We start from the raw sequence: 57,342 nt of genomic DNA, 5'->3' as shown, positions 1-57,342 counted from the left end.
CTCCTTGCCTGATGAAAAATATTCAAGGCAACCTTGGACCTGTTATTTATTTTCAGGTGCCTTAAATTGCAGCTTTATATTTATTATATCATTAATTTTTACAATTCACTTATTTTATAAGTAATGGTATTATTTACTTATAGTATATAATAGATGTTTTGGTATGAATTTTATTTAAGGCATGGAGGAAAAAGATGAGTAGTATAAATAATGGAAGAATCATATTATATTTGATGAGACATGGACAAACTATTTTAAATAAAGCCGGAAGAACTCAGGGCTGGTGTGATGGAGTTTTAACTAAGGAAGGTGTTAATGTAGCTGTAAATGCTGGTCTTGGGCTTAGCGATGTTAAGTTTAAGTCCGTTTATAGCAGTGATTTAGGAAGAGCTGTAAAAACAGCCAGAATTGTTATAAAGGAAAATAAAGCAAGCAGAAATTTACAACTAAAGGAACTTGAAGGGCTAAGAGAAGTATGCTTTGGTAAATATGAAGGAGAACGAGAAGAGGTAATGCGTAATGATATATTAAATTATCTTAATGTAACGTCCTTTAAGGAGGCGGAGGAAAAATATCATTTCCAAAAGGAATACTGTAATTCTTGTGCTACCCTAGATGACACAAAAGTAGCGGAAAGTTATGATGTGGCAATAAGCAGAGTGATGAAAACTTTAGAGCGAATATGCATAGAGAATTCAAATGACGGCGGAGGAAATGTCCTTATAGTAGCACATGGAGGAATTATCAGATTAATTATTGACTATTTGGACAAGAGCTTTGATATACGAAATATGGATAATTCAAGTGTATCTAAAGTCATATATGAAAATGGAAGTTTTAATGTTGAATCTGTAAATGATAATAGTTATAGCGAACGAGGTAAGTTAATTAAAAGTTTAGGAGGAGAGAAGAGTGAAAATTATCGCAAAAAGTCCCTATGATCCTGAGGCAGTAAATTTATTAGAGGAATTATCTAAAAGTTTAGAAGACATAACAGGTAGTACTGGGAAGCAATCTTTTGATTTTAGTGATGTTTGTGTTCCGCGTTCTGTATTTGTAGTAGCATATGATGATGGTGGAGAAGCTATAGGCTGCGGTGGTATACGTCCAATTAATGAGAGTACTGCTGAAGTAAAACGGATGTTTGCTAAAGTAAAAACAAAGGGGGTTGGGAGTGAAATATTATTCCATTTAGAGAATGAGGCTATAAGATTTGGATATTCTGTTTTATGGGTTGAAACTCGAATAATAAATAAAGCCGGAGTATCATTTTATAGGAAAAATGGATATGTTCAAATCAATAATTACGGTAAATATGCTAATGATTTAAGGGCAATTTGTTTTGAAAAGAAGATAGGTGTATAAATATATTTTTAAGCGATGAAGTAATTATATGGTCTATGGTAGAATAAAATTTTATTAGATATAAATTTGTTTAAGAAGGGACTTTTAGTGGATTCTAATATTATATTATTAGTAATACTTGCAGCATCAATACTTGGAAAAGCTAATTCAGTAGCTATTGCAACATCTATATTATTGATTATTAAACTTGTAAATCTAGATAAATATATATTCCATGTTATAGAAGACAGTGGAATGACACTAGGGTTAATATTACTTATTGCTGCTATTTTAATTCCAATTGCAGATGGAAAGTATACAGCTATAAATATTAAAAATGTTCTTGCGTCATGGATTGGTATAGCGGCATTGATAATTTCTCTTTTTACTACTTACTTAAGTGGCCTAGGCCTTCAATATCTTACAGTTCAAGGTCATGGTGATGTAATGCCAGCCTTAATATTAGGAGCAGTAATTGCTTCTGCATTTTTAGGTGGAGTTCCAGTTGGTCCTTTAATTACTTCAGGAATGCTCGCTTTAGGTGTTAAATTGTTACATAGGTGATAAAAGAGGTTAAAAAACACATGAAGAGAACTCAAGGAATAGATAAAAAGCCAGGTGTTATTTTAAACTAATTAGAGAAAAGAAGAGATAATTAACGCTAGTAAAAATGATGGCTAAGAGCTCTAAACTTGATTATTGCAGCATTATATAATATAATCAAATTAGATAATAAATGAATATAATTAGATTCGGTTGGGCAAATTCTACGATTTGCTTTCAAGCAATTTAGTTTCTGGGGTGGGAAACTCTTTTTGAGTATTCCCACCTTTTTTGTGTTTTAATTTTTTGGTGTTATTTGAAAAACTATTTTTGGGGGAAAATATTTATGTAGAGAGAAGGAGATAATATATGAAAGATAAAATTAAAAATAAAGTTATTAGTCCATTTCTAAAGTTTTTTAAAAGTGAATCATCTAGTGGATTGATACTTTTAGCATGTGCTATAATTGCGATTATTATTGCAAATTCAAGCTTAGCTGAAAGTTACGAAAATATACTTCATTCATATATAACAATTGGTTACAAGGAAGTTTCAATATCCATGTCAGTTCTCCATTGGATTAATGATGGATTCATGGCTATATTTTTCTTGGTAGTTGGAATGGAAATAAAGAGAGAGGTAGTGTACGGAGAGCTCAAGTCATTTAAGAAGACAATACTTCCAATATCAGCAGCCATAGGAGGAATGATTGTACCAGCAATTATTTATGCATTATTTAATTATAATAGAGCAACCATTTCTGGATGGGGAATTCCTATGGCAACAGATATTGCATTTGCTTTAGGAGTACTTTCATTAGTAGGAAAAAAAGCACCTAAGGGAATAATAGTATTCCTTACGGCGTTAGCTATAGTTGACGATCTAGGAGCTATTATAGTAATTGCAGTATTTTATACCAGCCAAATTTCCTGGAGTGCATTAATTATGGCTATGGCTATCTTAATTGCTCTTATATTAGCTAATAAATCTAATGTTAAATTTCCAGCAGTGTATATTATTTTAGGTATATTATTATGGATATGTGTTTTAAAATCAGGAATACATTCAACAATAGCTGGTGTATTACTTGGAATGACTTTGCCCATAGGAGAAAATATTCATAAGTTTAAAGATTCTATATTGCATAAATTTGAAGAAACATTAACCCCTTGGTCTAGTTATTTGATAATGCCAGTATTTGCTCTAGCTAATTCTGGAATAACTATCGATATAAAAAGTTTTTCAGTGGCTATAGTGGAGCATGTTAGTTTGGGAATAATATTTGGTTTATTTTTTGGTAAGCAGATAGGTATATTTGTGACATCATATATTTTAGTTAAATTAAAGATAGCTAAACTTCCAGCTAATGTAACTAAGAGGCATTTATATGGCGCAAGTGTTCTTGGAGGAATTGGATTTACTATGTCTATCTTTGTTGCATCATTATCATTTACAGATGAAGCTATATTATCTATGGCGAAAATAAGTATAATAATTGCTTCTATTTTAGCAGCAGCATTCGGAGCAGTAATTTTCAAGTTTATAGAAATAAAAGGAAAGCAATAGAATTATTTAGAAAAATAGTGTATAATCAAAGAAACGTTTACAACTTAAAATGGCATGTTTATCTATAAAAATTGGAGGAAAACAATATGGTTTTAGACATAGTTAAAACTGATAGTAAAAATGTTGATTTTATTAAACTTATAAAATTATTAGATGAAGACCTTAATGAAAGATATGGAGAATTGCAAAAACAATACGACAAGCATAATGAACTAGATTTTATTAAAGATGTTATAATAATTTATAAAGATGATATACCTGCTGCGTGTGGAGCTTTTAAGGAATATGATGCTGATACTATAGAGTTAAAGCGGATATTTGTAACAAAGGATAATAGAAGACAGGGATTATCTAAATTGATAGTTAGAAAACTTGAGGAGCTTGGAAACAGCAGTGGCTATAAATATGCAGTATTGGAAACCGGAATAAAGCAAATTGAAGCAATTAATTTATATAAAAACACTGGATATACCATCATAGAAAATTATGGATCATATGCAGGAAATTCTAATAGTTTATGCATGAAGAAGAGCTTATAATGAGGAATTAGTATATAAGATTTAAAAGTATATGATAAATAAGAATAATGCACGAATAGGATTTTATTTATAATAAAACACAAAAAATGGAATTATAGATTTTTGAGGGAGAAGAAAATGAATTTAATTAGAGATTACAGAAGTGATGCAGCAACTTTGGCTACATTGCATATGAGGCAGGCTATGGCCGATGCAGAAGTAGGAGATGATTTTAATGGGGAAGATCCAACAGTGAATCGCTTAGAAAAAAGAAGTGCTGAACTGTTTGGAAAAGAGGCTGCATTATTTGTTATTTCTTGTACTATGGCTAATCAGATTGCAATTATGGCCTCGACGAATCATGGGGATGAGGTGTTAGTTGGTGAAGAATCACATATCTATAATATGGAAACAGGGGGACTATCTGCACTTGCAGGAGTGCAGACTAGAGTTCTTAGAAGTTTAGATGGAAGGTTTGATTTTCAAGATGTTCAAAAGTCAATTAGAAAACATGGACTGCAAGCACCTATAACAAAAGTATTGTGCTTAGAAAATACATATGATTTAAATAAAGGTATTCCTTTATCTAAAGAATATATTTCAGAAATGTGTGAGTTAGCACATAAAAATGACTTACAGGTTTTTTTAGATGGAGCTAGAATATTCAATGCAGCAGCGGCTCTAAAAGTCGAGCCTAAGATATTATGTGAAGATATAGACATGATGCAGTTTTCTCTCTGCAAGGGCTTAAGTGCGCCAGTAGGAGCAGTCCTTCTTGGAACAAAGGAATTTATTGAGAGAGCACGGAGAATGAGACAGAGAATGGGCGGCGGATTAGCGCAGGCAGGACATATGGCAGCAGCTGGCGTGGTTGCACTTGAAACAATGATTGATAGAATAGAAAATGATAATATAAATGCTAAGAAATTAGCAATGGGGCTTGCTAGCATAAATGATAAGATGGTTGATGTTGAAAAAACTCTAACTAACATTGTTAAAATGGATCTTAAAACTGCTGGAAAGGATGCATATTATATTAGCAGTGTTTTAGAAGAACATGGAATAAAAATAAAAATAATAGATTCAACAACCTGCAGGTTTGTAACTCACAGAGGAATTACAGCAGAAGATATTGATGAAACTATTGAAATAATAAAAAGTACACTTATATAATAAATTAATGATGAAAGGTATTATAGGTATTAATTATACTTTATATTAAATTGAAAGGATGCATATGGACATTATTATTGAGTTAGGAAGTGTAAATGATATTGATGAATTGGAACAGCTTTATGATGATTTAAATGATTATTTGGCAGGAGGAATAAATTATCCGGGATGGAGAAAAGGGATGTATCCTGTTAGGCAAAATGCTATTGATGGAGTTAATAATAAAAATCTATATGTAGCAAGGTATAATGGGAAAATTGTAGGCTCGCTTATCTTAAGCAATAAACCAGAAACAGCATATTATAAAGTAAAGTGGGCTTTTGAGTCTGATTATTCTGATGTTCTTGTAGTATACACATTTGCAGTACATCCGGATTTCTTAAAATCTGGTATAGGTAGGACATTAATAAATTTTTCTATTGAACATGGAAATATGTTACATACTAAAGCAATTCGTTTAGATGTTTATGAAAAGAATATGCCTGCACTAAGGCTGTATGAAAAATGTGGATTTAAGTATGTGGACACAGTTGATTTAGGACTTGGAGATTATGGTTTAGATTGGTTCAAGCTTTATGAAAGAATACTGTGATATAAAGTATAAAAAAGAATCATGTCTAGTATCTAAGGCATGGTTCTTTTCTATATTTAAGAGGAGTATGTATTATGTGAGAAGAACACGTTTTATTAGAACAGAAATATAAAGGCAATGGTTTAAAGATGAATTTAATGAAGAGAACAATAAGGTATCACATTTAGCGTTGTTTCTACATGAAAAAGTAGCTGGAACAGGAAGATTATTGCCCGGGAAAAGTAACTCTAATTATATGATTCCAATCAAAGATCATATAATTAGAGCTGCCAGTTAGAGAAGTATTTCTAATTTCATAATAAGAACCAATTAATAAACCTACATTTCGACTGAGTGTTGTAAAGCCGAAGAAAATTTAATTTGTGATATAATTATGCCTCCAATAATAAGAAGACAACCTAAATAGCCCCTTATGCTCATAGTTTCTCCAAGCATAAGTGCACCACCTATAGCACCAAATACTGATTCCATACTCATGATAATACCTGCATGAGCTGGATTGGCATTTTTTTGAGCCACAACCTGTAAAGTATATGCAACCCCAACAGATAACAGACCACCATAAAGTATTGGAATTAAAGCTTCTCTTATCCCATTAATTGCAATTGGTTCAAAAATAACTGCAGATACAAGACTTAAAATCGAACATGTTGCAAATTGAATACATGACAGTTTTAGACAATCCACTTTCTTTGAAAAATGATCTATAGTTAATATGTGGACAGCCCAAAATATTGATCCTATTATTTCAAGTAAATCTCCATAATTTACACTAAAATTTTCATTTACACTTAAGAAGTATAAACCAATAACAGCTAGTCCTATTCCAAACCAAGAATTTTTCGTAATTTTAACTCCTAAAAATATTCCTATTATAGGCACAATAATCATATAGAATCCAGTAATAAAGCCTGCTTTTCCAGCAGTTGTATAAATAAGTCCTATTTGCTGAAGAGTTGAACCTGCATAGGCAACCGTACCAACTAAAATTCCTGGAATAAGTATATTTTTTGTCCTTACCTCAATGTCATCGTTAGCAGCTTCAGTATTTTTTCTTCTTTTATCTAAGTAAAAAATTAAAGGTACAAGAGAAATACTTCCGAGGGCAAATCTAATTCCGTTGAAAGTAAAAGCTCCTACATATTGAGATCCTACTCTTTGAGCTACAAATGCAAATCCCCATATAGCAGCAGTTAGCAATAACAATAGATTAGAAATCATTCCTTTATTATTAATTTGAATCAGCTCCTTAAAATATAAAGTCTACTTCTATATTCTCATAACTTTAAGCATAATACAAGATATGAAAATATTGTTTAACTATATTATATTTATGCAAAAATAGAGATAGCATTAAATGTAAGTAGTAAAAGGCTATCTCTATTTTGAGTTAAGTTGTTTCCGTTGATAGTATTCACAAAAAATGAAATTATATACAGCCATTTTATAAATTATAATGTTGCATGTATTTTGTATAGAGAGAAATTTAACTTCTTACTTATGTAATTCATAATATAATTAAGATTATTCATGATTTAATACGAATAACATTAAAAAATATCTCAATAATGTCTATATTAAAATTGATTAATGGTGAAAAAGCATGTTATAATTGGATATATTAAAGAGACGTAGGAAAATAATAAAAGAAAAGGGAGAAGTAAAAATGAAAAAGCTAAAATTAACAAAGGTAATGGGGAGCGCGTTAGTAATAGCTTCAATTTTTGCGTTAAATCCAATGGGTGTAAGTGCAAGTTGGAAACAAGATTCTAATGGCTGGTGGTGGAATACTGGAAATAATTCATATGTTGTAGGCTGGAGAAACATTGATGGCAAGTGGTATTACTTTAGTTCTGATGGATACATGGTGCATGATACAACTGTAGATGGATATCAAATTGGTTCTAACGGTGCGTGGATTCAAGAATCAGAAGATGCTTCATCAAATTTAAAACAAAAAATTAGAGAAACCGTATTCAATGAGCTGACTTCAGGGGAACGACAGAGTGTATCAGGATCATGGCAGGATAGTGAAATTTCTAAAATAACTTTAGAGGATGGTATGGGAACAATAAATGACAAATCTTATATAGGGAAACAAGTATATTTAATTGACTTCCCAACTAAGAATGAAATAGAACCTAATATTATAACTGTATTTGTAGATATGAATAATTATAAAATAATAGGATATGGTTTTGTAGATTAAACAAATTTTTGGTAAGTTAATATTAAGAAGTTATTTTATTCTACTATATAAAGTTTAAGAAAAAACAAATAATATCTAAAAGAAGTCTGTACTTATAATGGTATGGGCTTTTTTTTTATAAAGACTAGATAGAAGCATGATTAGTAAAAGAATTAAGTGATATTTATTTAAATATTATAATAAGGATTTCTTCATAAGTTCTACATATGTTCTTGGTATAATTTTTAATTAAATAAGGCACATGAAAATAGACTTATTATTTATTTGATTGTGCCTAAAGTAAAGAAAAATATTTGATAATAAGTATTAATAAAGTATTTGGAGGTGTTAAATATGGTTGCTGAAGTGGTAATAACAGGGATAATAATATTAGCAGTTGCACATATTCTTTATCATAGATCTAAAAAAAACATGTCAGGAGGATGTTGTTGCGGTAAAGGAAGTAAGAATAAGAAAAAATTCAGTGAAATAGGTAAAGAAAAATAATTTAGAATAAATCTAAAGAGCCTTGACAAAAAAACTTGTCAAGGCTCTTATTAAATTTCTATTAAATAAATCTATTAGGTTAAATATAATTTAAAGTTTGAAAATGCTAAAAACATCTTCATAATATCTACACAAATTCTGGATATACTTTATCAAGGCTGGCATCAATTTATATAAAGTACTGAAATAAAATAACTTTACTAGAAGATTTAAATTAATGAGAGAGGTGGTGAAGTCATGCTAAGTTTTATAGAAACAAAAAATTCAGTAGATAAAGAACTCTATGAAGTTGAGATGATTTTAAAGAATATGGGAAAGGATTTTAATTCAGGTCTAACAAAAGATATATTCGATTATTTCTTTAAGGTTCCTGGAAAATATCTTCGTCCATTGCTAATTATACTTTCAGCAAAAACTATAAAACCCAATATGACTATGGAGCAAAGGAAAAAGTTAATTGAATTAAGTGTAGCTATTGAACTTATTCATAGTGCCAGCTTAGTACACGATGACATAATTGATAATGATTTAATTCGTCGTGGACAAAAGACATTAAATAATGTACATGGAAGAAAGATAGCAGTTTTATCAGGAGACATTTTTTATGCTAAAGCATTTTCTATATTATTAAAGCTTCCAACAATGGAGGAAAAGCGGATAATTACGCAGGTTATTGAGGAAATGTGTATAGCAGAAATTGAGCAGGCTAGAAATAAAGAAATTTCAAGAGAGGATTATCTGAACATAATAAAAGGAAAGACTGCAGTTTTTATGAGTGCTTGCTGCAAGCTTGGAGCAAAAGCAGCTGAAGCTAACGAAGATGAAATTATAAAATTAGAGGAATTTGGGTTGAATTTTGGTATGGTATATCAAATAGTAGATGATTGCATGGATGGCGATTGCAATGCCATTAGAAATAATATAACAATTGAGAATGCTAAAGAGTTTGCTATAAAAGCAGACGAGGCAATTGAAAATTTGGAAACATCAATATATAAACAGGGACTTATAAGTCTTTTGAATTATGTGATTGATTTGTCTAATAGAAAAATAAAAAAAGCTTAATATACATTAAAAATAATTATAGAGAGTGGAGGAAAATAGATGAAGCCTTTTAATAATAAGTACTTGATTCCTGTATGGACAATTCTTCGTATATGGCTGGGATTCCAATGGTTAATTCCAGCAATGGAAAAACTTCAAGATCCGAAATGGGTAGGTAATGAAGCGGGGACGGCAATAACAGGCTTTCTAAAAGGTGGGTTAGCACAGGCAAGTGGAGATCATCCATCAGTACAATGGTGGTATGCAAAATTTATAGAAAATGTTGCACTACCGAATGCAGGAGTTTTTACTTACGTAGTACCAGTTGGTGAATTTCTTGTTGGTATTAGTTTAATACTTGGAGCTTTTACTATTGCAGGGTTAATTGGTGGTGCTCTTATGAATCTAAATTATATGTTAGCAGGAACAACAAGTACTAATCCAATTTTATATACTGCAGCCATAATCTTAATGGCAGCTGGAGCTAATGCATATACAATCGGAATTGATAAATTATTAATATCTTTTTGGAAGAAGAAGTTTAGCAAAAGAACAAGCATGGCATAAGAAATTTAGTTTGATAAATACAAATTTTAAATAAATGTTACAGATGAAGGGAGTTTATAGACAATGAAAAAGAAAACAATTAGAGGTGCACTATTAAGTTTAATTCTTACGTTAGGTCTTTCAACAGCAGCTTTTGCTGATGGTATGAGTAACATGGAAATGGGAAAAGGAACAGAAAAAAGTGCAAGTGGCATAAATGCTGAGCTAACTTTTAATAAAGATAATAAAGCTAAAACTGGTAAGAATGATGTGATGGTAACATTACATGATGATAATAATAAAGAAATTGATAATGCTGATGTTAAGATAAGTGCAGAAATGGACAAGGACTCTGACATGGGCAGCATGGATATGGATAAGTCAAAGCCTATTGAAGCAACATTGGAAAGTAGTGGACAAGGTCAATACATGGGAAATATAGATTTTTCGGATAAAGGAAAATGGGTTATTACAGCTAATGCTACAGTAAATGGAGAAAAGAAAGATATAAAATTTGATGTTGATGTAGTAAGTGCAGGTCCAAATTGGATTGTTATAGGTGGATTTGTTGGAATAGTAGCAGTAATAATTGTGGTAGCTGCAATAAAGAAAAAAAGCAGTAAATAATGCAGAAGAATAGAGGTGACAGTTTAATGCCAAAGTCGGACAAGAAATCAAGTGATGAAGTAAAGTCATCACAAGAGCAAAGAGAAAATAATTTATTAGATAATAAATTGCTTAAGAGCTTTATAAAAAGTAAATGGTATCCAGGAATATTTCAATTAATTGTAGGATTAGTATTTGCGTTTATTGTATTTGAACTATTAACTGGGCCTACTGATGCTGGTGATAATTTTGGTACAGCAGGAACATGGGTATTATGGTGGCCTATTCTTCCTATTCTGCTATTCATAACAGGCAGGTTCTGGTGTACAATATGTCCATTTGGTGCATTAAGTGATTTAGTCCAAAAATTTGTTGGAAGTAAAAAGCCAGTACCTAAGTTTTTAAGAAAATATGGAGTATGGTGTATAGATGCAATGTTCTTAGCTATTACTTGGAGTGATCATGTATTTGGCGTTGTTGAATCACCTAGAGGTTCTGGAACATTACTTTTACTTATAACAATTGGAGTAATATTCTCAGGTGCATTTTGGGAGCGTAGAACTTGGTGTAGATATCTATGCTTCTTAGGAGGGTTATCAGGAAATTATTCCAGAGCAGGAATGTTGCAATTACGTGGAACAAAAGAAGTATGTGCTAAGTGTACAGCTGCTCATTGTTACAAAGGAAGTGAAAGGGCAAATGGATGTCCGATGTTTGAATTTCCGAAAACAATGGAAGATAATTCAGAGTGTAATTTCTGTGGTAACTGTGTAAAGAATTGTCCTAACAATTCAATCAAAATATCATGGCGTGTACCAACTAAAGAGTTATGGTTTATAAGAAAACCAAGATTTGATGCAGCATTTTTAGCAGTTGTTATCATGGGTATAGTATTTGTTCAAAATATTACAATGCTAAACATATGGGATGGAATACTAGCAGGGCTTGAAAATACTGTTGGAACAGATAATTATGCAATAACTTTTACTATAACATTTATTATAGCTATGGCTATACCAGTAATATTATTATCTGTAACAGGATTAGTTGCGAAAATATTTAATAAAGCTTCATTAAAGGAAAACTTCACAAGGTATGGATATGCCATTATACCATTAGATATGGCTGCTCATATAGCTCATAATTTATTCCATTTATTAGCGGAAGGAAAATCTGTATTTTATACATTTATAGAGTTATTTGGAGTTCAAGTTCAAAATAATTCTACAGCTATTTTAGATGACCCAACAATTCAAGCGCTCCAATTTTTATTAATAGGAATTGGTACTCTTGGATCAATATATACTGTTTATAGAATTTCTAAGAACAACTATGAAAGTAAAAAAATAAGTGTAACAATTGTATATACCGTCTTATTAATATTGCTTGCAGTAGTTAATATAATGTTATTTTCATTACCTATGGCTATGCGTATGTAATTAGGCTAAGCAGTTATAGCTTATCTAAAGTAATTTTAGATAAGCTATAATAATAATTTTCGATTAAAAAATGCAATATAGAAGAAACATACTAGCTAATTTTTGTAGGTGTAAGATAAAAGGAATACGAGGTGATTTAATATGGCAGAAACAAATATAACAGATGTGGAGAGGATTTTCTCAGCAATTGCAAAGAGATATGATATGTTAAATTCTATTTTAACTTTAAATATTGATAGGTTGTGGAGAAGAAAGGCAATAAAAATATGTAATATTAAAGAAGATCAAAAGGTATTAGATTTGTGCTGTGGGACAGGACAAATGATAAATTATGAATGTAAAGCAGTAGGAAAAAATGCTACAGTTATTGGGATGGATTTTAGTCAGGAAATGCTTAATGTATGTAACAGAAGACTTAGACAATCATTAGAAAATTATAGATTTAAACTAATTAAAGGTAGTATCTTAGAATTGCCTTTTAAAGAAAATACATTTGATTGCATTACAATTGCCTTTGGTTTAAGAAATATTCAAGATAAAAGTAAAGCATTATCGGAAATGTATAGGGTTTTAAAACCAGGTGGAAAAGTGGTATGTTTGGAATTATCAAAACCTAACATACCTATTTTAAAAAATATATATGATTTATATTTCAATCGTATATTGCCAGTAGTTGGATCAATAGGTACAGGTGACAGGGAGGCATATTATTATCTTAGAGATTCTGTAAATAACTTCATGAATAAAAAGCAGCTTAAAGAGGAGCTTGAACGAATAGGGTTTAAGAATTCAGAATATAAATCTTTGACTTTTGGAGTTGCATCTATACATTATGGAACAAAAAGATAAAATATATATGTTGTTATAAAAAAGCTTTGAGATATTAATTTATTATCAAAGCTTTTTTATAATAATCATGCTTGTGCATGTACTTGTATAAACCTTCTTAGAAATTGTTTGAGGGAGTTTAAAATTAATATGTCTCTTCAGGGATTGATAATGAAATAGTATAGGTAATTACTATTCCAAGCACAATATCTGAAAAAAAGTTTACTAAGCCTGTGCTTAATCCCATTGACCAGGTTGGATCAACTTTTCCTAGTAATGCAAAAATGCCACTAGTTAATGCCCATATAGTTATACCTGCAATTGTCCCCCAGTAAAGAAAATTAACTAATATCTTAGTTATTATTTTTGATATGATAAAACCCATTAAGCCGCTAAATAAAATATATATGATCCAGCTAATGAAAAAATATATTCCACCTTGGATAAATAATATTTGTGAAATAACATCTGTGACACTAGAGTAAGATAAATTAATAGCAATTGCTAATTGATCAATTAGCAATTTTATAAAGCCTGCTATGACGCCGCCTAAAAAACCAGCTGTACTCCTATGCATTAAAAATCCTCCTTATTTTTGAAAAAATTAAAGCTTAGTAGTATTTTGCTTAATTTATTGCTGATTATACTAAGATCACATAGTACTATATAAGTTTAATTATGTGTATCAATCTTCTTTAATGAACACATAATTAATAAGAAAGATACTATAATAAAAAGCAAGATGTGATTGTCTAATCTCAAGCAAGGAGGAAAATCAAATGAATGAAAATCAAATGAATCGAATGCATACAGGTAAAGGATTTATTGCTGCATTGGACCAAAGTGGCGGGAGCACTCCAAAAGCACTACTTCAATATGGTATTCAAGAAAATAGTTATTCTAATGATGAGAAGATGTTTGATTTGGTACATGAAATGAGAAAACGCATCATAAAGAGTCCTGCGTTTACTTCAGAATACATTTTGGGTGCTATATTATTTGAAGATACAATGTATCGGACTATTGATGATCAATATACAGCTGATTACCTTTGGAAACAAAAAAATATTGTACCCTTTTTAAAGGTTGATAAAGGACTACTGGAAATTGAAAATGGTGTTCAGCTCATGAAACCAATAACTAATTTGGATGAGCTTTTAAAGAAGGCTATAGAAAAGAATATTTTTGGAACAAAAATGCGTTCAGTTATTAAAGAAGCCAATTCTCATGGGATTAAAATATTAATTGATCAGCAATTTGAAATTGGTAAACAAATCGCTGAATCGGGTCTAATTCCAATCATTGAGCCAGAGGTTGATATCCACAGCCTTGATAAGGAAGAATCAGAAAAGCATTTAAAGTTTGAAATTTCAAAACAATTATCAAAGCTTGACCCAAAAATAAAAATTATGCTTAAACTCTCCATACCTACGAAGGATAATTTTTATAGTGATTTGATGGATGATCCACATGTTGTTAGGATTGTGGCTTTATCTGGGGGATATAGTCAAGCTGAAGCAAATAAAAAGCTAGCATGTAATCATGGATTAATCGCTAGTTTCTCAAGAGCTTTATCACAAGGATTAACTGCCCAGCAAACAGAGGAAGAATTTAATGCAATGCTATTAAATTCAATTAAGGAAATCTATGAAGCATCAATCAAATAATTTAGTGATGTATCTTATTATGGTAATTTGATGAAATGCAAAAGGTTTAAGTGCTATAAAGATATAGTGCTTAAACCTTTTATTAAATTTAAACCATAAAATTTTTTATAAATATATTATCTTCATAATTGCTCCATATTTGAACAGTAAAATAAAAATATAAAGTTAAGATAAATAAGGAGTGATATACAATGAAAAAGAAAATTATGATTTTAGTATTAACAGCAATATTAACTGTAGGAGGTGCATCATTTGCATATGCTGCAAGTAACAATGGTGCAGTTTCTAATAGTTTTAATAGACCAATGATGAGTGCCCAAAATGATAATCTTGAGTCATCAGCTGACTATAGAGGAACAATGATGGAAAGGACAGGCTCTGAAGAACAGTCAAATGATAGTTATAATAAAATGATAGAAATAATGAAAAATAATGGATTGACTGATGAAGCAGCAGCTATGGAAAATGGAGACTTTAATACTATGCAGAATTTAATGTCTAATATGAGTACTGAAGATTACAAAAAAATGATAGATGTTATGCGAAATAATGGATATGATTCTATGGCTAATAAGATGGAATCTGTAGGTAAAGATAATATGGTAAAAATTCATCAAAATATGATGGGAAGATAAGAAAAATATATTATAAAATTATAAGAAATTAATATAATGACACAAAAATGTGAGATATAATTTATATATTACAATTGGAGGTGACTTGAAATGATGATTATACCTATAATTTTAATTACAAGTGTTATATTTTTTATGTACAATTATCAAGAAAGTAATGAAATTAAGGTTTGCAGAGTTAGAGATAATTCTTTAAATATACTAAATGAAAGATTTTCCCGTGGAGAAATAAGTGAAGAGGAGTATTATAGTATAAAAAATGCATTAAATAAGTAGTAAAATGTTGCCATGTGAGAGAGGAGTAAGCCCTTTTTTACATGGCTTTTTTATTGAATTAAAGAGACCAATATAGAGATGTATTTATCAATATTCTAATTGTTAAATTTAATTGAGCAGGTAAGTTATATTTTTTTGATACTTTTCTACATAAAATCTTTATAAATATTTTGTATTATGAATTATAGAGCATGGAAACTTAAATATACAATGTCTTTTAGGAATTGAAAGCATTTAATATAGTAAGAATATTAAAAAAAGCAATATATTTAAAGCTTATAGCATGAGCATAAATTCTCGGTTAGAAATATGGAGGTACATAATTTGAAATATTATGAAAAGCAAATTTCATTAAATAATCCACTTTCATTTTTGAAGCATTTTAAGAATGAAGAAAAGTTTTTATTTTATAATCCAATAAAACAAGAATTCATTTTTGGAGCTAAGCGTTTAAAAACTTTTTCAGCAAATGAAAATTTTAAGGATTATTTATATATTTTTTCATCAATGACTTTCTTTGATTCCATTAAAGATACTAAGTGGGACAATTTTGGCAACGAAAATATTGCATTTGAATATTATCTTGTTGAAAAAGAAGGAAAGCAAACTCTTTATTGCTTTAAGGATTTTGTTGAAATTGAAAATAGAGAGATAGAAGTTTGTGACCATTCTTATAAATATGAAATAGATGATTATAAAACTTGGGAAGAAATGTTTTCAGTAGTAAAAAATAAGATATTAATGAAAGAAGTAAATAAAGTAGTTATTTCAAGAGAAATTAAAATTCAATGTGATACGTCAATAAATGCAGAAAGTGTATTACAGAAACTTTTGAAGCAGAACAAAAATAGTTTTGTATTTAGTTATTCAAAAGAAGAAAAAGTATTTTTAGGTGCGACACCAGAAATTTTAGTTCAAAAAGAAGGTGAAAAAGTATTAAGCTATGCACTAGCTGGCACTATCTTGAGAAGTGATGAAAATGATGAATTGCAAAAGGAGACGCTACTAAAGGATAATAAAAACCGTTATGAACATCAAATTGTTATTGATTCAATAGCGGATACAATGAAGAAATTTACAGATGAATTAACAGTAGATGAAACTAAAATTTTAACACTTAAAAATTTACATCATCTTCAAACAAGGATTCTTGGTAAGAGCAAAGATACAACTTTACTTAAGTGGGTGAAGTTACTTCACCCTACACCTGCGTTAGGTGGAAATCCAGTTGATAAAGCTACAGATTTAATTAGAAGGTATGAAAAGCATGAAAGAGGTTTATATGCGGCACCAATTGGGGTTGTGGATGGAAGTGGGAATGGTATATTCATAGCAGGAATACGATCAGTTTTAATTGAAAAAAATATGGCATATGCATACACAGGCTGCGGCATAGTGGATAAATCAGATTGCAAAGATGAATATATTGAAACAAATAATAAATTAAAAACCATAATTGAAAGTTTATAATGAGGAGGCAAAATTAATGACAAATTATATTGCGGCATTAGTTGACGAATTGCATGAATTAGGTGTGCGTGAAGTTGTGATTAGTCCAGGCTCAAGATCTACTCCTTTAGCTATATTGTTCTGTGAACATGATTTTAGAATATTTGTTAATGTTGATGAGCGCTCTGCAGGATTTTTTGCACTTGGCATAGCTAAAGAGCAGGAAAGACCAGTTGTATTAGTTTGTACTTCTGGTTCTGCTACTGCAAATTATCTGCCAGCAATTGTGGAGGCAAAATATTCAGGAATACCATTAATTGTATTGACGGCAGATAGACCCCATGAGTTGCGTAAGGTTGGTGCACCACAAGCAATAGATCAAAATAAAATATTTGATAATTTCATCAAATATTATGAAGAATTAGCTCTGCCTGAGGAAACTGATAGTATGTATAGGTATGTTCGTATAGTAATGCAAAAAGCATATACAAATGCTATGTCAAAGGAATATGGTGTGGTGCACATCAATATACCAGTTAGAGATCCTTTAATTCCGGATATAGGTAAATTAGATTTTACTGCAGGTCGTGAAAAAAATAAATTTGAGTACATTGAAGGAGAAAATAGTGTTTCTTTGGACAAATCAATTTTTAAAGATAAAAGTGGAATCATAATTTGTGGCGGAGATGCTTATTCAAACTATCATAAAGAAGTATTAGCTTTAGGAGAGAGGCTAAAAGTACCAATACTTGCTGATCCGATTTCAAACATGCGAAATTTTTCAAGTGATATTGTTATTGATAGTTATGATGCTTTTTTAAAAGATGATTATGTTAAAAATGAACTTAAGCCAGAGTTTATAATTCACTTTGGACAGGTACCTGTTTCAAAAAGACTGCAACAGTTTTTAACCTTACACAAAGAGTGCTTATATATACAGGTTGGAGAGAGTTTTAATTATCGCAATCCATCGTTATCAACTAAAAAGTACATTAATTCGTCACCTAGAGTATTTGCAGAAGCTATTTATATAGAAAATGGCAATAGAGAGTATTTGGATAAGTGGCTAGGGCATCAGAAAAAAATGCGTGAACAAATTAAAGCAGCAATAAACGAAGAAGCTTTTTTTGAAGGGAAAATGATTCAAAAGTTACAAAAAATGCTGCCAGAAGAAAGCAGATTAGTTGCAGCAAATAGCATGGCAATTCGTGATTTAGATTACTTTTTTGAAGCATGTGAGCAAAATGTAAAGGTGCTATGTAATAGAGGCGCAAATGGAATTGATGGGACTATTTCTACTGCATTAGGGGTATCGACTTCAAATAAACCAACAATTTTACTTATAGGAGATTTGGCCTTTAATCATGATTTAAATGGCTTACTGATTGGAAAAACACATAAGTTAAATTTAATTATTTTATTATTTAATAATGATGGAGGAGGAATATTTAGATATTTACCTCAAAGTGAAGAGAAACATTTTGAACATCTATTCTTAACTCCACAAGATATTAATTTTAAAGGGATAGAAACTTTGTATAATGCAACATACTATGAAGCAAAAGATTACAAGACTTTTGAAGATAAATTTAAGGAAGCCTTAACTTTAGAAGGAGTTAAGGTAATTGAAATGAAAATCGATTCAGAATTAAGCAAAATATTACATGACAAATATACAACATTATAAGGTGTGACATTATGTTTATTAAAATTGAAAACATTAAATATCATATTGAAATAAAAGGAGAAGGTAATCCAATTATTTGCTTGCATGGTTTTTCGGAGGATGTTAGTACATGGAAGTTACTTGATTTACATGGGTATAAGTTAATATTAATAGATCTCATTGGACATGGAAAAAGCGACAAGCCAAAAGAAAGTAAATATTATTCTTTGGAAGTAATGCTTAAACATTTAAATAAGCTTATATCTAAATTGAATTTGAAAAAGTATTCAATATTAGGTTATTCAATGGGAGGAAGATGTGCATTGGCTTACACTTTAACTTATCCAAATGAAATCAATAAGTTAATTTTAGAAAGTGCTTCTTACGGAGAAGAAAAAATATTAAATAGATTAAAGCGACGTAAAGAGGATTTAAATTTAGCTAAAAGTATAAGAGAAAATGGTATAGAATGGTTTAACGAATATTGGGGAAGCTTAAGCATTTTTAAATCTCAAAAAGTTTTACCTGAATCTATAATGAATGATATAAGCAGGAGGAGATTGGCTAACAGCACCTATGCACTTTCTAATACTTTAGAAAGTACTGGTCAAGGAAATTTTCCATGTCTGAAAGATGAAATAGTTAAATTATCTATGCCTATATTATATATAAGTGGAGAATATGATAAAAAGTATGAAAAAATAGGAAGAGAATTTGAAGTGTTAAATGCTAATGTAAAGCACATAATCATAAATAGATGTGGACACAATACTCACATTGAAAATATCAACGGTTTCGTGAAAGTTTTAAATGAATTTTTATAATTAATTAGATTTTTAGGTACATGAAAAACAGGCTGGCAAATTGGACTTGTTATTTATTTGATTTTGCCTTATACCTGAATGTTTTAAGAAAAGAAATAAAGTAAGATAATTAGCTAAAAGTCAGAACACAATAATATTTTATTGAGCTTTGAGCAAAATGGAAGGAATGAATGTAAATATGAAGAAATTTGATTGGAAAGAATTAAACCGTAATTATGAAGACATTAAATATGAAGTCTATGATGGAATTGCAAAGATTACAATTAATCGTCCAGAGGTACGCAATGCTTTTCGTCCTAAAACTATTATGGAGTTAATTGAAGCTTTTACAATAGCTCGTGAAGATAGCAAAATTGGCGTAATAGTTTTAACAGGGGCTAATCATGGACAGGGAGAGGCTAATGAAGCCTTTTGTTCAGGAGGAGATCAAAAAGTGCGTGGAAATGGAGGATATATAGGAGAAGACAATATACCTCGTTTAAATGTTTTAGATTTACAGCGTTTGATTAGGGTGATTCCAAAGCCAGTAATTGCAATGGTTAATGGATATGCAATTGGCGGTGGACATGTGCTGCATATTGTATGCGATTTAACAATTGCATCTGAAAATGCTAAATTTGGTCAGACTGGTCCTAAAGTAGGCTCATTTGATGGTGGATATGGAGCAGGATATTTAGCACGTATTGTTGGGCATAAAAAAGCTCGCGAGATTTGGTATTTATGTCGTCAGTATACTGCTGAGGAAGCTTTAGAAATGGGACTTATAAATACAGTGGTTCCGTTTAATGAGCTAGAACAAGAGACAGTAAAATGGGCAAAGGAAATTATGCAGCATTCGCCAACTGCACTTCGCTTTTTAAAAGCATCATTTAATGCAGATACAGATGGAGTAGCTGGATTGCAGCAATTAGCTGGAGATGCTACGCTTTTATTTTATACCACAGAGGAAGCCAAAGAAGGTAGAGATGCTTTTAAAGAAAAACGAAATCCAGACTTTGAGCAATTTCCCAAATTTCCATAGATAAAGGTGACATAAAATGAATTGGCTTAGGAAACATAATATTAAAAATCCAAATAAAAAATTTATTAATGATTTAACTTTTGGTGAAGTTTATGAACGTGTAATAGAATTAACTCAAAAGCTATCAGCCTATGTAAAAGATGAGAAAAGAGTTGCTATTTATTCAAATAACTCAGTTGATATGGCATTATTTTTTCTGGCATTTCAATTCTTAGAAAAGGAAGTTCTTATGCTAAATGTGCGCTTAACAGATGAAGAAATAAGAAATCAGTTAGACTCATTAGAGATCCGGACGGTTTTTTCTTATGATAATAAATTTATATCCTTTCATCAAGTGTATCAAAGCAAAAAAAATGAATCAGAATTGCCAGAGGATTTTGATAAGGAAAGCACTGCTGTTATCATGAATACAAGTGCTACAACAGGAAAGTTTAAATCAGTACCACTCAAATGGAAACAACTTTATAATCATGTGAAAGCATCACAAGAAGCTTTGGGAGTGACACAGGAAGATAATTGGCTTGTAATATTGCCTATGTATCATGTTAGCGGATTAACTATTTTACTGAGAAGTTTATATAATGGAACTCAACTTACCATATTGGAACAGTTTAATGAAGAACAAGTACTAAGATTAATTGAAGATGGTAATATTAATATGTTATCTATTGTGCCAACAGTGTTAAATAGAATTATAGATAAAATAAAGAAACATAAATTGCGTGTAGTTCTATTAGGTGGTGAGTTTATCCCTAAGGCTCTGGTTGAAAAAGGTATATTAAGGAGCATTCCAATATATAAGACGTATGGAATGACAGAAACAACAAGTCAATCTACAACCTTTTCTGTATTAGAGCATCCTGAAAAAATTGATTCAGTAGGTTTGCCGCTTAAAAATGTAAAAATCTTTATTAAAAACTCAGATAAAAAAGGAGTAGGTGAAGTTTATATTAAAAGCCCAATGTTAATGGATGGATATATTGGCAAAGAGGAAATTATAGGATACTTTAATACAGAAGATGTAGGTTATATGGACGATGATGGATTTCTATTTATACTTGAACGCCGTAAAAATATAATAATATCTGGTGGTGAGAATATTTACCCAAGAGAAATTGAAAATATTTTATATAATCATTCTAAAGTAAAGGAATGTGCAGTGGTTGGTAAAAAAGATGAAAAGTGGGGTCAAGTTCCAGTGCTTTATGTAGTATCCTCTTTAGGAAGAGATGAAATATTAGAGTATCTTTCGAATAAGTTAGCAAGATATAAACTACCAAAAGACATCATATACCTAAATGAGCTTCCTAAAAATGCAGTTGGTAAAATATTAAAAAAGAATCTATAAGAAGGTGCTTAACAGATGCAGGTAAAGAAAATAGAGCTTTTTCATATTAGAATGCCTTTGAACTTTAATTTTAAAACCTCACAAACGTCTATGAATTATCGAGAAACAATAATAGTTAAGGTTTATGATGAATTTAATAACAAAGGCTATGGTGAAGTAGTTTCATTTAATGATCCATTTTACACTAATGAAACATTGGCAATTTCTAAAGAGGTATTAATAAATGAATATATTCCAAAGTTAATATTTAAAGCTATAGAGCATCCTTATGATATACACAAGAATATTGACACAGAATATCCAATGGCACTTGCAGGCTTAGAGAACGCCCTTATGGATTTGTATTCTAAAAGAAATAGGAAATCAATTATGGAGCTTGCATTTAATGAAAAAACAAATGAACAGATATATGCAGGAATAGTGCTTGGAGACTCAGAAAGTTCAAAGATTATAAAGCAGATTGAAGTCTATAAGAAGGAAGGATATACTCGCTTTAAAATAAAGATAAAACCAGAAGATGGGTTTAAAAAATTAAAAGCAATTAGAGAAATATATTCTGATATAAAATTACTGGCAGATGCTAATAAAAGTTATAGCATTGAACAAATTAATGGACTAAAGAAGTTCGATGAATTAAATTTACTATGCATAGAAGAACCATTAGATTCAGAAAGTCTTTTAGATTATCAAAAACTTCAAAAAGAACTTAAGACTCCGATATGTTTAGATGAAAGTATCCAAACAGTTAAAGCTTTAAATGCTGCAATCAAGTTAAAGGCATTTAAAGCGCTTAATATAAAAATAGGGCGAGTTGGGGGCTTATATTATGCAAAGCAGATGATTGAATTATGCAGAGAAAACAATATTAAATATTGGATTGGAAGTATGGTTGAAAGTGGTATTTCTAAGGTGTTACATGTTCATTTGGCGAGTCTGCAGGATACTTATATTCCTGGAGATTTATCATCGTCAAAGCGTTATTTTCAAAGAGATGTAATAAAACCGGAAATTATAGCTGAAAATGGCATTATTAAAGTACCAAAAGGCTATGGATTAGGAGTGAAGGTTAATGAAGAGGTTTTAAAAGACCTTACAATAGATTATTTTAAAAATGGATGGTGAATATAAAATGAATTTAATAGAAGGTTTAAATATTGAATATATCCATGTATATGAAAACACACTTGAAGCAAAAATGAATTTAACTGATTTTCATGATCAAACTTTTGGATATCTACATGGAGGAGCAACAATTGCTTTTGGAGAAACAATTGCAGGTTATGCTTCAATTAGAAAGATAAATAAGGATCAAGCAGCTGTGGGGCAAAGTATAACTGCAAATCATATGAAAGCTAAAAAAATAGAAGGGTATATTATAGCAAAAGGCAGATTACTACATATGGGAAAAACATCTCATGTGTGGGATATTGAAATGTTTGATGAAAATAATATATTAATTTCATGCGTAACGGTTACAAATGCTATCATTAAGCAAAACAAAGATAATAGTTAATTCTTTGATGAGGAGAGACGAAAAAATGACTTTTAAATCAATAGTAAAACTTATGGATATAAAAACTCTTGTTGCAGGATTGATTCCTGTAACTTTAGGTTCAGTTTATTCAAAATATGCTTTTCAAAAGTTAAATATATTTTATTTTATATTATTAGTAATTGCTATGATATTAATTCAAAGTGCTACAAATATGATTAATGATTACTTTGATTTTAAACGTGGAGCAGATGATAAAAAAAGTAGTGAAGAGAAAGCCTTAGTAAGTGGAGAGATTACTCCCAAACAAGTTTTGTTTATAATATTTTCATATCAATTAATTGCTCTTATAATTGGTATTTTTATAGCTAGTCAAACAAGTTATTATATATTGCTGGTTGCAATTTTTGGTGGGCTTATTTCACTTTTCTATGCATTTGGACCTTTACCTATTTCCTATACTCCAATTGGTGAATTTGTGTCAGGAGCTACTATGGGGATAGGAATAACAAGTACAGTGATTTATATTCAATCAGGTATATTAAATTTAAGTACAGTTTTAGTTACGGTTCCAACAGCAGTATTTATTGGAACTATATTATTAACTAATAATTTAAGCGATATAGAAGAGGATAGGGAATCTGGGAGAAAAACTCTGCCTATTATTATAGGGAGAAAAAATGCTGAGCGGTTATGGATCTTTAATGTGATAATGTTAGTTATTTTAACTTTTGGATTGGTGTTATTACACATTTACCCTATTATTGCATTAGTGCCTGTTCTTTTTCTATTTCCTTATAAATCTGTTTTAAGCTTTTTATCATATAAAAAGAGTATTATAACAAAAGGAAGAAGTATGGGGCTAATAGGCAAAATTGGATTAAAGTATCACTTAGCTGTGGTTATTGGATTATTAGCGGCAAGTGCACTATAAACAGTATTAGAAATGAATAGATCACATAAAAATATATGAAACCAGAAGTTTAGATAATATAAGCTTCTGGTTTTTTTGTGGTCAAATTAAGTAGGTGAATTTTCTTATGAAGCGCTATTTTATAGTTAATAGAGTGATTAATGTAAAATTTAAAAGTTTTCTTATGGGTTTTCTACATAATAACTACATAAAAACTTGGTAATATTTGAACAAATAGAGAGCTATTAAAGGTTGCTGTTTTTAATAATAAATTTTTTGCGCATTAGTATAAATAAAAAAAATTGTTTTGAAGGGAGATAAAAATGATACAAAATTATTTGACTATTGGAATTTTTCTTGTAGCCTCATTTATTTTTGGTATGGTAGTTTTGTTAACAGCTTCTTTTGTAAGACCTAAGAAGCCCAATAAGGAAAAGTTATCAACCTATGAATGTGGTGTCGAGACTACTGGATCAACCTGGATTAGATTTAAAGTAAGTTACTTTATGTATGGACTAGTATTTCTACTGTTTGATGTTGAAACAGTTTTTTTATTGCCGTGGGCAGTAAGGTTTAAAAGTCTAGGTTTATTTGCATTATTAGAGATGTTTATCTTTATAGGTATTTTAGTTATTGGCTTATGGTATGCGTGGAAAGAGGGGGCATTAGAGTGGAAATAAATTTAAATGAAGATAAATGCATTAAGGAACAAATAGAAAAAAATATTGTATTTACCAAATTAGACAGTGCTTTAGACTTTTGTCGTGCTCATTCATTTTGGCCATTAACCTTTGGATTAGCCTGTTGTGCCATTGAAATGATGGCTGCTGGAGGTGCTCGCTATGATATTGCACGCTTTGGTTATGAAGTTTTTCGTGCTTCACCAAGGCAGGCAGATTTAATGATAGTTGCAGGAACAGTTACAGAAAAAATGGCACCTGTAGTAAGGAAATTATATGAGCAAATGCCAGAGCCTAAATGGGTAATTGCTATGGGCAGCTGTGCTACAAGTGGAGGTCCGTTTGTGGATTCATATAGTGTTGTTCCGGGTGCAGATACATTTTTACCTGTTGACGTTTATATTCCTGGCTGTCCTCCAAGGCCAGAAGCATTGATTCATGGTCTTTTAACTTTAAAAGAGAAGATAATTTGTAAAAATGAGGTGAATAAAATTGAGTAAAACTAGTGAAAATTTGATTTCAGAATTAAAAACAGAATATAAGCAAGATATTGAGGTTAAAGAAAGTACACAAATTGAAATTTATATAGATATAAATATTTTTTTAGAGGTTATAAGAAAGGTAAAAGATTATGGCTTTGATTTTTTAGTTGATTTAACGGCAGTAGAAGAAGAAGGGTTAAGTTGTGTTTATCATTTTATATCATTAGCAACTCGTGAATTAATGAGAATAAAAGTAAAACTTGATGAAAAACTTGAAATTCCTTCACTAACTAGGTATTGGCTAGCAGCCAATGTTCAGGAAAGAGAAGTATATGATTTGTTTGGAGTAAGCTTTATAGGTCATCCAGAATTAAAAAGAATATTATGCCCAGATGATTTTAAGGGGCATCCACTTAGAAAAGATTTTAAGGTTATTAGTAGAAGGGAGTAAGTTTAATGGTGAAACACAATAAGGATTTGCATACAGAAGAGATGACTTTAAATTTTGGACCTCACCATCCAAGTACCCATGGCGTTTATAGAGCAATATTTACCTTAGATGGGGAGCAGATTGTAACGGCTGAAAATGTCATTGGTTATCTCCATAGAGGGATGGAAAAATTAGCAGAATCAAGGACTTATACTCAATTTATACCTTATACTGATAGATTAGATTATTTATCTGGAATGTTAAATGAATTAGGATATGTTCAGGCGGTAGAGAAGCTTATGGACATTGAAGTACCTGAAAGAGCACAGTATCTTCGAATAATAATGGCTGAACTTCAGAGAATTGCAAGTCATCAGGTTTATTTAGGCAGTTTAGCACTTGACTTAAATGGACATACACCTTGGATGTATTTTTTTAGAGATAGAGAAAGAATACTTGATTTATTTGAGATGGTTTGCGGCTCTAGAATGACTACAAATTATATGCGCATAGGTGGAGTAAGCTATGACCTGCCTGAAGAATTTATTCCAAGCTTAAAAAGTTTTCTTGATGATATGGATAATAACTTTTTGGAATATGAGCGAATTATTACTGGCAATGAAATTTTTATAGCTAGAACAAAAAATGTTGGAATAATTCATGGGGAAAGAGCATTGTCTTATGGTTTTACAGGCCCAAACCTTAGGGCGTCAGGGATAGACTGGGATTTAAGACGTGATGCACCTTATGGAATCTATGATCGTTTTAAGTTTAAAGTAATTGTCGGGAAAAACGGGGATTGTTATGACAGATGGTTAATGCGTATTGGAGAAATGGAAGAGAGCGTAAAAATAATTAAACAGGCATTAGAACAAATTCAAGAGGGATCAGTTTTAGCTAAAATTCCAAGACTGATAAAACCTCAAAAGGGAGATATCTATCACCAAATTGAAGGTTCAAAAGGTATTCTAGGTTATTATTTGGTGAGCGATGGAGGGGATAAACCTTATAGACTACACATTCATGGGCCGTCTTTTATTAATATTGGTGCCTTCCCTGAAATGACAATAGGTGGCACAATTCAGGATGCAGTTGCGATACTAGCATCACTTGATCCTATATTAGGGGAAATTGACAGATAGTTTGGGAGGTAAAAATGGAAAATATATTTGTAAATATATCAACATGGATTAATGAATTAGTTTTATCATTAGGAATACCAAGTTTTTTGATAAATATCATTATGAGCATAATTTATTTTATTGCTATTGAGGTATTTGTATTATTAAATGCTATGTATCTGATTTATTTGGAAAGGAAATTTTGTGGCTATCTGCAGCAGCGTCTTGGACCAAATAGATTTGGACCAAGAGGGATATTTCAGAGTGTTGCAGATGTCGTTAAGCTCTTAGGTAAAGAAGATATCATCCCAGAGAAAACTGATAAATTGGTTTTTGTAATGGCATCTTTATTAGTTATGGTTCCTGCCTTATTAATTTATGCAGTTCTACCTTTTGGTAAAAATATGATTGCAGTAAATTTAAATTTGGGATTGCTTTATTTTTTAGCTATATCTGGAACTTCTTCTATACCTATTTTAATGGCAGGATGGGGATCTAATAATAAGTACTCACTTTTAGGTGGAATGAGAGTGGTTGCCCAAATGATAAGTTATGAAATTCCTATGATTTTTTCACTTCTTGGGGTAATTATGATAAGCGGTTCCTTAAACTTAACTGAAATTACCGCAGCGCAAAATAAAGTGTGGTTTATTTTTTTACAGCCTATTGCATTCATTATTTATCTTGTCGCTGCCACAGCAGAGTTAAATAGAGCACCATTTGATCTAGCAGAGGGAGAGCAGGAGATCGTAGCTGGGCCATTTACAGAATATAGCGGAATGAGATATGCACTTTTTTATCTTGCAGAATACACTAATATGTTTGCTATTTCAGCTTTTACAGTTACTTTGTTTTTAGGGGGAGCCAGCGGCCCTATATTACCTTCGTGGATTTGGTTCATTTTAAAAACTTATTTAGTAATTCTACTGCTTATGCTTGTTCGATGGACTTTTCCTAGAATTAGATTGGATCATATGATGTCTTTGAATTGGAAGTATCTTATTCCTATTTCTTTAATGAATATTTTATTTACAGGAATAGGTATTAAAATATTTCAGTTAGTTAGTTAAGAGGTGAAATTAATGTTTGGTAAAGGATTAATTAATGGTCTTAGAGTAACCCTCGGACATTTATTTGAAAAAAATATTACTCAGCAGTATCCAGAAGAACATCCAAAGTTACCACCACGTTCTCGTTGTTCTTTTAAACTGGATTCAGAAAAATGTATTTCATGCAGCATTTGTGCTTTGAGCTGCCCAAATAGAGTTATTAATGTAGAAAGTTATAAAGATGAAAATAAGAAAAAGCATTTAAGTAAATATGAGATGAAATTAGAGTATTGTCTTTTTTGTGGTCTCTGCGTTGAAAGTTGTCCAAGTAAGGCTCTGCAGGTTACATCGGATTTTGAATTAAGTGCTTATAGTAGAGCTAAAACTAAGTTAACACTTTTTAGTAATAAGGAGGATTTACTATGATTTCAGCTTACGTTTTTTGGCCAATAGCATTTTTAATTATAGCTTGTGCTATAGGCATCGTTCATTCAAAAAATATTATCCATAGTGCTTTAGCTATGATTTTAACATTTATAGGTATCGCAGTAGTTTTCATCTTACTTGAAGCTGATTTTCTAGCATTAGTACAAATTTTAGTTTATGCGGGGGCTATTTCAATCTTAATTGTATTTGCTATAATGCTTACTCGAAAAAGTGATATGAAAAACAGTAATCCCTTTAATAAATTAAGATGGACAGGTTTAGCATTTTGTTTTGGATTCTTTGGGATTATTACTCGTTTAATTTTAGTTAGTAAGTTTACTTATAAGAATTTAAATATAGAAAATACCATTAGTGCTATTGCAGATGGATTCTTTGGAAATTATATGATTCCATTTGAAGTCTCTGCATTACTTTTATTAATAGCCTTGGTAGGCGCTATTATTTTAGCAAAAGGAGTGAAAAATTAAATGGTTGGTTTAGAAGGTTATTTAATACTAGCAGCGGCTTTATTTTGTATTGGTCTTTACGGAGCTTTTGCTAAAAGAAATGTTATCAGTGTATTAATGTCAATAGAAATCATGATGAATGCAGTCAATATTAATTTAGTAGCTTTTAATAGATTTTTAGCGCCAGAAAAGGTTACAGGGCACCTTTTTGCAATATTTGTTATTGTAGTTGCAGCGGCTGAAATTGCTGTAGGCTTAGCTATTATATTAAATATTTATCGCAGTCATACTACATCTAATGTAGAAGATTTCAATATTTTAAAATGGTAGGTGTTATGATGAGATTTATAGATTTAGCGTGGATGATTCCCACATTTCCTGCAATTGCATTTATACTTATTGCTTTTATTACAAAAAAATCTAAAGGTATTAGTTCAGCAGTTGCAATAGTTGGGATGGTTCTTTCTTTTATATTTTCTTTAGGCATTATTTATGAGGTTATTGCTTCAAAAGTCAGCATTAATCAGCCTATTGAATATGCTGTTTCCTGGCTCTCGGTTCCAATTAAGATTGAAGCTGGAGTGCTAGTTGATCCACTTACAGCAATTATGCTCTTAATTGTAACTTTTATAGGTTTATTGGTTGAGATATATTCGTTAGGTTACATGAAAGGAGAGCAAGGTTTTTCTAGATTCTTTGCAAATTTATCTCTATTTAGCAGTTCAATGCTCGGGCTCGTAATTTCTAATAATTATTTTCAAATGTTCTTTTTCTGGGAATTAGTAGGATTATGCTCTTATCTTTTAATTGGTTTTTACTATGAAAGGCCTTCAGCTGTAAAAGCTAATAAGAAAGCATTTGTAGCTAACAGAGTTGGAGATTTTGGATTTTTAGTTGGAATGCTTTGCCTTTTCATGGCCTTTGGAACTTTTAATTTTAGAGAACTGGCTGCTAATATTCCATCATATAAAGATGTTGCTTATTTAATTATAATAGCATTATTGATCTTTGCAGGACCAGTAGCAAAGTCAGCTCAATTTCCACTTCATGTTTGGCTTCCAGATGCTATGGAAGGACCAACACCAGTAAGTGCTTTAATACATGCAGCGACAATGGTTGCAGCTGGTGTATATCTTTTAGCACGTGGCTATATTTTATTTTCTTCATTACAAGAAGTAAGCTTAGTAATTGCGTATACTGGAGGAATAACTGCATTTATGGCAGGAACTATTGCAATAGTTCAAAGAGATTTAAAAAGAATTTTAGCTTTTTCAACCATGAGTCAATTAGGGTATATGGTTATGGCAATGGGAGTAGGCGGTTTTACTTCTGGAATGTTTCATCTTACAAGCCACGCATTTTTCAAAGCGTTATTATTCTTAGGAGCTGGAAGTATTATTCACGCTATAGGCGTACAGGATATTTTTAAAATGGGCGGCTTAATTAAAAAGATGAAGCTTGTAAGCATAACTTTTATAATTGCTTCTCTATCATTAGCTGGAATTCCACCGTTATCAGGCTTCTTCAGTAAAGATGAGATTTTAACAGTAACTTATGAACATGGATATATATTTTTATATTATTTAGGTTTGATTACAGCATTCTTAACAGCATTTTATATGGCTCGTTTAGTTTTTGTAGTATTCTTTGGCGAGGAAAGAGAAAAACATTCTGTCCATAAAATTCCTTGGTGTATGACTATGCCATTAATTATATTATCAGTTTTTTCAGTAGCTTATGGTTTTATAAATGAAACATTTGCTTCATATATATACTTTCAAACATCTCAAATTCCTGAGGCAAATTTAATGGTTATGGGTGAATCAGTAGCAGCGGCATCTGGAGGAATACTACTCGGATGGCTTATCTATGGTAAGAAAGTAATATCAAGTGAAGTTCTAAGCACGAAGTTTAGAACTATACATCAATTTCTTTTTAATCAATATTATTTAAATGAACTTTATCACTTAGTATATGAAAAAGTAATTTTAAATATATCCCATTTATTTAATTGGTGTGATCGTAATATAGTAGATGGAATTTTTGATAATACTACTTCTTTGATAAGTAGAACGGGAGCTAAACTTAGACTTATTCATTCAGGACGGGTGCAAAACTATGCTTTGATTTTTTTCATTGCAATTGCTTTAATAATTCTTTGGCTCGCAGCACCAATTTTAGGAGGGATATAGATGGAATTTCCGATATTAACGTCAATACTATTAGCACCAATTTTGGGTATTTTTATAATACTTTTTTTCCCAGCTACTAAGGAAAAGGAAATAAAAGTTACAGCAGCAATTGTTACTTTTATTTCACTCTTGCTTTCGATTATAGCTTTTGTAACTTACAATAAGTCAATAGGAGGGCTTCAATTTCAAGAAACTTATTCTTGGATACCTGCCTTTGGAATTAATTATTCTGTAGGGGCGGATGGTTTAAGCATACCTTTAATATTGCTTACTGCTATCGTTATTTTTGCAGGTGTTTTTGCATCATGGAAAATGGAAAAAAGAATTAAGGAATTTTTCATATTCCTGCTTTTATTAGTTGCAGGTGTTTTTGGAGTATTTATTTCAAGAGATTTATTTTTCTTTTACTTATTCTTTGAAATAGCTGTTATTCCAATGTATATATTAATTGGAGTTTGGGGAAGTACAAGAAAAAATTATGCTGCAATGAAGTTAACTTTGTATTTATTAGTAGGTAGTGCATTTATCCTAATAGGAATTATTGCAACTTTTGTATATGCTAATAAATTAGGTATACGAAGTTTTGATATACAAACCCTAAGTACTATTCAATATAGTTCAAGCTTTCAAAAGTTTGCTTTTTTCTTAATGCTAATAGGCTTTGGTATATTAGTACCTATGTGGCCTTTTCATACATGGTCCCCAGATGGACATGTAGCTGCGCCAACAGCTGTAAGCATGCTTCATGCTGGAGTTTTAATGAAACTTGGTGGTTATGGAATTATCCGTGCTGGAGTATTTCTTTTCCCAGAAGGTGCAAAGTATTGGGTTCCTTTAATAGCAGTGTTATCAATAGCTAATATAGTATATGGTGCTATGGTAGCTATGGCTCAAAAGGATTTGAAATTTGTAATTGGTTATTCAAGTGTAAGTCATATGGGGTATGTGCTACTCGGAATTGCTTCATTAAACTTCGAAGGAATAGATGGAGCTGTAGCTCAGATGTTTGCTCATGGTATTATGACCGCATTATTCTTTACTTTAATAGGAAATATTTATAATCAGGCTCATACAAGAGAAATTGCTCGATTTGGCGGCTTAATACATCAAATGCCAAGGGTAGCTATTGGTTTTATAATAGCTGGTTTTGCATCATTAGGATTACCAGGATTAAATAACTTTGTTGCAGAATTTCTAATATTTTTAGGATCTCATGATGAACCAAGAAAACTTTTTTCAATAATACCCTTTAAAGCAATTTCAATACTAGCAATTCTAGGAATTGTTATTACTGCTGCCTATATATTAAAGGTAGTTCAAAGCACTTTCTTTGGTCCAAGAAAAGAAGAATGGGATCATTTAGAGGATGCAAAAGGAGTTGAAATGATACCTATAGTGATGCTTGCAGGTGTATTAATATTTTTCGGTTTATTCCCATCACCACTAATTGATCTTATTCACAGTGGAGCGATGTCACTTATGGGTAAGATATCAGACATAGGAATGATAATGGGAGGATTTTAATTATGAGTTATATAGTTGAACTTTTAACTGCAGCTTTATGTCTTGTACTTTTGGTAGTAAGTTTATCCCTATCAAAGTACAAAGAAAAGCTAAGTTTATTTACAGGAATATGCCTTTTGATGATTTTAGTGATTTCTTTCTTTAATGGAGGACATGTACAAACTTTACTTAATGGAGCTTATATTAATGATTCCTTTAGCACTTTTTTTAAACAGTTGTTTTTAATAGCTGCTATTCTAACAGTATTAATTTCTAAAGATCATTTAGTTTCTAAACAGGGTGAGTTTTACGCATTAATTGTTTCAGCACTGCTTGGAATGATGATTATGGTATCTTCTGGAGAACTCATCGCAATATATGTAGGATTAGAATTAATGACCATATCTTTTTGTGTTCTAATTGCTTATAAGGGCGATGCAAAGTCAAAGGAGGCAAGTTTAAAGTATATCATTTTAGGTGCAATGTCTTCAGCAATTTTCTTATACGGATTAAGTTTAATATATGGCATAACACAAACTACAGTTATCAAGGAAATAGCAGAAGTATTAGGAACAGGAAGCGTTTCACCATTAGAAATACTAGGTATGATATTTTTAATTGCAGGTTTTGCTTTTAAAATTGCTATTGTTCCTTTTCATATGTGGGCGCCCGATATTTATGAAGGAGCACCTACTTCAATTACAGTATTTTTAGCAGTAGCATCTAAAGTAGCAGGTCTAGCAGTTTTATTAAGGCTTTTTATGACTGGTATGTCTTCAATTTCAGATTATTGGATTGAGTTAATAGTTGTTTTATCTGTTATAACTCTAGTCCTTGGAAATTTAGTTGCTATACCGCAAACCAATATAAAAAGGCTGCTTGCTTACTCAAGCATTTCTCAAGCAGGTTATTTTTTACTTGGGATTATCTCAAACTCAAGTCTTGGGGTAGCATCAATTCTGCTTTATAGTTTGTTTTATTTGTTTGCAAACATGGGCGCCTTTGGAGTTGTAATTGCTGTATCAAAGGCAACAGGCAGCGATGAAATTAAAGATTATGCTTATTTATCAAAAAGATCACCTTTTCTTTCAGCAGTTATGCTTATTTCATTGCTATCTTTAGCAGGGATTCCACCATTAGCTGGGTTTATAGGAAAATTTTATCTTTTTCTTTCTATAATAGAAAAAGGAGAGTTATGGTTAGCATTTTTAAGTATTGGAATGAGTGTAGTATCAGTATACTATTATCTTAAAGTTGTTAAAGTAATGTACTTTGGAGAAAGTTCTGATAAACTTGAGCCTATTTCTGTTTCTATAAGTACGAAATTAGCATTAACCATATCAATGATAGCTCTTGTTATATTCGGAATTTATCCAAATCAAATGATAAACATAGTTTTATCAGTATCAAATACATTTCTATATTAACCTCAGAATAGCTAATATTAATTTTATGTTTTATGAATACACCATGCATATAAGAAATTTACATCTCAATTTATGCATGGTTTAAAGTTTTATATGATTATAACTATTTGTAAAAGGTAGTGCTATATATGAAATTCTAACTTCTACATATAAAATTCATAACTTTATGCTAAAATACTAAATATATTGATGAGAAATATTTTGTAGATAATTAATGCTATAGGCTTTATATAACTACACGATGTATAGAATTACTTAATTTGTAGTCTTTAAGACAGTATGGGGGTATGTTATGAATAATAATATTTTAATAGTAGAAGACGAAAAGGGTGTATCTGAAATTTTAAAAGCATATTTAGAAAAAGAAGGCTATGGAGTTTACTTAACTGAAAATGGTCTAGATGGAATTGAGGTTTTCAGAAAAGAAAAAATTGATCTTGTAATATTAGATTTAATGCTTCCGGACATTGAAGGAGAGGAAGTTTGCAAAATTTTAAGAAGAATATCTGATGTATATATTTTTATGCTAACTGCCAAAAGCACTTTAAGTGATAAGATAGAAGGCTTAAATATTGGAGCAGATGAGTACTTAACAAAACCATTAAGCCCAAGAGAGCTTACTGCACGGGTAAATGCTTTATTTAGAAGAGTTGGAGAGAAGCATGATAACATTCTTTCTTTTAATAACGATAAGCTAATTATTGATAATGATAAGAGATTAATTAAGGTAAATGGAGAAGAAATTAGTCTAACACCTAACGAATTTGATATATTATGTGTGTTAGCATCAAATAAAGGAAAAGTATTTTCACGGGAAGCAATAATAGAAAGGGCTTTTGGAATTGATTTTGATGGTTCAGATAGAATTATAGATGTTCATATTAAAAATTTACGTAAAAAAATTGAAGAGGATAGCAAGTCTCCGAGATACATACTTACTGTAACCAAAATCGGTTATAAGTTTGGTGATGACGTATGAAACAGAGTATTAGAAAACGTCTTAGTTTAATTATAATAGCGTGCTCTGTAGTTGCTGTAATTCTATCAGCGTTATTAGTAAATATGACGATTACTAGCACATTTAATAGTTATATGAAAAATATACAGACTCAAAGAAATACAAGATTAGTAGAGTATTTTCAACAGGTTTATAAAAGTGATGGTAAATGGACTGCAAGTTCAGGAGAAGAAATGATGCATGAAGCATATATGAGTAATTACTGCTTAACTCTTTTAGATGAAAATCAAAAAGTAGTTTGGGAAATGAATCATGAGGATATTAAATATAAAAATTATATGACCCTAAATGGTAAGGAAGAAACTGGGGTTTATAATACGAATACTTTTAATATAGACGTAGACGGAAAAACTGTAGGCTATATTATAGTAGGGCAATATTCACCTGTTTTATTTTCTCAAGAGGATATAAGCTTTAAAACACAGATTAATAAGAGCATCGTGTTTAGTGGAATATTAACTTTAGCAATTGTGGCTGTAATAAGCCTCATATTATCAAAACAATTTTCCAAACCTATCAAAGCAGTTTCAAAGACTTCTGTAAGTTTGTCGAAAGGAAATTATGATTCGAGATCAAATGTAAAAAGTGATATTGAAGAAATAAGAAATTTGACAGAGAGTATAAATTCTTTAGGAGATAAACTAAATAGTCAGGATTTGCTTAGAAAAAGGCTTATTTCAGATATATCTCATGAAATAAGAACTCCTCTTAATGTATTGCAAAATAATTTAGAAGCAATGATAGATGGAGTAATACCTGTAACAAATGAAAAACTCAATAATTTAAATGATGAAGTAATAAGATTCGGTAAGCTTTTAAATAATTTAAATGCATTAAAGCAAATTGAATCGGATGAAATTGTACTTAAATTAGGATTAGTTGATATAGGAGAGCTTGTTAATAATGTAATTAGCGATTTTTCTATAGCAGCAGATGAAAAAAATGTAAAGTTACTCATAAATAAAGAAGCTAGGATTAATTATACAGTTTTAGGTGATTATGATAAATTAAAACAGGTATTTATAAATCTGATTTCGAATGGAATTAAATTTACTAATAGCTCTGGAACTGTATGGATTAATATTAGTAGTAATGCTGACTCTGTCATAATTGAAATTAAGGATAATGGTATTGGTATAAAGAAAGAAGATCTGCCTTATGTTTTTGAAAGAATGTACCGTGGAGATAAAAGCAGACATAAAATCGAAGGTAGTGGAATTGGACTTACCCTTGTAAAGAAAATATTAACGCTACATTCTGCAACAATAGACGTAGAAAGTAGAGAAAATAAAGGAACAACATTCACAGTATGCATAAACAAAAATAATTAATGAATTTACATAAAAAATTTAGAAAAGGTATAGTGCTAACTAATAAAAAAATTTTAGTATTTATGAAAAATATTATTTGAATTTCATAAATACTAAAATTTTTGTTTTTTATTAAATCCTCATAAAATCTTCATAACTTTTTAATATAATTGATATGTATAAATTCTGGAAATTATAATTTATTACTGAAGTAACTACAGTAATTTAGTGGAGGGTAATATGAGCATTAAGAGAGAGATTATTAAAGTCTATGATATGACATGTACTTCCTGCGAAAACAGGGTAGAAAAAGCTTTGAAAAAAGTTAATGGAGTTAAAAATGCTATGGCAAGCTATAGTGCTCAGCAGGTAGTTGTTGAATATGATAGTGAACTTTGTAATCAGAATGAATTAAAGGAAGCCATCAATCAGGCTGGTTATAGCACGAAAAATTCAAGCACTATGAAAATTGCAGGATTTTTGGTTATTGGAGCAGCAATTTTGCTTCTTGGCAGTTCAACAGCAGGTTTTGACATGAGTGATAAGTTAAATAATGCATCTTATGTGGTGCTATTTATTGTTGGTATGCTTACATCAATTCATTGTGTAGGTATGTGCGGCGGAATAATGCTTACGCAAAGTCTATCTAAAAACAGTATTGTAGATGAAAAGCAGAATAAATTAAAGAATTTAATGCCTTCAATTTTATACAATGCAGGTAGAGTGACTTCTTATACTATTATTGGTGGTATTGTAGGTGCTTTAGGCTCTGTATTATCATTATCCCTTAATGTAAAGGCTGGACTTCAAATTTTTGCAGGAATATTTATGGTGATAATGGGCTTAAATATGACTGGATTTTCTTTATTTAGAATATTTAATATTAAATTACCGTGGTCTTCATGTAAAATAAAGAACAAACCTAAAGCACCTTTTTTAGTTGGAATGTTAAATGGTCTTATGCCTTGTGGACCTCTTCAGACAATGCAGCTTTACGCCTTAGGTACTGGTAGTGCCATAAATGGTGCGATTTCAATGTTCCTATTTTCTTTAGGGACAGTTCCGTTAATGTTACTATTTGGAGCAGTGTCAGGATTATTAAGTAAAGGTTATACAAAACAGCTCTTAAAGTTTAGTGGAGTTTTAGTCGTAATACTTGGAGTTATTATGGGAAACAGGGGGCTTGCCCTGGCGGGTGTTGGTGTGCCTAATGCTAGTAGTTTAGCACAAAGCTTTTCAGGGAGTGAAGCAAGTGCAGCTCAAGCTAATATTGGCAAGGCAACAATTGAAGATGGAGTCCAGGTAATAAGGATGACTGCAGATAATAATGGATATACTCCAAATGCTTTTTATGTACAAAAAGATATACCTGTTAAATGGATTATAACAGGTAGTCAGATAAATTCATGTAATAATGCAGTAGTGATACCATCATTAAATATACAAAAAACTTTGAAGTCAGGAGAAAACGTAATAGAATTCACACCTAAAGATGGAGATATTAATTTTAGCTGCTGGATGGGAATGATAAGAGGTGTAATTAAGGTAACGGATAATCTTGATTCTGTAGACACATCTAAAGCAGATTCATCAATTCCAGCACCAAGCAGTGGAATGAGCTGCTGTACAGGGGGAGCTCCAGGAGCTGCTGGTACTGCACCACAAACTCAAAGTATATATGGAAATGATTTAAGCAAGGTATCTACTGATAGATTGATTAAAAAAACAAATATTTCGGGAGATACTCAAAGCTTAAATATAAAGGGAAGTGGATATGAGTTTGAGCCTCTTGTAGTAGTAGTGCAAAAAGGAATAAAAGCTAACCTCTCAATTGATCTAACTTCTTTTAATAATGCAGAAGGTAAATTCTCCATATTAAATGGTGAAAATAATGATGTAGTAACTAATTTTACAGGCAAAAAAGGAGTGGTAAATGTCGAATTTACTATACCTAATAGTGGAACATACCTTATTGTGAAAGATAATTCTATTGCAGCTGCAATTGAAGTTACAGATTCATTACAGACTGCTAATTTAGAAGATATTCGTAAAAAATTAATTAATGACTAAAATATATTAGGAAAATATGAGTTGATATCTTGCTTAGTTAAAAGATATCAACTTTTTTAATATTAAACTAATTTGAAATTTTGAGATCTTAAATAATAATCTTCATCTTATCTTCACATTATTTATTTAAAATAGATACATGAGGAGGGGATAACTTGAAAAGACACAATTTAAGTTTCAAGCAGGAAAATATGCTTTGTCATAGATGCTTAATGAATGTAGTAAGAACTCTCAGTTTAGTCAAAGGACTAGAAGAAATTCATGTTAATCTAGAATCAAAAAAAATAAGAATAACCTATATAGACGAAGAAATATCAAAGGATGATATAAAAAATATTGTAAATAAGTCAATTTTGAGTGGAAAGGTAATTAAACTTACCCCAAAAGCATGTTAAATAATGAGGAGGATTTTTATATGAACTGTCATGGAAATAATAAAAATGGAGAAAATAAAAAACATAATCCAATAAAGCATATGTTAATGATGGTGCTTTGTTGCGGATTGCCTTTTATAATTGTAGCAATACTTCCGTTTATAAATATAGGAGCAGGCTTTAAGGCTGCAATAAGTGGGATAGCACCTTTTTTATGTCCGCTGTTTATGATGGGCATGATGGGTATGATGTTTAAAGGAATGAAAAAAGAAAATTATGCAAGTAAGAAAGAAATAGAGAAGGAATAAGGTAATAAGAGCAGCTTAAATATTCAAAAGGCTTAAGTATTGGGAAACTTAGGCCTTTTAGATTGCCTATTTATTCTATATAGATGGCTTCTACATAAAATCTTTATAAGTATTTTATATAATACATGATATAAAAGGAGCGATGTATATATGGAAACAGTAATATCAATATTGATATTTATAGGAGCAATGTTTGTAATGTCTAAATTAGGTTTAGGATGTTGTGGTGGACATTCTAAGAATAACGGCACAAAAAGCTGCTGTGGTTCAAAGAAAGAGGATGTTTCTGAAAAATAGTTTATGTAAATTGATAAAGTAGAAGCAGAGAATAGAATTATAAAGTTATTTAAGAAGGAAGCTGCTCTTAGCTTCCTTGCTTTGTGAAACACGTACTTTATCAGACTACAATGATTTTGTTGACATTAGAATGAGTATTATAATTTAGGAGGGGCACATGAAAGCAGTTAAAGGTTTAAAGCTTTCGCAAAAGCTTATATTATGTTTTTTATTGATTTCATTTATTGTAGGAGGAGTTGGTTTTATAGGAATATCAGAGATGAGAAAGCTTAATGCAAATTCAACTTCTATGTATGAAAATAACTTAATAGATTTGAAGACAGTCGAAGAACTTAAAGGAAATTTTTTGCAGATACATTCTGATTTGCTATCTCTTTTGAATACAAAAGATGAAAGTAAAAAGCAGGAAATTGAAGGCGAAATTGAAAAATTAACGGATGAAGATATGAAATTTTCTGAGGAATTCATGAAAGCATCTAAAACAAATGATGGAAAGGAGTTAATGTCAGAATTCATGGAGCTTCATGAAGAATATATGATGGAACGTAAAAAATTTTCAGAGTTAATAGATGCAGATAAATATGATGAGGCACAGATGGCTTTTCCGATGGTAACGGAGTCAAGAGATAAAACTATTGACAGCATTAATAAAATTATACAATCCAATTTACAGGAAGCTAAAAATACAAATGACATTAATAATTTAATATTTAAGAAATCTTTTTATATAATGATTGGAATAGTAGTATTTGGTTTTGTTTTTGCCATATTACTTGGAACATGGATATCAACAGTAGTATCAAAGCAAATTAAGAAGATTTTATTATTTGCGGATGCTTTAGGTAATGGAGATTTGACTAAAAGGATAGATATTTCCTCAAAAGATGAAATGGGGAAAATATCTAATGCTTTAAATAGAGCGGCAGAAAATACTAGAAAACTTATAGCTAAAATAATATCGAATTCTCAAAATATAAGTGATTCAAGTGAAGAAATTTATAAAACAATAGATGGAATTTCAATGAAAATGAATAATATTAATGAAGCAACAAAGGAAATATCTTCTGGTACTGAGGAATTAAGTGCCACAGCGCAGGAAGTGAATGCATCAATTGAAGAAATAACTTCAAATACAACAGAATTATCAAAGAAAGCAAAGGAGGGAGATAGGGCTTCCAATGAAATTCAAATTCGTGCAGCAGAAATTAAAGATAAAGGCTTAAAATCAATAGAGATTACAAAGAAAATATATAAAGAAAAGCGAGTAAATATTTTGAAAGCAATAGAAGAGGGAAAAATCGTTGAAGAAATTAAGATTATGGCTGATTCTATAGCTAATATTGCATCTCAAACAAATCTTTTAGCCTTGAATGCAGCTATTGAATCAGCAAGAGCTGGCGAAATGGGAAAAGGATTTGCTGTAGTAGCAGATGAAATACGAAAGCTTGCAGAACAATCATCAGAAAATGTTTCAAACATACAAAATGTTATACTTCAAGTAAATAATGCATTTAATAATCTCTCAGGCAATACTCAAGAAATACTTTCGTTTATTGATAACAACGTGAATCCAGATTATGAGCTATTCTTGCAGACAGCCTTAAAATATGAGGAAGATGCAGAATTTATTAAAGATATGTCAAAAGAGATTTCAAATGGAGCAATTCAAATACTTAATTCAATAGAGCAGACTAATGTTGCAATTGAAACCGTATCTGCTACGGCACAGAGATCAGCAGAAAGTTCAGAAGGAATATTAAATAGTGTTGATGAAACGACTATTGCGACTCAAGAAGTTTCAAGTTTTGCACAAAAACAAGCTGAATTATCAGAAGAGCTTAATCACTTAATACAAAAGTTTAAGATATAATTTAAATCATAATTAAAGAAGAAAAGCAATACAACTAAATAAAGTTTTAAGAAATATGTACTTGACATTATTACTAATTAGTAATAATATTATTTTTATGAATAAGAAGATTACTTATGGAGAATTAAATGATTTAAATTTAAAAGCAGTTATAGCCTTAAGTCGATGTATTCAAAGTGTTAATAAGAGAGAATACAAAATCATCAAAGAGGGAGGATTAACTTTTTCGCAATTTGGAGTACTTGAAGTACTATATCATAAAGGAGATTTAAGGGTTAGTGAAATATTAGAAAAGACTCTTTCTACTGGTGGAAATATGACTGTTGTTATAGATAATTTAGCTAAAGATGGTTTAGTTAAAAGATGTGTAGATCCAGAAGATAGACGTGCGAGTTTAATAAGCATTACTGGAAAAGGAAGAAAGCTTATCGATGAGATTTTTCCAAAGCATGTGGATAATTTGGGTGAAATTTTTGGTGCTTTAAATATAGATGAAAAGAAGATCTTAATAAATTTATTGAAGAAATTATCAGGTGTATAGAGGTACACCTTAATTTTTAAATATATACTACTAATTAGTTATAAACTAATTAGTAGTATATGGTTTTGAATTTGTATATTTGGAGGAAGTTTTAATATGAATTATATAAATAATTTAGAAAACAATATTAGAGAGGTATGCAGTGATTGCGGTCACAAAGGAACTGAAAAGTGTAATTATAGAATGTGTAATATTGGGTTTACAAAGTATGTTATAGAAAATATAAGAGATAAAGCTACAAATTATATTGAAGATGGTGAAAATCTAATTCCTAAAAATGATCTGAAATATTATGATGAGAAAATAATTGCAAAAGGGATAGCAAGTATTTGTAAATTATGTAAAGAATGTAGTGACAGTCATAGTGAGAATTGTGCTATAGCATTAATAAGAAGGTCTTTAGAATATACTCAATTAAAAGATAAAACAGTATATCCAGGAAATGTACTGATGCATTTAATGAATATATCAAAGGAAAGACCAGAATTTGCGGAATTAATAAAGCAAGAGTATATGTCTATGGAATGACAGTTAAGATAAGTTTAAGTTAATAGATTGAAAAACAGACAAAAAGGTGAATTAATTATATAAGCCTTTTATATAGATTAAAATTGAACAATACAGAAACTGAGGAGGAAACGGAAGATATGATAAAATCAATAATTTCAAAATTAATGGGTTATAAAGGAGAAAACAAAATGGAAGATAATAAAATCGTATGCGGATGTTACAAAGTTACAGAGGAAGATTTGAAAAATGCAGTGAAAAATGGGGCAAAGTCTTTTGAAGAAGTACAAGCAGTAACTAAAGTAGGTACTGGTTGCGGAAGATGCGTAGAAAGCAATAAAGCATTAGTAAATAAATTAATAATAACTAATAAAATAGAGGAAAATCCTATTGTATGTGGATGTTTTAAAGTTAGGGTACAAGATTTAAATGATGCAATAAAAAATGGTGCTAAATCATTTGAAGAGGTGCAAGCAATAACTAAAGTAGGCACTGGCTGTGGACATTGTGTAGAGAGTAACAGAGAATTAGTTAATCAATTATTGGCCAAATAATATTAAAAGAATAAAGGAAATCAATTATAAATAAATAGTATAAAACCACTTATTTGGAGATATAAATGTATTTCTATATGAGTGGTTTTTATTTTTAGGTGCAGTTTTTTCATACTCCATAAGTGAGTATTGCACTGTTGCTATATTTATTATTTAGTTATATTGTTGAAAAGTGCATATAGAAATACTAAAAAACCTTTTAGAAAGCACATAAAAAATAGACACTAAAAAGTGCCTATGATGAAAGAAATACTTCTCCCTTTCCAACTATGGCTATTCTAAAATCAGGTTGAATATCTAATAATGAATATTTTGGTGAGTTAGGTTCCATTCTTATAGATTGATAAAGTGCATGATTTTTATCAAAAACAAGTACATAAACATTGTCAGTAGTAGAAACATTTTGAACAGTATAATTTTTTGCTGTCATATTGAGATCTGATGGCTTGTAGAAGCCCTCTTTAAAAACGTTGCCTATAACAGCTAAAGATACTGAGGTGATTATGCTAACTGATAGAAACAATAAAATTAACAATGAAACAATAAATTTTTTCATTAAGATTTTCCACCTCCCATTTAAATGTATGTTAGATGTATTTTGCAAATTTTTGAAAAAATAGTAGATTAAAATAAAAACATACTATTTTAAAAATTTATTTAGGAGATATTTACGTCTCCATTACCAACTATTACTATTCTGTAATCTGGTTTTGTGGGAAATAAACTATATGATTGCGATTTGGGTTCTAATTTTAAATATTGCTGTACAACGTTATCTTCATTAAAAACAATCAAATAAACACTATCATCAGAGGAGGCATTTTGTATTGTATAAGTTTTATCTGGTTCAAGTTTAAGATCAGATGCTTTATATAAACCTTCTTTAATACCGCTTACTTGAGCTAGAGGAGAAATCATAGTTAAATTCAATAATAAGAGTAATATTAACAAAAGTGAGATACTAAATTTTTTCATAGAGATATCCATCCTTTCAGATTTATTTTCTGTAATAAAACTGAAATTATACATATGCTATTTTGATATGTTAATTTATTAAGAAAAGAATATATTAGTTTGTTTTTAGTGATGAAACATCATATAGATATGTTATAATTAATAAAAAATGTATATATATGTATTGATGCGCGAGAATAATAAGAAAAAATAAGTATGAAAATACAGTTGAAGATATGATATAAGTAATATATGTATTTAAGGAGCGTGAATTTTTGAAGTTATCATTTTTTATTGGAGTGCTTGTTGCAATTGTAGCACATACTATTGGAGTTGTTTTAAATGATTATAATATAACACTAAAGATATTCGGAGTTATCTGCATAGGTTCGTTTATTTTAAGCGGTATATTGAGCGGAACCTTTATTAGTGGAGATAGATACAGAGCTAATTCTCTTAGTGAAACCAAAGAAGATAAGAATAGAAGAATGAAAATAGTTAATAAGCTGATATTATTATCAATACCTAGTTTAATTGATGCAGTAGCTATAGTGATATTAAAATAATTTAATTATTATTAAAGAGAAGTTTGGTTTCATAAAGAGAGGACAAGTATTTTTTGTCAATGAATTTACTTCCTAATTAGTATGATAAACAAATGTGAATTTTGTAATAATATTCACACTGATTTGAATGTTAAGGATTGCATATTCAGAAATGAATCTGCAATTTTTTTGTTGCGCAACAATAAAATATAAAAAATAATTATTTGATTATATAACCTTTAACTTTTTGAATACCGTAATCATTTACTCTACGGAAATATTGCTTATCATTTTCACCAGGTTCTCTCGGAATGTAAACATCTAATTTGTTATCTACATTAAAATACTTATTAGAACCTCTATCATTGACGACAACTTGTCCATAGCCCTCTAGATATATTTTAGTATTTAGAGGGAGTATGTTATTAGCTACACCGCCTGGCGTCAGGGGCTTATTTTCACAAGTGACTGCACCTGCACTACTATTCTCTGATTTTAGTGAGGTGTAAAAAGTCAGGGTGAATTCTTTTGATTCCTGTTCATTTATTTTATCTTTCTGTTCTTTTTTTAATTCTGAACTTTGATTTAATTCACTCATTAACTGATCAATGATCTTTTGGGAAGAGGATTCTTCATCATGTATATCAGTAAGATTTTCATTAGATTCAACTTTATTCTTCTCCTTAAGTTCCATTTTTGTATTATTATCTTTTACAACAGCAGTTGCTAAAGCGTGAAATGGTGTTATTGTGCTTATATTGCAAATGTTAAGCATAAAAATAAAATTTAATAAGCACACTATCCTCTTTACTCTTAGCATTTGTTCACTCTCCTTTGTTAATGAATTTAATTGGATGTACTACCTTTATTTATAAATTATAGCACAAATGTAAAAAAGTTACAGAAAAAAATAAAAAGAATAGTAAATGTTAAATTTTTTTCTAAATAAAATGTTCTTAAATAGTTCAATACACCCTTTTACATAACAACTTAAAAAATATAAAACTAAGCTTAGGAATTAAATGGCAATGCATATGCAATATATGTTATAATTTACATGTAGTAAAAAATTATTTGAAGGGGTTTAATGATTATTTATGGAAGTTAATTGTAAAAGAATAAAAAATGATGCAATAAGCAGCTTAAGAGGAAATTGGACTGTGGCAATAGTAAGTGCTATAGTGTACAATTTTATAAGGGTTATAGGTGATGTGGTTTCTTTACCTGGAGGAAAGTTGCCTATTACAATATTAACAATTATTTCAGATGGAATTTTTATATTTGGATTTACCGCAATTATATTACACATAATAAGGGGAGAGCAAACCGAAGTTTCAGAGATTTTTATTGAAAGTAAAAGATTTTTAAAAGGATTAGGAATGACACTAGCAACTGGTATTTTAACATTTTTATGGACACTTTTGTTGATAGTTCCAGGTATAATAGCAGCACTCAAATATTCAATGACATTTTATATATGGGTAGATAATCCTAATATTGGTATTAGTGAAGCTATTGATAAAAGTATTGAAATGACAAATGGGCATAGATGGGATGTATTTAAATTATACTTGAGTTTTATTGGCTGGTTTATATTAATATTAATACTAACTTTTATAGTAGAGAAGTTGAATTTTAAGTATTACATGCTGATTTCATCTATTGGAATGATTCCTTTAGGTTTATATGTTCAGGTGTCTATGGCAGTATTCTATAATAAGCTGCTTAAAGAGATATAATGAAGCGGATTTATGTAGATTTTAGACCAATTAAAAATGTTTTTAATTTTTATAGGAAATTATAGTATGATTTAAGCTTTAGCTATATAAGTAGTACTGATTAGTGCATTGAAGTTAATTCGATGCACTTAATTTTTTTGTAATCATATCTTAAGAAAGTAGTAATGGTATTGACAAGCAACTGACAAAAACGGATAGTAAGATTTAATACTATATAGAGGTGATAGTATTATGAAAGAATTTAAAGAATTAGAAGTAGAAAGTACAATTACAGAAAAAGAAAAGCAGATATTGAAAATAGCATTGGATGGAATAAATGGATTAAGTTTTAAACCACTAACAGTAGTTAAGAATGGAGAAGAAGATTATTATTTTATATGTGAAGTAAAGACTTCAATAAGAAATCTACAAATGAAAATGGCTAAAGTATATGTAAGAGTTCAAGAAGAAGACAATCCTAAATTGTTATCAATAGAGAAATTATCATAGTTGCTATCTTAAAAAGCCACTACTAAAAGCTTGTCTTATGTTATAATTATAAAATATTATAAAGTATAGATAAATACAGTTTTGATAGCAATAAAGGAGAAAGCAATGAATAATAATTTTTTTGTAAAGACTCATGGCTTGGGGAATGAATATATTGTTTTAAATGAAGAAAAAATAAATTTTGAAATTAATGAAAATGCAATTAAGAGAATATGTAATGTAAACTTTGGTATAGGTTCTGATGGAATACTTTTAAAGGTTAGATCAAGTAAAGCAGATTTTGGGTTAAAGATTTTTAATCCAGATGGTTCTGAAGCAGAAAAAAGTGGAAATGGTTTAAGAATATTTTGCAAATATATTTATGACTATGGTTTTGCAGATGGAAGAGAATTCTCAGTTGAAACTAAGGGTGGAATAGTTAAAGCAAAAATTATTGAAGTTTCAAGTAATAAAGCAAAATTAATTTCTGTGGATATGGGAAAGGCAAATTTTGATTCCAAAATAGTTCCAACAAACTTTGAAGAAAAAGAGGTTATAGGAAAGAAACTTAAAGTTTCTGATAAGGAATATGAAATAAATTGTGTTTCAATGGGAAATCCTCATTGTGTTATTTTAAAAGAAGAATTAAATATTGACGAAATAAAAGAATATGGAAAGCTTATAGAAAACCACAATAAGTTTCCTAATAGAACTAATGTCCAATTTGCTAAAGCAATCTCAAGAAGTGAGGCAGAAATACTAATATGGGAAAGAGGTGCAGGTTTTACTTTAGCATCAGGAAGTTCCTCTTGTGCGGTAGCAAGTATTTTGAAAAAAAGAAATTTAGTTGATAACAAAGTTAAAATTAAAATGCTTGGTGGAGAATTATTAATAGAAATAGATGAGAAGTGGAATGTGAAAATGACAGGAGAAGTAAGGCAAATAGCAGAAGGGACATTAAGCAATGAACTTATTGAAGATTTAAATAAGAAATTATAAAGTTAAATATTTCAATAGATAAAATTTCTTAAACAATATGCGATTATTTTATTAATATAACCTTCTACATGATACAAGATGAACTGCATCATGTAGAAGGTTAATTTGTTATACGGTAATGGTAATATATTAAGCTAATAAGCAGATTGATGACTTAAGAAACTATATGTGTTATATGAAATCAATATTCATATTTTTAAGGCGTTTCATATCATTCATAGGGGGCATACCAAACATTCTGGCATACTCACGACTGAACTGAGAGGGACTTTCGTAGCCAACTTGAAATCCAGCTTCAGCAGCTTCAGTTATACCAGAAAGAAGAAGGCGGCGTGCTTCCTGCAAGCGTATTTGCTTTTGGTATTGTAGTGGACTCATGGCTGTAACTTCCTTAAATTGATGATGTAAGGAAGAAGGACTCATATTTAAATTTTTAGCTAAGTCGTTAATACGTAATGGTTTAGAAAAATTATTATTAATTAAATGAATAGCTTTTGCTATTGAATGTGTATTGCTACCGCTGCCTATAAATTGATTAACTAGATAACCTTGATTATCCTGAAGAATGTAATAAAGTATTTCGTGAATAAATAATGGTGCTAAAACAGGTATATCTTTAGGCTTATTTAAAAGATTTACAAGCCTTATTGCAGCGTCAAGAAGTATAGAAGTAGTTTTGTTTACTACAACACCTTTTCCTAAATTATTATTTTCACTAAAAACGTCCTGAGATTCTTTAAGTATTTGTAAGATTTGATCAGAAGTAAAAGTGAGATTAATGCAAAGATAAGGATGCTTTGAGGTAGCTTCCAGTATTTTACAAGTGACAGGCAATTTTACAGAGGCAACCAAATAAGAAGTGGGATCATATTTGTAAGTTTCCGTACCAAGCAATACAACTTTTGAACCTTGAGCAATTATGCATAAGGAAGGCTCGTAAATACTAAACAGCTGTTCATGCTCGCTTGAAGCACGGATTAAATCTAAAGTCGGAATGGCAGTTGAATTAAAGCCGTCTTTAGTAGCAAACTGTTCTATTAAATGAGCTAGTTCTTTCTGTTTAGCTAATACCGTGTTATCTTCATTTATATTATTCATGTTATATTCCACTTCCTTTACAGATTATAATATATTAATAATTTTAATATTATTTGCAGGATTGGGCAAGGATATTATATTAATGTTCTACTGGTTATATAGTTTCATAACTTATAATTTATATATAAGATTAATTAAAGGAAGGATGATATAAATGAAAAATTTAGAAGGAAAAGTAGCAATAGTAACAGGAGCATCAAGGGGGATAGGAAGTGCAATAGCTAAGCAGTTAGCTGATTTAGGAGCTAAGGTAGTAGTGAATTTTTCAAACAGTGAAGAAAAAGCAGCAGAAGTTGTTAATAGCATAATAAGAAAAGGTGGGGAGGCTGTCGCTATTAAAGCAGATATAAGCAAGGTAGCAGAGGTAGAAAAGTTATTCAAGGAAACAGTTGATAAATTTGGTAAGATAAATATTCTTATAAATAATGCTGGTGTAATGAAAACTGTACCGCTTTTAGATTTAACTGAAGAGGAATTTGACAGGCATTATGAAATAAATGTAAAAGGAACTTTTTTTGCATGTAAAGAAGCTATGAAGCTTATGGAGAATAACGGAAGAATACTCAATTTTTCAACTTCAGTTGCTGGAGCTATGATGCCTGGATATAGTCTTTATGCATCTACAAAAGGAGCTGTTGAGCAAATAACAAGACAACTAGCAAAAGAATTTGGACCAAAACAAATTACAATTAATGCAATTGCTCCAGGTCCAGTTAATACTGAGCTTTTTACAAATGGAAAAACTGAAGAATTAATTGAAGGTATGAAAAACTTAAATGCGTTTAAACGTCTTGGGGAAGTTGAAGATATTGCTAACGTAGTTGAATTTTTGATTAGTGATAAAGCGCAATGGGTAACAGGACAGACTTTGCGTGTTAATGGTGGATTTATGTAGTTAAGACTTGGCTTAAGCCATATAGGATATAGATAATTAAGATTAATTTTAAAAATGGAGCTGTTGTATTCAGAAATTCAACAACAATATGTTGCCTTAGAATTTGAAAACCTAATATAACATATTGTAGTTTTTATTCTTTGTGCTACAGCTCATATTGTTCAGTTATTTTTGAGCTGTTACGCCATAAAAGTTATCACCGATATCTATAGTTGTTATATTTGAAAATTCATGTGTATTTAATAATTTTACTAATTCCATTTTGTCCAATCTATGATCAATTGGAGGGCCAAATTTACTATTGATTTTTGCCCATTCAACAATAGCTATCTTTCCGCCAGGAGATATAATTCTTTTTATTTCATTTAAGAAGTTTTCTTTTTCATTAGCTTCATGAAGTACGTTGCTGATAAAAGCAAAAGTTACGCTATTATCTTTTAGTTTCAAATTATTCTCATCTGTTAGAACAGTCTCTATATTTAAAATACTATTTTCTTTAATTTTTTTTTCAACATCTTGAAGCATTTCAGATAATATATCCATGGCAAAAACTTTACCGTCTGGACCTACAATTTTAGAAGCAGGAATAGTAAAATACCCGATTCCACAGCCTATATCAGCAACTATATCTCCTTTTTGTAGATTAAGATTAATAAGAGTTTCCTCTGGTGGCAGGATTTTTCTTCTTTGTTCGTTATCAAGTTTATGTTTGTTCTTTGCATCAAATTTATGTGTCATTATTTAAAATACACCTCCTAGAATTATAATTAATTATAGTGAATATAAATTTGAAATATAATATTAAATTTATTATAGTACAAAAAAGAAGATGGCAATGTGACATTGTCACAGAATATTTAATTTTATTTTGATAAATCAAAATGCTTTCATCAAGCATCTTTTAGTAAAATAAAGTTACAATTTTGTTAAATATATTAAAACTTATTTCCGGAATGGTTAAAAGATGATATCATTATATCAAGAAAGGAAGCGAGTTTCTTGAGAGCATATAATGGTTTTGAATCATTAAATGATAGATGTAAATATATATTTAGTATTATACAGAAAAATGGACCTATAACTAAAAATGAATTAATTGATATAACAAACATTAAATTAACTACACTAAACAGAGATCTTAAAATATTACTTAATGAAAAAATCATTGTTGAAAGTGATCTTGGACAATCACTAGGGGGAAGAAAACCAACTTTATATGATGTAAATCAAGAGAAATTTCATATTATTGGAATTGACATTTCGCGAACTTATACTAAAATAGTTATAACAAATTTAAAATTAAAGATAATAAAAGAAAGATTATTAAGTCATGAATATAATATGGAAACTATATCAGAAACTATACCTGATGCTATAAAAGAACTGTGCATAAGATTAGAAATACAAAATCCAGATATCGTTGGAATTGGGATAGGAATAGTTGGGGGATTTAATGTTAAGTCATTATGTGATACACTGAAAGAAGAATTAAATACATTAATATGTGTAGATAATGGTGCTAATGCTGCAGTTGTAGGAGAATATAATTTTGGAATTGGAAAAGGCAAAAAAAATATAGCATATATAAACTGTGGCGTAGGAATAAGAACTGGGGTTATATCATCTGGTGTTTTAATTCGTACAATTAACAATTCAGAAGATGCATTTGGACACATGATTGTAGATGTTAATGGGCTGAAATGCTCTTGCGGCAATTACGGGTGCATAGAAAGTTATGTATCCATATCAAACATAACTCAAAAATTTATTGATGAAATTAGAGGGATGAAGTCACTAAGATTAAATAAAAATTTAAGCAGTATTAATTATAGAGATGTCTGCAGTTTAGCTGAAAGGGAAAATGAAGTTGCTATTAATATTATTAAAAATTCAGCTTTATATTTTGGAATAGGACTTTCGAATTATATAAAACTGTTTAATCCAGAATTAATAATTTTAAGTGGACCATTAGTTCAAAATTCAAAGTTGTTTTATGATTTATCAAAAGAGATAGCTTTGAAAAAATCTCATATAGAAAATAATAATATTGAGTTTAGTAATGGAGGGCATTTTGAAGATACATCTATATCTGTGGGAGCATGTGCTATAGTTATTCAAAAGATATTAAACTAAAAGATAAGGAAGTGAAATTTATGAATCCAGTGGCGTTTTCAATTGGAGGATTTGGTATTAGGTGGTACGGTATATTAATTGCAACAGGAATGATACTTGGGATTTTAATATCAAATTACAACTGTAAATGGAGAGATGTTGATTATGATAATTTGTTAAACATTGTATTACTAGCTATTCCAATTGGAATAATAGGTGCTAGGTTGTATTATGTAGTATTTGAGTTTGACAATTATAAGGATAATATCATGGATGCTTTTAATATAAGAAATGGAGGACTTGCGATACATGGAGGACTTATTTTTGCTATAGTAACAGCTTTGATTTATACAACAAGAAAAAAATTAAGTTTTATTAAATTTGCAGATGTAGCTGCTCCTTCTATAATTTTAGCTCAAGCTTTAGGGCGATGGGGAAATTTCTTTAATCAAGAAGCTCATGGAGATGCAGTAAGCTATGAATTTATTAAGCATTTCCCAATGTTTATTCAAAATGGTATGAATATAAATGGAGTATATTATAATCCAACTTTTTTATATGAATCTGTTTGGAATATACTTATTTTCATAATATTAATGATTATGTTAAGAAAAAGCAAAACAAATGGTATAGTATTTTTCTCATACATAGGTCTATATTCTATAGGTCGTTTCGTAATTGAAGGAATGAGAACAGATAGCTTAATGCTTGGAAATATTAGAATGGCTCAATTAGTTAGTTTAGCCGGAGTAGTTATATGGATAATATTTTTGTTTTTCAGTTACCATAGAAAAAGTAAAAGAAGAATATAATTATTATATAAGAATATCCATTTTTTAATTAATAGCCATGTATATTAACTTTGACACAATAAGAAAGGATGGGATGAGTTGGTGAAACAAAATATTATTTCTAAATTCTCTAAAAAACTTATGAAGTTGTTATTTAATAAAAGGCTAACTTTAGCCGCTACAATAGTTCTTTCTTTAACTATAGTGGCTGGCTGCTCGAGTGTAAATAAATCATCAGATGATAAAACAAATAACATTCAAAGCAATGATAAAGTCTCAGACTCATCTAATGCTCAATCTGAATCAGGAGATAATAGCGACACTAATAAAAATAATGAAACAAAAAAATCTGAAGATAATTCAGAGAAAGCTATTCTTAATGATATTAAGACAAAAGCACAAGAAGGAAAGATTATTAATTCGGATTATCAAGCTGGAACGTCAAACATACAAGAAGTAGAGGAAAAACTCGGAAAAGAAGATAAGTCAGAATGGGTAGCAGATGCTAAAGGAAATTACTCTACTTATTCAAAAAACAATGTTGTTTTTGGTTCAAACAAAGGTGGCAGAATCTTTGAAATCAGATCCTTTGATCAGCGTTTAAATCAGATTTCTCTTTCAATGGTTGAAGACTTTTTTGGAACACCTCCTCATGATGTAACATCTAGTGGAGAAAAAATTATAGGCTATGTATCAGGAGAAGACTTTAAAATTTTATTTGTGTTTAAGGCACCTAGTGATAGCGATAATGATCCTAAGTTAGACCATTATTCGGTCTTGTACCCTAAAGGTACGGTTAACTCTATGGCAAGCGATAATGGTAGAGAATGGTGATATAATATAATAAAAAAAGTAGCAGGCTTTATAATTCTAAGTATATAAGCCTGCTACTTTCTTTTTTACTTAATTAGATTACTATTTATTTTTAATTGTACCTTAAATTTAAAATTATAAATAAAACTATTAGGAATAATTATAGTACCTCTAAAATGGGTGATAAAGTTACAGATAAGAATAGCGACATTTATTAAAATAAAAAACTTATTTCCAAAATGGTTAAAAGATGTTGTATAATATATATTGAAAGCTATTAGATTTAGGAGGCATTCGTAAAGCTAGTTTAATATGTGAATAAATCAGTATGAAAGAAGGTTTTTTAATTGATGCAATTTTTGTGGTTAACTCCTTTAGGATTTCTAGTTGGAGCTTTTGGAACTTTAATTGGTGCAGGTGGAGGATTTATACTGGTACCTATTTTATTATTGTTATATCCTGATAAGAGCCCGGATACAATAACTAGTATTTCTTTAGCAGTCGTATTTTTTAATGCATTATCTGGTTCTTTTGCTTATTCTAAAATGAAGCGTATTGATTATAAGTCTGGAATTATTTTTGCAATAGCAACACTTCCAGGATCAATCTTAGGATCGATAATAACAGGGTATGTGCCAAGGCAGCTTTTTAATGGAATATTTGGCGTAATATTAGTTATAGTATCAATAATCTTAATATTAAAAACAAAGAAGGAAGTAATAAATAATAATATAGTAATTAAAAAAGGTTATGTTACAAGAACAGTAATAGATATTGAAGGTATAGAACACACTTTTTCATATAATCCTATTGTTGGAATTATTGTAAGTGTCTTTGTAGGTTTCATGTCTAGTTTTTTGGGAATAGGAGGAGGAATAATACATGTTCCAGTACTTGTTAATGTGCTAAATTATCCAGTACATATTGCAACGGCTACATCACATTTTGTTTTGGCAGTAATGTCATTATCTGGGACTGTAGTTCATATAGTAAATGGGGCACTTCAGTCTAGTGTAATTCAAACTGCTGCATTATCTATAGGTGTACTATTTGGAGCACAATTAGGTGCTAGGCTTTCAAAGAAAATTCATGGGACAGCAATAATTAGAAGTCTTGCAGTCGCATTGGCTATTGTAGGAGTAAGAATATTTTTTATGGCATTTTAAAGTATAAGTACAAGATATATATTTGGAATAAATATAAGACTTAATAATGAAAAGAGAGGATATTAAAGGATTTATCTTCTCTTTTTTAGTTATATTGAATTTGTGTGACATGATCACATAAATTAATTGAAGAGTTATATATAATAAAGCCATAGAGAAAAACAGATGTTGATGATTAATAGTGAAAATAAAATTATTAGGATGAATTTTTAGGAGGAATTAAAAATGTTTGGATTATTTAAGAAAAATAGTGGAAGAGTAATAAATGTAAATGATATTGACGATCTTATTGGAAAAGTTGAACTGATTGATATAAGAGAAAAATATGAATATGCAGGCGGCAGCATAAAAACTGCAAAGAATATTCCAATGGGAGAACTTTTAAATAAACCAGAAAAATATCTGAATAAGAGCAAGGAATATTATGTAATGTGTCAATCAGGTGGAAGAAGTGCAAGAACATGTAATTCACTTACAAAGCAAGGTTTTAATGTTGTTAATGTTTCTGGAGGAATGGGTTCATACGCAGGAAAGAAAAGAAAATAACTAAGTATATTTGATTAAGAAAATAGGAGGTAAAAATTATGAAGAGAAAAATATTAATTATTGGTGGAGTTGCTGGAGGAGCATCTGCTGCAGCTAGGCTTAGAAGACTTAGTGAGGAAGATGAAATAATAATGTTTGAAAGAGGACCTCATGTTTCTTTCTCAAATTGTGCACTTCCATATCATTTAAGCGGCATTATCGAAGAAGCAGATAGATTGGTTTTAATGAATCCAGAAAAATTTCTAGTTCAATATAATATTAAGGCAAGAGTAAATAATGAAGTTTTATCCATAGATAAGAAAGGAAAGTATGTAATAGTAAAAGACTTATTGACTGGTGAAACTTTTAAAGAAAGTTATGATAAACTAATACTATCGCCAGGAGCTAAACCAATTGTACCAAATATTGATGGAATTGAAGAAGTGAATATCTTTACTATAAGAAATGTTGTTGACATAGATAAGCTAAATAAGCATATAAAATCAAATGATATAAAAGATATAGCAGTTATTGGTGGCGGGTATATTGGAGTTGAGGCAGCAGAAAATTTAAGAGAGGCTGGTTACAATGTATCATTAATAGAAGCAACTGATCAAATATTAAGGCCATTTGATTATGATATGGTTCAAATATTCCATAAAGAACTTTATGACCATGGAATAGATTTAATAGTAGGAGATAAAGTAGAGAAATTTGAAAAGGATAAGGTAATTTTAGCATCAGGAAGAAAAATAGATGCAAAGGTTGTGGTTATGGCTATAGGCGTTGCACCAGAAACTGCTTTGGCCAAAGCAGCAGAATTAAATATAGGAGAGACTGGAGCTATAAAGGTAGATACAAATTATAAGACAAACGATGAAGATATTTATGCAGTTGGTGATGCAATAGAAATTTATAATTCATTAACTCATTCTGTAGCTAAGTTATCTCTTGCAGGTCCAGCACAAAAGCAGGCTAGATCTGTTGCAGATCATATAAATGGAAAGAAAGGAATAAATAAAGGCTATATAGGTTCCTCAGCTATAAAGGTTTTTGATTATAATGGAGCATCAACAGGTTTAAATGAAGCGCTTATAAATGTTCTAAACATGAATATCAGCTATGATGTTGTAAGAGTTGTACTTACCGATAAGGTAGGGATTATGCCTAATTCATCCCCTGTACATTTAAAATTATTATTTGAAGTTCCAACAGGAAAGATTTTAGGAGCTCAAGCTATAGGGAAAGGTGATGTTAGTAAAAGAATAGATGTAATTGCAACAGCCATAAAATTTGGAGGAACTGTAGAAGACTTAAAAGATTTAGAATTATGTTATGCACCGCCATTTTCTACTGCAAAAGATGTTGTAAATTATGCTGGATATGTTGCTTCTAATCTTTTAAATGGTGATTTTAAACAAGTTAATGTGGATTTAGTCAGAGGGCTTGTAGAACATGGTTCATATATAATAGATGTTAGAGAAAGAGGAGAGTTTGCTAATGGGCATATTAAAAATGCAGTCAATATTCCATTGAGCGAATTAAGACAGAGAATAAATGAAATACCAAAAGATAAGCCTGTATATTTGCATTGCAGAACTGGCCAAAGAAGCTACAATGCTACTTTAGCCCTTCAGAATTTGGGATTTCAGAATGTATATAATATAACAGGAAGTTTCTTGGCCTTATCATTTTATGAATATTTTGATGATAAGAATAAGAGCAGGGAAAGCATTGTTACAGAATATAATTTCAAATAAATATTATCAGGTTTAAAATAGAAAAGTATATTCGTATGTTAGGTATTTTTAATTTTGTCTAAATGAATTTGCATTTTCTGAAAGAATATGATAAAATTTCTTTATTAATAATAATTATTAACAAAGAAGGGGAGAAGAAGAATGTCAGCATTTAAATGGAAGGAAGAATATAGCTTAAATATTGAAGAAATTGATAAGCAGCATAAAAAATTATTGGAAATAGGGAGAAGAGCATATGATATTGCAGTTATTGATGACGGGTATGATAGATTTGATGAGATAATGACAATAATTGATGAGCTTCTAGAGTATACAAAATATCATTTTGAATATGAAGAAAACATGCTGAAGAAATATAATTATGATCACATTCATGATCAGGAGGAAGAACATGGATTTTATGTTTATAAGATAAATGAAGTGGCATCTAGAGAAGATATTGATGATAATCAAAGAAAGGTGACATTAGAAATTATAGATTTTTTATCTGAGTGGATTAGCCAGCATATTAATGTAGCAGATAGAAAATATGCATTATTTTTAAAGACACTCTAATAAAAGATGAGAGTATAGCTATTTTGCTTTTCTCTCATCTTTTTATATTAAATAAAATTGACCTGTTGTAAAATGAAATTGAACTAATAAAAAATCCATAGTTGATTATTC

At 30.1% G+C, this 57,342-nt stretch carries 65 protein-coding genes and 1 other annotated feature; of the genes, 58 read left to right on the top strand and 7 right to left on the bottom strand.

Annotated elements, in window-relative coordinates:
- Nucleotides 1–194: 194 nt before the first annotated feature.
- The 7 genes from CLOBL_RS12895 to CLOBL_RS12865 all read left to right on the top strand — a co-directional run bounded on the left by CLOBL_RS12895 (nt 195) and on the right by CLOBL_RS12865 (nt 5,736).
- A complete protein-coding gene (locus tag CLOBL_RS12895) occupies nt 195–941 on the top strand; it encodes a histidine phosphatase family protein (RefSeq protein WP_077859412.1) in 747 nt (248 codons plus the stop codon).
- On the top strand, nt 913–1,365 hold the full coding sequence (locus CLOBL_RS12890; protein WP_077859411.1) for a GNAT family N-acetyltransferase: 453 nt from the start codon (nt 913–915) through the stop codon (nt 1,363–1,365). The genes CLOBL_RS12895 and CLOBL_RS12890 overlap by 29 nt, the downstream gene beginning before the upstream one ends.
- 87 nt (nt 1,366–1,452) lie before the next feature.
- Nucleotides 1,453–1,908, top strand: coding sequence for a DUF441 domain-containing protein (locus CLOBL_RS12885; protein WP_077859410.1), 456 nt, complete (start codon nt 1,453–1,455; stop codon nt 1,906–1,908).
- A gap of 190 nt (nt 1,909–2,098) precedes the next feature.
- Nucleotides 2,099–2,155: a sequence feature (sodium ion sensor (DUF1646 type); this cis-regulatory element may regulate processes involved in with the transportation of sodium ions), on the top strand.
- A gap of 101 nt (nt 2,156–2,256) precedes the next feature.
- Nucleotides 2,257–3,453 (top strand): Na+/H+ antiporter NhaA, encoded by a 1,197-nt coding sequence (gene nhaA / locus CLOBL_RS12880; protein ID WP_077859409.1) that lies wholly within the window; start codon nt 2,257–2,259, stop codon nt 3,451–3,453.
- A gap of 86 nt (nt 3,454–3,539) precedes the next feature.
- Nucleotides 3,540–3,992: a GNAT family N-acetyltransferase gene (locus CLOBL_RS12875; RefSeq protein ID WP_077859408.1), complete on the top strand. Its 453-nt coding sequence runs from the start codon at nt 3,540–3,542 to the stop codon at nt 3,990–3,992.
- A 117-nt stretch (nt 3,993–4,109) separates the two neighbouring features.
- A complete protein-coding gene (locus CLOBL_RS12870; RefSeq protein WP_077859407.1) occupies nt 4,110–5,144 on the top strand; it encodes a GntG family PLP-dependent aldolase in 1,035 nt (344 codons plus the stop codon).
- Nucleotides 5,145–5,208: 64 nt separating this feature from the next.
- Nucleotides 5,209–5,736, top strand: coding sequence for a GNAT family N-acetyltransferase (locus CLOBL_RS12865; RefSeq protein ID WP_077859406.1), 528 nt, complete (start codon nt 5,209–5,211; stop codon nt 5,734–5,736).
- A gap of 318 nt (nt 5,737–6,054) precedes the next feature.
- Here the strand turns inward: CLOBL_RS12865 and CLOBL_RS12860 are convergent, their stop codons facing one another.
- On the bottom strand, nt 6,055–6,957 hold the full coding sequence (locus CLOBL_RS12860) for a DMT family transporter (protein WP_179117750.1): 903 nt from the start codon (nt 6,955–6,957) through the stop codon (nt 6,055–6,057).
- 445 nt (nt 6,958–7,402) lie between these two features.
- Here CLOBL_RS12860 and CLOBL_RS12855 point away from each other — a divergent pair, with 445 nt between their 5' ends.
- The 7 genes from CLOBL_RS12855 to ubiE all read left to right on the top strand — a co-directional run bounded on the left by CLOBL_RS12855 (nt 7,403) and on the right by ubiE (nt 12,915).
- On the top strand, nt 7,403–7,945 hold the full coding sequence (locus CLOBL_RS12855) for a hypothetical protein (RefSeq protein WP_077859404.1): 543 nt from the start codon (nt 7,403–7,405) through the stop codon (nt 7,943–7,945).
- Nucleotides 7,946–8,278: 333 nt separating this feature from the next.
- On the top strand, nt 8,279–8,431 hold the full coding sequence (locus CLOBL_RS28005) for a hypothetical protein (RefSeq protein WP_179117749.1): 153 nt from the start codon (nt 8,279–8,281) through the stop codon (nt 8,429–8,431).
- 237 nt (nt 8,432–8,668) lie between these two features.
- Entirely contained in the window at nt 8,669–9,496 is an 828-nt protein-coding gene (locus tag CLOBL_RS12850) for a polyprenyl synthetase family protein (RefSeq protein WP_077859403.1), read from the top strand.
- 39 nt (nt 9,497–9,535) lie between these two features.
- Nucleotides 9,536–10,042, top strand: coding sequence for a DoxX family membrane protein (locus tag CLOBL_RS12845; RefSeq protein ID WP_077859402.1), 507 nt, complete (start codon nt 9,536–9,538; stop codon nt 10,040–10,042).
- 63 nt (nt 10,043–10,105) lie between these two features.
- A complete protein-coding gene (locus CLOBL_RS12840; RefSeq protein ID WP_077859401.1) occupies nt 10,106–10,648 on the top strand; it encodes a FixH family protein in 543 nt (180 codons plus the stop codon).
- Between the two features lie 26 nt (nt 10,649–10,674).
- Nucleotides 10,675–12,066 carry a 4Fe-4S binding protein gene (locus tag CLOBL_RS12835; RefSeq protein WP_077859400.1) on the top strand — a complete coding sequence of 464 codons (1,392 nt, stop codon included), beginning with the start codon at nt 10,675–10,677 and terminating at the stop codon, nt 12,064–12,066.
- Between the two features lie 141 nt (nt 12,067–12,207).
- Nucleotides 12,208–12,915, top strand: coding sequence for a bifunctional demethylmenaquinone methyltransferase/2-methoxy-6-polyprenyl-1,4-benzoquinol methylase UbiE (gene ubiE / locus CLOBL_RS12830; RefSeq protein ID WP_077859399.1), 708 nt, complete (start codon nt 12,208–12,210; stop codon nt 12,913–12,915).
- A gap of 124 nt (nt 12,916–13,039) precedes the next feature.
- Here ubiE and CLOBL_RS12825 read toward each other — a convergent pair whose 3' ends face one another.
- Nucleotides 13,040–13,471, bottom strand: coding sequence for a hypothetical protein (locus CLOBL_RS12825; protein ID WP_077859398.1), 432 nt, complete (start codon nt 13,469–13,471; stop codon nt 13,040–13,042).
- A 202-nt stretch (nt 13,472–13,673) separates the two neighbouring features.
- On the opposite strand from CLOBL_RS12825, the gene CLOBL_RS12820 reads away from it, so the two are divergent.
- The 32 genes from CLOBL_RS12820 (at nt 13,674) to CLOBL_RS12670 (ending at nt 42,811) form a co-directional block, all read left to right on the top strand.
- On the top strand, nt 13,674–14,561 hold the full coding sequence (locus CLOBL_RS12820; protein ID WP_077859397.1) for a fructose bisphosphate aldolase: 888 nt from the start codon (nt 13,674–13,676) through the stop codon (nt 14,559–14,561).
- A gap of 191 nt (nt 14,562–14,752) precedes the next feature.
- Complete coding sequence (locus CLOBL_RS12815; protein ID WP_077859396.1) at nt 14,753–15,196, top strand: hypothetical protein; 444 nt, start codon at nt 14,753–14,755, stop codon at nt 15,194–15,196.
- Nucleotides 15,197–15,286: 90 nt separating this feature from the next.
- A complete protein-coding gene (locus tag CLOBL_RS12810) occupies nt 15,287–15,472 on the top strand; it encodes a hypothetical protein (protein WP_077859395.1) in 186 nt (61 codons plus the stop codon).
- A gap of 324 nt (nt 15,473–15,796) precedes the next feature.
- Nucleotides 15,797–16,942, top strand: coding sequence for an isochorismate synthase (locus CLOBL_RS12805; RefSeq protein ID WP_077859394.1), 1,146 nt, complete (start codon nt 15,797–15,799; stop codon nt 16,940–16,942).
- 16 nt (nt 16,943–16,958) lie between these two features.
- Nucleotides 16,959–18,608 (top strand): 2-succinyl-5-enolpyruvyl-6-hydroxy-3-cyclohexene-1-carboxylic-acid synthase, encoded by a 1,650-nt coding sequence (menD, locus tag CLOBL_RS12800; RefSeq protein WP_077859393.1) that lies wholly within the window; start codon nt 16,959–16,961, stop codon nt 18,606–18,608.
- An 11-nt stretch (nt 18,609–18,619) separates the two neighbouring features.
- Nucleotides 18,620–19,411, top strand: a complete 792-nt coding sequence (gene menH, locus CLOBL_RS12795; RefSeq protein WP_077859392.1) for a 2-succinyl-6-hydroxy-2,4-cyclohexadiene-1-carboxylate synthase — start codon at nt 18,620–18,622, stop codon at nt 19,409–19,411.
- Nucleotides 19,412–19,589: 178 nt separating this feature from the next.
- Nucleotides 19,590–20,432 carry a 1,4-dihydroxy-2-naphthoyl-CoA synthase gene (menB, locus tag CLOBL_RS12790; RefSeq protein WP_077859417.1) on the top strand — a complete coding sequence of 281 codons (843 nt, stop codon included), beginning with the start codon at nt 19,590–19,592 and terminating at the stop codon, nt 20,430–20,432.
- 16 nt (nt 20,433–20,448) lie between these two features.
- On the top strand, nt 20,449–21,780 hold the full coding sequence (gene menE, locus CLOBL_RS12785) for an o-succinylbenzoate--CoA ligase (protein WP_077859391.1): 1,332 nt from the start codon (nt 20,449–20,451) through the stop codon (nt 21,778–21,780).
- Nucleotides 21,781–21,795: 15 nt separating this feature from the next.
- Entirely contained in the window at nt 21,796–22,902 is a 1,107-nt protein-coding gene (gene menC, locus CLOBL_RS12780; protein ID WP_077859390.1) for an o-succinylbenzoate synthase, read from the top strand.
- A 7-nt stretch (nt 22,903–22,909) separates the two neighbouring features.
- The gene (locus CLOBL_RS12775; RefSeq protein WP_077859416.1) at nt 22,910–23,293 is read left to right on the top strand and encodes a PaaI family thioesterase; all 384 of its coding nucleotides are present in this window, start codon (nt 22,910–22,912) and stop codon (nt 23,291–23,293) included.
- A 25-nt stretch (nt 23,294–23,318) separates the two neighbouring features.
- Nucleotides 23,319–24,206 carry a prenyltransferase gene (locus tag CLOBL_RS12770; protein ID WP_077859389.1) on the top strand — a complete coding sequence of 296 codons (888 nt, stop codon included), beginning with the start codon at nt 23,319–23,321 and terminating at the stop codon, nt 24,204–24,206.
- Between the two features lie 302 nt (nt 24,207–24,508).
- On the top strand, nt 24,509–24,865 hold the full coding sequence (locus tag CLOBL_RS12765) for an NADH-quinone oxidoreductase subunit A (protein ID WP_077859388.1): 357 nt from the start codon (nt 24,509–24,511) through the stop codon (nt 24,863–24,865).
- Entirely contained in the window at nt 24,856–25,365 is a 510-nt protein-coding gene (locus CLOBL_RS12760) for an NADH-quinone oxidoreductase subunit B (protein ID WP_077859387.1), read from the top strand. Before CLOBL_RS12765 ends, CLOBL_RS12760 begins: the two co-directional genes overlap by 10 nt.
- Nucleotides 25,358–25,798 (top strand): NADH-quinone oxidoreductase subunit C, encoded by a 441-nt coding sequence (locus tag CLOBL_RS12755; RefSeq protein ID WP_077859386.1) that lies wholly within the window; start codon nt 25,358–25,360, stop codon nt 25,796–25,798. The genes CLOBL_RS12760 and CLOBL_RS12755 overlap by 8 nt, the downstream gene beginning before the upstream one ends.
- A 5-nt stretch (nt 25,799–25,803) precedes the next feature.
- Nucleotides 25,804–26,919: an NADH-quinone oxidoreductase subunit D gene (locus CLOBL_RS12750; protein WP_077859385.1), complete on the top strand. Its 1,116-nt coding sequence runs from the start codon at nt 25,804–25,806 to the stop codon at nt 26,917–26,919.
- Between the two features lie 14 nt (nt 26,920–26,933).
- Nucleotides 26,934–27,968, top strand: coding sequence for an NADH-quinone oxidoreductase subunit NuoH (gene nuoH / locus CLOBL_RS12745; RefSeq protein WP_077859384.1), 1,035 nt, complete (start codon nt 26,934–26,936; stop codon nt 27,966–27,968).
- A gap of 12 nt (nt 27,969–27,980) precedes the next feature.
- Complete coding sequence (locus CLOBL_RS12740; protein WP_077859383.1) at nt 27,981–28,373, top strand: NADH-quinone oxidoreductase subunit I; 393 nt, start codon at nt 27,981–27,983, stop codon at nt 28,371–28,373.
- Nucleotides 28,370–28,861 carry an NADH-quinone oxidoreductase subunit J gene (locus tag CLOBL_RS12735; RefSeq protein ID WP_077859382.1) on the top strand — a complete coding sequence of 164 codons (492 nt, stop codon included), beginning with the start codon at nt 28,370–28,372 and terminating at the stop codon, nt 28,859–28,861. The genes CLOBL_RS12740 and CLOBL_RS12735 overlap by 4 nt, the downstream gene beginning before the upstream one ends.
- The gene (nuoK, locus tag CLOBL_RS12730) at nt 28,862–29,170 is read left to right on the top strand and encodes an NADH-quinone oxidoreductase subunit NuoK (RefSeq protein WP_077859381.1); all 309 of its coding nucleotides are present in this window, start codon (nt 28,862–28,864) and stop codon (nt 29,168–29,170) included.
- An 8-nt stretch (nt 29,171–29,178) separates the two neighbouring features.
- The gene (nuoL, locus tag CLOBL_RS12725) at nt 29,179–31,032 is read left to right on the top strand and encodes an NADH-quinone oxidoreductase subunit L (protein WP_347472829.1); all 1,854 of its coding nucleotides are present in this window, start codon (nt 29,179–29,181) and stop codon (nt 31,030–31,032) included.
- Nucleotides 31,033–32,556 carry an NADH-quinone oxidoreductase subunit M gene (locus tag CLOBL_RS12720; RefSeq protein ID WP_077859379.1) on the top strand — a complete coding sequence of 508 codons (1,524 nt, stop codon included), beginning with the start codon at nt 31,033–31,035 and terminating at the stop codon, nt 32,554–32,556.
- Nucleotides 32,557–32,558: 2 nt separating this feature from the next.
- The gene (locus CLOBL_RS12715; RefSeq protein WP_179117748.1) at nt 32,559–33,962 is read left to right on the top strand and encodes an NADH-quinone oxidoreductase subunit N; all 1,404 of its coding nucleotides are present in this window, start codon (nt 32,559–32,561) and stop codon (nt 33,960–33,962) included.
- 292 nt (nt 33,963–34,254) lie between these two features.
- Nucleotides 34,255–34,941 carry a response regulator transcription factor gene (locus CLOBL_RS12710; protein WP_009171686.1) on the top strand — a complete coding sequence of 229 codons (687 nt, stop codon included), beginning with the start codon at nt 34,255–34,257 and terminating at the stop codon, nt 34,939–34,941.
- Nucleotides 34,938–36,311, top strand: a complete 1,374-nt coding sequence (locus CLOBL_RS12705) for a HAMP domain-containing sensor histidine kinase (protein WP_077859377.1) — start codon at nt 34,938–34,940, stop codon at nt 36,309–36,311. Before CLOBL_RS12710 ends, CLOBL_RS12705 begins: the two co-directional genes overlap by 4 nt.
- 219 nt (nt 36,312–36,530) lie before the next feature.
- A complete protein-coding gene (locus CLOBL_RS12700; protein ID WP_077859376.1) occupies nt 36,531–38,360 on the top strand; it encodes a sulfite exporter TauE/SafE family protein in 1,830 nt (609 codons plus the stop codon).
- 155 nt (nt 38,361–38,515) lie between these two features.
- Nucleotides 38,516–38,755 (top strand): heavy-metal-associated domain-containing protein, encoded by a 240-nt coding sequence (locus CLOBL_RS12695; protein WP_077859375.1) that lies wholly within the window; start codon nt 38,516–38,518, stop codon nt 38,753–38,755.
- 20 nt (nt 38,756–38,775) lie between these two features.
- A complete protein-coding gene (locus tag CLOBL_RS12690; RefSeq protein ID WP_077859374.1) occupies nt 38,776–39,042 on the top strand; it encodes a hypothetical protein in 267 nt (88 codons plus the stop codon).
- A 150-nt stretch (nt 39,043–39,192) separates the two neighbouring features.
- Entirely contained in the window at nt 39,193–39,339 is a 147-nt protein-coding gene (locus CLOBL_RS28000; protein ID WP_179117747.1) for a hypothetical protein, read from the top strand.
- Nucleotides 39,340–39,496: 157 nt separating this feature from the next.
- A complete protein-coding gene (locus CLOBL_RS12685; protein ID WP_077859373.1) occupies nt 39,497–41,209 on the top strand; it encodes a methyl-accepting chemotaxis protein in 1,713 nt (570 codons plus the stop codon).
- A gap of 97 nt (nt 41,210–41,306) precedes the next feature.
- A complete protein-coding gene (locus CLOBL_RS12680) occupies nt 41,307–41,750 on the top strand; it encodes a MarR family transcriptional regulator (RefSeq protein WP_077859415.1) in 444 nt (147 codons plus the stop codon).
- Between the two features lie 96 nt (nt 41,751–41,846).
- Nucleotides 41,847–42,278 (top strand): hypothetical protein, encoded by a 432-nt coding sequence (locus CLOBL_RS12675; protein WP_077859372.1) that lies wholly within the window; start codon nt 41,847–41,849, stop codon nt 42,276–42,278.
- 119 nt (nt 42,279–42,397) lie between these two features.
- The gene (locus CLOBL_RS12670; RefSeq protein WP_077859371.1) at nt 42,398–42,811 is read left to right on the top strand and encodes a (2Fe-2S)-binding protein; all 414 of its coding nucleotides are present in this window, start codon (nt 42,398–42,400) and stop codon (nt 42,809–42,811) included.
- A gap of 235 nt (nt 42,812–43,046) precedes the next feature.
- On the opposite strand, the gene CLOBL_RS12665 is transcribed toward CLOBL_RS12670, so the two are convergent.
- Entirely contained in the window at nt 43,047–43,367 is a 321-nt protein-coding gene (locus tag CLOBL_RS12665; RefSeq protein WP_077859370.1) for a hypothetical protein, read from the bottom strand.
- Between the two features lie 101 nt (nt 43,368–43,468).
- The gene (locus CLOBL_RS12660; protein ID WP_009171675.1) at nt 43,469–43,786 is read right to left on the bottom strand and encodes a hypothetical protein; all 318 of its coding nucleotides are present in this window, start codon (nt 43,784–43,786) and stop codon (nt 43,469–43,471) included.
- Nucleotides 43,787–44,040: 254 nt separating this feature from the next.
- On the opposite strand from CLOBL_RS12660, the gene CLOBL_RS12655 reads away from it, so the two are divergent.
- Entirely contained in the window at nt 44,041–44,331 is a 291-nt protein-coding gene (locus tag CLOBL_RS12655) for a DUF5316 domain-containing protein (protein ID WP_077859369.1), read from the top strand.
- 199 nt (nt 44,332–44,530) lie between these two features.
- Here CLOBL_RS12655 and CLOBL_RS12650 read toward each other — a convergent pair whose 3' ends face one another.
- Complete coding sequence (locus tag CLOBL_RS12650; RefSeq protein WP_009171673.1) at nt 44,531–45,130, bottom strand: 3D domain-containing protein; 600 nt, start codon at nt 45,128–45,130, stop codon at nt 44,531–44,533.
- A gap of 277 nt (nt 45,131–45,407) precedes the next feature.
- Here CLOBL_RS12650 and CLOBL_RS12645 point away from each other — a divergent pair, with 277 nt between their 5' ends.
- From CLOBL_RS12645 to dapF, 3 genes are all read left to right on the top strand, one after another.
- The gene (locus tag CLOBL_RS12645; protein WP_077859368.1) at nt 45,408–46,049 is read left to right on the top strand and encodes a DUF975 family protein; all 642 of its coding nucleotides are present in this window, start codon (nt 45,408–45,410) and stop codon (nt 46,047–46,049) included.
- A gap of 231 nt (nt 46,050–46,280) precedes the next feature.
- Nucleotides 46,281–46,538 (top strand): hypothetical protein, encoded by a 258-nt coding sequence (locus CLOBL_RS12640; RefSeq protein ID WP_077859367.1) that lies wholly within the window; start codon nt 46,281–46,283, stop codon nt 46,536–46,538.
- A gap of 105 nt (nt 46,539–46,643) precedes the next feature.
- Nucleotides 46,644–47,516: a diaminopimelate epimerase gene (gene dapF / locus CLOBL_RS12635; RefSeq protein ID WP_077859366.1), complete on the top strand. Its 873-nt coding sequence runs from the start codon at nt 46,644–46,646 to the stop codon at nt 47,514–47,516.
- A gap of 171 nt (nt 47,517–47,687) precedes the next feature.
- Here dapF and CLOBL_RS12630 read toward each other — a convergent pair whose 3' ends face one another.
- Nucleotides 47,688–48,614: an AraC family transcriptional regulator gene (locus CLOBL_RS12630; RefSeq protein ID WP_077859365.1), complete on the bottom strand. Its 927-nt coding sequence runs from the start codon at nt 48,612–48,614 to the stop codon at nt 47,688–47,690.
- 154 nt (nt 48,615–48,768) lie between these two features.
- Between CLOBL_RS12630 and CLOBL_RS12625 the strand changes: the two genes are divergently transcribed.
- A complete protein-coding gene (locus CLOBL_RS12625) occupies nt 48,769–49,509 on the top strand; it encodes an SDR family oxidoreductase (RefSeq protein WP_077859364.1) in 741 nt (246 codons plus the stop codon).
- Nucleotides 49,510–49,674: 165 nt separating this feature from the next.
- Here CLOBL_RS12625 and CLOBL_RS12620 read toward each other — a convergent pair whose 3' ends face one another.
- Nucleotides 49,675–50,247: a class I SAM-dependent methyltransferase gene (locus tag CLOBL_RS12620; protein WP_077859363.1), complete on the bottom strand. Its 573-nt coding sequence runs from the start codon at nt 50,245–50,247 to the stop codon at nt 49,675–49,677.
- A 261-nt stretch (nt 50,248–50,508) separates the two neighbouring features.
- Between CLOBL_RS12620 and CLOBL_RS12615 the strand changes: the two genes are divergently transcribed.
- The 7 genes from CLOBL_RS12615 (at nt 50,509) to CLOBL_RS12585 (ending at nt 57,231) form a co-directional block, all read left to right on the top strand.
- Nucleotides 50,509–51,642 (top strand): ROK family transcriptional regulator, encoded by a 1,134-nt coding sequence (locus CLOBL_RS12615; protein ID WP_179117746.1) that lies wholly within the window; start codon nt 50,509–50,511, stop codon nt 51,640–51,642.
- Between the two features lie 20 nt (nt 51,643–51,662).
- Complete coding sequence (lgt, locus tag CLOBL_RS12610; protein ID WP_077859414.1) at nt 51,663–52,433, top strand: prolipoprotein diacylglyceryl transferase; 771 nt, start codon at nt 51,663–51,665, stop codon at nt 52,431–52,433.
- A gap of 81 nt (nt 52,434–52,514) precedes the next feature.
- Entirely contained in the window at nt 52,515–53,246 is a 732-nt protein-coding gene (locus CLOBL_RS12605; protein WP_242953834.1) for a YjgB family protein, read from the top strand.
- A 326-nt stretch (nt 53,247–53,572) separates the two neighbouring features.
- Entirely contained in the window at nt 53,573–54,391 is an 819-nt protein-coding gene (locus CLOBL_RS12600) for a sulfite exporter TauE/SafE family protein (RefSeq protein ID WP_077859361.1), read from the top strand.
- 225 nt (nt 54,392–54,616) lie between these two features.
- Nucleotides 54,617–54,937: a rhodanese-like domain-containing protein gene (locus tag CLOBL_RS12595; protein WP_077859360.1), complete on the top strand. Its 321-nt coding sequence runs from the start codon at nt 54,617–54,619 to the stop codon at nt 54,935–54,937.
- Nucleotides 54,938–54,975: 38 nt separating this feature from the next.
- Nucleotides 54,976–56,676, top strand: coding sequence for an FAD-dependent oxidoreductase (locus CLOBL_RS12590; protein ID WP_077859359.1), 1,701 nt, complete (start codon nt 54,976–54,978; stop codon nt 56,674–56,676).
- A gap of 141 nt (nt 56,677–56,817) precedes the next feature.
- Nucleotides 56,818–57,231 (top strand): bacteriohemerythrin, encoded by a 414-nt coding sequence (locus CLOBL_RS12585; protein WP_077859358.1) that lies wholly within the window; start codon nt 56,818–56,820, stop codon nt 57,229–57,231.
- Nucleotides 57,232–57,342 lie beyond the last annotated feature (111 nt).

It is taken from the genome of Clostridium sp. BL-8 (assembly GCF_002006495.1).
Taxonomy (GTDB): Bacteria; Bacillota; Clostridia; order Clostridiales; family Clostridiaceae; genus Clostridium.
Note: the sequence above shows the minus strand (reverse complement) of the source record. Positions and strands in the feature narration are given on the sequence as shown.

Bases quoted from the DNA above. Each gene is read 5' to 3' on its own strand.
- CLOBL_RS12825 (WP_077859398.1), bottom strand. From the start codon at position 13,471: ATGCATAGGAGTACAGCTGGTTTTTTAGGCGGCGTCATAGCAGGCTTT.
- CLOBL_RS12670 (WP_077859371.1), top strand. From the start codon at position 42,398: ATGATAAAATCAATAATTTCAAAATTAATGGGTTATAAAGGAGAAAAC.
- CLOBL_RS12640 (WP_077859367.1), top strand. From the start codon at position 46,281: ATGAAAGAATTTAAAGAATTAGAAGTAGAAAGTACAATTACAGAAAAA.
- CLOBL_RS12860 (WP_179117750.1), bottom strand. From the start codon at position 6,957: ATGATTTCTAATCTATTGTTATTGCTAACTGCTGCTATATGGGGATTT.
- CLOBL_RS12865 (WP_077859406.1), top strand. From the start codon at position 5,209: ATGGACATTATTATTGAGTTAGGAAGTGTAAATGATATTGATGAATTG.
- CLOBL_RS12870 (WP_077859407.1), top strand. From the start codon at position 4,110: ATGAATTTAATTAGAGATTACAGAAGTGATGCAGCAACTTTGGCTACA.
- CLOBL_RS12645 (WP_077859368.1), top strand. From the start codon at position 45,408: ATGGAAGTTAATTGTAAAAGAATAAAAAATGATGCAATAAGCAGCTTA.
- nuoH (WP_077859384.1), top strand. From the start codon at position 26,934: ATGGAAAATATATTTGTAAATATATCAACATGGATTAATGAATTAGTT.
- menE (WP_077859391.1), top strand. From the start codon at position 20,449: ATGAATTGGCTTAGGAAACATAATATTAAAAATCCAAATAAAAAATTT.
- CLOBL_RS12775 (WP_077859416.1), top strand. From the start codon at position 22,910: ATGAATTTAATAGAAGGTTTAAATATTGAATATATCCATGTATATGAA.
- CLOBL_RS12685 (WP_077859373.1), top strand. From the start codon at position 39,497: ATGAAAGCAGTTAAAGGTTTAAAGCTTTCGCAAAAGCTTATATTATGT.
- CLOBL_RS12585 (WP_077859358.1), top strand. From the start codon at position 56,818: ATGTCAGCATTTAAATGGAAGGAAGAATATAGCTTAAATATTGAAGAA.
- CLOBL_RS12820 (WP_077859397.1), top strand. From the start codon at position 13,674: ATGAATGAAAATCAAATGAATCGAATGCATACAGGTAAAGGATTTATT.
- CLOBL_RS12705 (WP_077859377.1), top strand. From the start codon at position 34,938: ATGAAACAGAGTATTAGAAAACGTCTTAGTTTAATTATAATAGCGTGC.
- nhaA (WP_077859409.1), top strand. From the start codon at position 2,257: ATGAAAGATAAAATTAAAAATAAAGTTATTAGTCCATTTCTAAAGTTT.
- CLOBL_RS12700 (WP_077859376.1), top strand. From the start codon at position 36,531: ATGAGCATTAAGAGAGAGATTATTAAAGTCTATGATATGACATGTACT.
- CLOBL_RS28005 (WP_179117749.1), top strand. From the start codon at position 8,279: ATGGTTGCTGAAGTGGTAATAACAGGGATAATAATATTAGCAGTTGCA.
- CLOBL_RS12855 (WP_077859404.1), top strand. From the start codon at position 7,403: ATGAAAAAGCTAAAATTAACAAAGGTAATGGGGAGCGCGTTAGTAATA.
- CLOBL_RS12625 (WP_077859364.1), top strand. From the start codon at position 48,769: ATGAAAAATTTAGAAGGAAAAGTAGCAATAGTAACAGGAGCATCAAGG.
- CLOBL_RS12595 (WP_077859360.1), top strand. From the start codon at position 54,617: ATGTTTGGATTATTTAAGAAAAATAGTGGAAGAGTAATAAATGTAAAT.
- CLOBL_RS28000 (WP_179117747.1), top strand. From the start codon at position 39,193: ATGGAAACAGTAATATCAATATTGATATTTATAGGAGCAATGTTTGTA.
- menC (WP_077859390.1), top strand. From the start codon at position 21,796: ATGCAGGTAAAGAAAATAGAGCTTTTTCATATTAGAATGCCTTTGAAC.
- CLOBL_RS12735 (WP_077859382.1), top strand. From the start codon at position 28,370: ATGATTTCAGCTTACGTTTTTTGGCCAATAGCATTTTTAATTATAGCT.
- CLOBL_RS12650 (WP_009171673.1), bottom strand. From the start codon at position 45,130: ATGCTAAGAGTAAAGAGGATAGTGTGCTTATTAAATTTTATTTTTATG.
- nuoK (WP_077859381.1), top strand. From the start codon at position 28,862: ATGGTTGGTTTAGAAGGTTATTTAATACTAGCAGCGGCTTTATTTTGT.
- CLOBL_RS12845 (WP_077859402.1), top strand. From the start codon at position 9,536: ATGAAGCCTTTTAATAATAAGTACTTGATTCCTGTATGGACAATTCTT.
- CLOBL_RS12815 (WP_077859396.1), top strand. From the start codon at position 14,753: ATGAAAAAGAAAATTATGATTTTAGTATTAACAGCAATATTAACTGTA.
- CLOBL_RS12750 (WP_077859385.1), top strand. From the start codon at position 25,804: ATGGTGAAACACAATAAGGATTTGCATACAGAAGAGATGACTTTAAAT.
- CLOBL_RS12840 (WP_077859401.1), top strand. From the start codon at position 10,106: ATGAAAAAGAAAACAATTAGAGGTGCACTATTAAGTTTAATTCTTACG.
- menD (WP_077859393.1), top strand. From the start codon at position 16,959: ATGACAAATTATATTGCGGCATTAGTTGACGAATTGCATGAATTAGGT.
- CLOBL_RS12810 (WP_077859395.1), top strand. From the start codon at position 15,287: ATGATGATTATACCTATAATTTTAATTACAAGTGTTATATTTTTTATG.
- CLOBL_RS12835 (WP_077859400.1), top strand. From the start codon at position 10,675: ATGCCAAAGTCGGACAAGAAATCAAGTGATGAAGTAAAGTCATCACAA.
- CLOBL_RS12680 (WP_077859415.1), top strand. From the start codon at position 41,307: ATGAATAAGAAGATTACTTATGGAGAATTAAATGATTTAAATTTAAAA.
- CLOBL_RS12630 (WP_077859365.1), bottom strand. From the start codon at position 48,614: ATGAATAATATAAATGAAGATAACACGGTATTAGCTAAACAGAAAGAA.
- CLOBL_RS12675 (WP_077859372.1), top strand. From the start codon at position 41,847: ATGAATTATATAAATAATTTAGAAAACAATATTAGAGAGGTATGCAGT.
- ubiE (WP_077859399.1), top strand. From the start codon at position 12,208: ATGGCAGAAACAAATATAACAGATGTGGAGAGGATTTTCTCAGCAATT.
- CLOBL_RS12850 (WP_077859403.1), top strand. From the start codon at position 8,669: ATGCTAAGTTTTATAGAAACAAAAAATTCAGTAGATAAAGAACTCTAT.
- CLOBL_RS12665 (WP_077859370.1), bottom strand. From the start codon at position 43,367: ATGAAAAAATTTATTGTTTCATTGTTAATTTTATTGTTTCTATCAGTT.
- CLOBL_RS12720 (WP_077859379.1), top strand. From the start codon at position 31,033: ATGGAATTTCCGATATTAACGTCAATACTATTAGCACCAATTTTGGGT.
- CLOBL_RS12690 (WP_077859374.1), top strand. From the start codon at position 38,776: ATGAACTGTCATGGAAATAATAAAAATGGAGAAAATAAAAAACATAAT.
- lgt (WP_077859414.1), top strand. From the start codon at position 51,663: ATGAATCCAGTGGCGTTTTCAATTGGAGGATTTGGTATTAGGTGGTAC.
- CLOBL_RS12770 (WP_077859389.1), top strand. From the start codon at position 23,319: ATGACTTTTAAATCAATAGTAAAACTTATGGATATAAAAACTCTTGTT.
- CLOBL_RS12590 (WP_077859359.1), top strand. From the start codon at position 54,976: ATGAAGAGAAAAATATTAATTATTGGTGGAGTTGCTGGAGGAGCATCT.
- CLOBL_RS12620 (WP_077859363.1), bottom strand. From the start codon at position 50,247: ATGACACATAAATTTGATGCAAAGAACAAACATAAACTTGATAACGAA.
- CLOBL_RS12715 (WP_179117748.1), top strand. From the start codon at position 32,559: ATGAGTTATATAGTTGAACTTTTAACTGCAGCTTTATGTCTTGTACTT.
- CLOBL_RS12660 (WP_009171675.1), bottom strand. From the start codon at position 43,786: ATGAAAAAATTTAGTATCTCACTTTTGTTAATATTACTCTTATTATTG.
- CLOBL_RS12895 (WP_077859412.1), top strand. From the start codon at position 195: ATGAGTAGTATAAATAATGGAAGAATCATATTATATTTGATGAGACAT.
- menB (WP_077859417.1), top strand. From the start codon at position 19,590: ATGAAGAAATTTGATTGGAAAGAATTAAACCGTAATTATGAAGACATT.
- CLOBL_RS12740 (WP_077859383.1), top strand. From the start codon at position 27,981: ATGTTTGGTAAAGGATTAATTAATGGTCTTAGAGTAACCCTCGGACAT.
- menH (WP_077859392.1), top strand. From the start codon at position 18,620: ATGTTTATTAAAATTGAAAACATTAAATATCATATTGAAATAAAAGGA.
- dapF (WP_077859366.1), top strand. From the start codon at position 46,644: ATGAATAATAATTTTTTTGTAAAGACTCATGGCTTGGGGAATGAATAT.
- CLOBL_RS12765 (WP_077859388.1), top strand. From the start codon at position 24,509: ATGATACAAAATTATTTGACTATTGGAATTTTTCTTGTAGCCTCATTT.
- CLOBL_RS12875 (WP_077859408.1), top strand. From the start codon at position 3,540: ATGGTTTTAGACATAGTTAAAACTGATAGTAAAAATGTTGATTTTATT.
- nuoL (WP_347472829.1), top strand. From the start codon at position 29,179: ATGAGATTTATAGATTTAGCGTGGATGATTCCCACATTTCCTGCAATT.
- CLOBL_RS12710 (WP_009171686.1), top strand. From the start codon at position 34,255: ATGAATAATAATATTTTAATAGTAGAAGACGAAAAGGGTGTATCTGAA.